Here is a 56,522-nt window from a genome sequence, read left to right on the forward strand (position 1 = left end):
AGCCCTTCGGGCATCAATAGGGAGAGTAATTTACGTTCGGCTTCTTGCAAGGGATATCTGTATTAAAGATGCTAAACTAAGAAATTTTTAACATTCCCCCCAAGAATTCAGCTTGGTCCGGTTTTTGGTAGTATTTAGTAGAGAGTATTTAGTATTTAGATGTTGAGGATGATTAAGATCGTTTGGGTCAGTTCAAAACTTAAGAACTAAGCAGATAATCGATTTGAAGAAGCATCAGAAGAAACCAAGAGTTAAACAATTTTGCGTTTTTCAAACGTAAGCACAAATCCAACTGTGAATAATAAAAGGGGAATAACTGTACCGATCACGAAATCCTGTATCAAATATAAATGTCCAATAATTACAAAAGAGGCAATCATTAAAATTGTCAATACCAACAAAAATCTTTGTTGTGAAAAAAAATCATGATGCTTGATAGACAAATACATTAATGAAATTCCAATGAATATGAGGCAAAGTCCGAACATAGCGTGAAATCCTATCCATAAATTCCACATAGTTCCACTTTCATCCATTTGAATACTTGTAGTCTTCATAACCTCAACTAGTGAATCGTCATTTGGATATAAGTCCTGATTGTTGAAGATACTGTAAAAATGGAGTGCCCCAGATATTAGTAACAAGGCTGCTCCAATACACCAAAAGATTCTAAATAATTTGTGTTTTAATGTAGTTTTCATATCTCATTAAATTCCTGAACAAAGGACTACCCTATTCCATAAATTAATCATTCCTATTGCCATAGCCAGTTGAGCAAGCTGTTTGTTGTCAAAATGAGCAGATGCCTGTTGGAATAGATCATCATTAAATCCAGCCTGATTAGCTAAAGTAAAATTTTCTGTAAAATCCAGAATAATTTTCTCTTTTTCATCAAACACCGTAGCATCTTTCCATGCATCGAGTAGAATTAATCTTTTGGCATTTTCTCCTTTTTCCAATGCTTCGTTGCTATGCATATTTAGGCAGTAAGCGCACTTATTCAATTGTGAAGCTCTGATTTTGATTAAATATTTGTACGGAGTAAGCCATTCAACCTTCTCCATGAAATCTTCTAATTCTAGAAGTTTATTAAAACCCTCTGGGTCTGTGACTGGCAAGTAGTACTGCTGCTTCATTTCATTTAATATTTGTGCTGTTAAAATTAGATATGGATTGTGTATGAATGATTGTAAAAATCGGACAAAATTGAAGTGACGTAAATGATATAGCTCTTAAAATCATCTTCTAGACTTTGCAACGATTGGAGAACCCTGAAATTAGAGGTAATACGTAGAGACGGTTAGGCAGAAATTATTGGGTTTTTGCTAATACCCGAAGCATAGAGCAAAGATTCCAAGGAAAAGGAATTTGCCAATTTTATTAAGAAGGAATGGAAAAGCAAAAGAGGTTAGTAGTATTATTTAGAAAAATAAAGCTTCGATTAGGTAATTGATGATTTTACATCTTTTAAGTAAGATTTATTGTTCAAATTTTGATTTTTTCGTTTAATGTATGATTAAAACTCCTTATTTTGTATAAAATTATTATAACATTAGGTAAAATACGTGAATATTGCCACACAAATAAGGAATTTGTTCAACCCTATACAGCCGACTGTGAAAGCATCAGCTGAAAATGTTACTTATGTTGAATTTTTTCCTGATTTAAGGTTACAGCCCTATATTTATTGCTATTGGCAACTTAAAACAACCGAACCGCTTGCGGAACCATTCCATTATCGTGTGGTAACAGACAGTTGTATAGATATTATTTTTGACCTCAACAATCCGGAAGAAAATTATGTGATGGGCTTTTTTAAAAAGTTCTCTGAATTTCCCCTGCCTACTTCTTTTAGCTATATAGGCATTCGTTTCCTGCCGACAATGTTCCCTCAATTTTTTAACGTAAAAGCATCAGAACTTAGCCATCAAATTGAGCATTTGAGTTTGGTAGTTCCACAACTTTCGGATTTTATTTCCAATCGTTTTAACGAAACCCAATCAGCGGCAGAAATTAAAAATTTACTGGACAACCACCTCCTTGCACTATATGCAAAGGCAAAGTTTAACACCGACAATAGGCTATATGCCGGAATTGAAATTATTTTAAAAAATTGTGGTTCAGTTAATGTCCAGAAGGATTTGAATACAGGTATTAGTCCTAGACAGCTTCGGAGACTTTTTGAGTTTTACATCGGCGATACTGCCAAAACATTTAGTAAGGTCGTGCGTTTTCAAAAGTTTTTAAATTCCATGCCTTCAATACAAAGCCTAAAGCAAAATAAGTTGTTTTTTGATGCGGGTTACTATGACCAATCCCACTTCATCAAAGATTTCAAAGATTTTTATGGCATTACCCCGGGTAAAGCATTCGAAGATTACGGCTAGGAATTTCCTGAATAGTTTGCTTAAACACTGATTACACGTTTCCTTTCAAAATTTATTTTTCAGGTTATTAGAAATTAATGACATCTGTAATTGACATGTCCGTTTTGTACAATGCAGACAGTTTATCTTACCCTTAATTTGCAAAGCATAAATTTCAATAATCCATTTATAATGAATAAGGAACTAAAGTTTTCAGAAAGTACAAAGATTTATGCTTCAAAGGAAGCGGTTTGGAAAACACTTTTATCTCCAGAATTTTATCAAGTATCTTGGGGTTCTGCACTTGCTACAACGTGGCAAACAGGATCGCCAATTCAATTTTCAGGAACTTGGGAAGATGTTGGTTATCTTGATAAGGGCATAATAAAAGAACACATCGAGAACACCTTTATGAAGTTCTCATACTGGAGTTCTTATTGGGAAGCCGAAGACATCCCAGAAGAGTATTGCGACATTTCGTACACTGTAAAACAGTTAGATGCACAAAGTTGCGAGTTTACCATAATACAAATCGGTTTTAGGGATCAAATTCATTATGACGATACCGTGGAGCTTTGGAAAAACACAAATAAAATACTAAAATACCTCTCGGAAAAAGATGAGTTAATATCAATAAGCAATGCTGTTTTTAACGAGCTTGCTTCGATTATAGCAGCAATTTCCGAGGAAAAATACAATGCTGAACCATCTGAAGAATGGAACCCTGCTCAAATCGTTGAGCATATTATATTGGGTAATACAGGGATGAAGCAATTTTTGACAGAAGTACCATACAGTTCTGATGTTCCATATGACTTTAATGTTCCGGACATACGGGAATTTATGCTAAACAAAGAGGTTAAATATCAAGCTCCCAATTTTTTAATCCCAGGCACTAAACACTACGATGTAAATGAGCATCTTAAAAGGATTTTGTACTTGCAAACAGAAATACATGATTGCATCGTAACATTGAGTTTTGAAGATAAATGCGGAACTACCGATATGCCACCATTTGGGTTTTTGAGCATTTTTGAATGGTTAAATTTTTCCGTATTCCACATTTTCCGTCATAAGGAACAGCTAAAATCATTTAGGTAAATTATGATTAATAAGTTGCTGATGGTTTTAATGGCATTACTTTTTGGTTGGCAAATTTGTGATGCACAAATAAATGTTGTGAATGAGTATAACCGTATTGTACTAAATGATTTTGAGCACGGTGTATTCATCAAAAGCAATAATGTCGAAAATCCAGTCTTACTCATATTGCACGGTGGACCTGGTTTTTCCGATTTTTATTTTTGGCAAACCCATAACAAGGATTTGGAAAAGCGTTATACCGTTGTAACATATGATCAAAGGGGAACAGGTCTTTCTTACAATGATGCTATTCCTCTAGAAAGTATGACTTTTAATCAACTTGAAAATGATGCTTTGAGTTTAATTCAGCTATTAAGAGAGCGTTTTAAAAAAGATAAGATTTATCTTCTCGGTTACTCCGCAGGCACCATCATAGGTATTAATCTTGTAAAAAAGCACCCATCTCTATTTTATGCTTACGTAGGTGTAGGTCAGGTAACAAATCTTTATTTGAATGAGAAGATTTCACTTCGTTATTCATTGCAACAGGCAAAAATGCTGAAAGACAGTACAGCTTTAGCCCAATTGCATGAACTAACAAAACGCTATCCATCACATTCAAAAAATGAATTGGCAGATCTCTATTTATCCCGTAAATGGCTTAGATACTTTCACGGTGATTTTTGTAAGGGTACAAATGTGGGACAGCTTTATAAAGATATGGACAAGTTTGCCAAGAAACACTACAATGACACTTTAATTTCAAAAGGGCAATCATTTACGATGGAAGCAATGTGGGACGAAGTGATGAAAGTTGACTTATTTAAAACGGCAGAGGAACTAGAAATTCCGGTTTATTTCGTTGCCGGTAGGTGTGACTACAATGCACCATCTACCCTTGCATTCAAGTATTACAAAAGGCTAAAAGCACCTTTCAAAAAATTTATCTGGTTTGAAAATTCAGGTCATTACGCACCATTTGTAGAGCCGGATAAGTTTAACAGGATTTTATTAGATGAAATTTTGTTTTTAGAAAAATAAAGTTTAAGCAGAAAAATGTTTAAGTAAGTTACTGTTAGTGTAGAAACCATCAAGACGGTTGCAAAATTTCTATTCCTTAAAAGAAGTGAAGAAGTTAAGGTTGGTATTAATCTAAAATAGCTAATATTTTTGCTATTTCTGCAATGGCCGGTAATACCTAGGAAGTTAATATAATTATTTTGTCCGTTTTTTCCTATTCCAGTCGTTCCCATTATCCGAATTTCGTTCAATCAATTAAATAAATGTTAGAGATGAAGCAGCTCATATTAATCCTTATCACGCTATGCTTGACAACAAGCGTGTTTTCACAAACCAACTCTACTTATAAAAAAGAAATCAAGATGAAACTAAATGCAGGTGTTATTACAGAAAAATTGGTGGAAACAAAAGCGTTTTACACCAAAACTTTAGGCTTCGGCGTAACGTTTGAAAATGAATTTTATTTATTAATGCATACGCCAAATAAAGAAGCGGAGATTAGCTTTTTATTGCCGAACCATCCTAGCCAGAAGCCTTTCTTTCACAAACCGTTTCAAGGACAAGGCATGTATTTGACCATCGAGGTTGAAGATGTGGATAAAATTTATCAGGAGTTAAAACAAAAGGGCATCAAAATAGAAATTGATATTCGAAACGAGCCTTGGGGCGACAGACATTTTGCCATACAAGATCCTAATGGGATTGGTATAGATATCGTAAAATATTCAGCAACTCAATAAACAGATTTTTATGGTTCGTTTTTTTTTAATTCGGAATTTATTTTTTTTATTCATTACAATGTCTTTTCTAATCAGTTGCAGTAAAGATGATACTGTCAACATTCTTCAAATTGAGGGTACTTTTAAATGTTTTGAAGGAGAGTTGGATGGTGAAATATTCGATCTCCCTTATGAAGGATTTAGTCTAGAGGTCAAGATTAAGCGTATAGACAATGAAGATGCTATGGTCGAAGTAATTCCATTTGGCAATAATCAACCTATTGATTTTCCAGATCAACAGTGTTCGAAAAAGACCGATCCTGACGGTTACCTCAATTTGATCTCTAAGAAAGATGGTTCTATGTATGTAATATTTTACGACAAGGAAACAATTGATTGCTATCCGGGAAATGGCACTCGGATTTCGGGTTCGAGAAATGGGAAAAAACCAAAATGGTGGGACGACTAACTTTCAGTGATAATTTAACTGTCGAGATATATTATCTCAATGATTGGATTGACCGTTTTTTAAAATGAATTGCTAACGCCTTGTCATTAATTTGCAATGTAAATTTTGTTATTCACTTTTTGGCGTTGCAGTTGGTAGAAGTTCAGATTTAGTAGATTTTTAGAGTAAAATATAGATGAGTACACTTTTGATTATAGCGAATGTAGTCGTTTTGGCATCAGTAATTTTCCATATATTTTGGGGAGATAATGATATTAAATTGATAGAGCCGGACAATTCCGAGCATAAAAAAATTGAAAACTGGATAATGGCAAGAGGAGCATTCCACGTTGTTTCCGTGGATATGCTGATGATCACTGCCGGACTTACGCTAATTAATTTCACTGACATGTTAGATTCACATCGAACAATTCTCTTGAAAATTATGAGTATTTATTGTTTGTTGTACGCTGTATTTTTTTTTATTGTGATATCGGTTTCTGGCGCGCTACCCCAAAAATTTTTGAAGCTATGCCAATGGGCCTTGTTTCTACTATTAAGTGGGCTGATTTATTTCGGTATCTAACTAAAAACTTATGCCTAATTGTTTATGGTACTTAATATTTTGTACATCAATTATGGACGTAATATACTCTCATAAAAATGATAATAAACAATGAAAAGAGTAGACATTTATAGAACTATTCTTTGGGTAGGTGTACTTGTGATGTTATTGACCCTTTTGGTTTCCTCATTTATTCGATTAGCCAGGGTAACAAATTCTATAAATTATGGAAACATTCCCCCAAATGGTACTATTGATATTGGATATGTAGAAAACCCTATCTTAACATTTCTGCATATCCTGCCGGGCTGTTTCTTTATTCTTTCAGGTGCTTGGCAATTTATACGTCCTATGAGAAACCGACTTATTCATGTTCATCAGTTGAATGGCAGAATATATATTATTTTGGGATTGATAATAGGAGTTACAGGAATAGCGATGGGCATTAATTTGGGTTTTGGGGGTTCTGCCGAAACATCGGCATCAATAGTTTTCGGCTTGTTTTTTCTGTATGCACTAATAAAAGCATATTGGCACATCATAAAAAAGCAATTCATTTTGCATCGGGAATGGATGATAAGGGCGTACAGTATTGGCTTGGCGGTAGCAACCATTCGTCCATTAACCGGACTGTTCTTTACCTTTACCGATGTTCCATTCCATACGTTCTTCGGCATATCATTTTGGATAGCCTTTATTGTGAACGCAAGTATTGCTGAAATTTGGATTAACTATACACGTAATAGTAGTGGGAAGAAAATAAAATCATTGTCTTAAAATCTATTTAAACTTTATAATTATCGATTATGCAAGTAACATACAACAGCACAATTGTTCAAAGGGGAAATACCACAGGTATTCAGGTTCCTGTAGATGTACTCGAACAACTGAACGGCGGTAAAAAGCCGCTTGTGAAAGTAACTTTAAACGACTACACCTACCGCAGTGCAGTCGGAAAAATGGACGGCGAATTTATGATTAGTTTGAGTGCAGAGAACAGGGCAAACGCTAATGTTCAAGGTGGTCAGACATTAGCAGTAACTATTGAATTGGACAACGAACCAAGAACAGTAGAACTCCCTGAAGAACTTCAAGCCGAATTTGACCGTAATAATGATGCCAAATCAGCTTTTGAAAAACTTGCACCCAGCAGGAAAAAAGCGCTTGTACTTTCGATCAATGAAGCCAAAACTGATGAAACAAGAAAGAAAAGAATTGATAATGCTATTAACTTTTTAAAAGTTTTAAAATGACAAGAACCTTACTTTGGATAGGAGAAATCCTTAAAATCCTTGTATGTCTGTTTTTTGCTTTTGATGCCATAATGAAACTTATCAAGAGCAAAAGTTCGATAGATACGACTATGCAGCTTGGATTACCACAAAGTTGCGTACAATTTCTTGGAGCCATATTGTTAATAGCAACTGCGCTTTATTCTTTCCGGAAAACTTCCATTTATGGATTGCTTTTGGTGGTAGCGTATCTTGGTGGAGCTGTTGCCATTATGTACACTTCTAAACCTGAAAGCTACTCGTATTTATTTCCGTTTATTTTTGGGTTGCTTGCAGTTATTGCTGAATATATTCTTAACGATAATTTTAGAAAAATTTTAAATTTAGCCTAACCGTCGAGTGGATATGTAAACAGACAATTCAGTGTGAGGTAATTAACAATTATTGAAGAACTTTAATCTGTATTTAGAGCCATGTTAAAACTTTCAAAGATGTACCTTATCGTCAAATAATCTTATTATTAAAAACAATTGCTATTAACCTAAGATTATGTCCATAGGCTTTTTTCACTCCAAAAATCTATCGGTAGATGAATATAAAAGTAATCATCCATTACATTCAATTTACCGGATTGATGATGAGTGTCCAATGCTAATACCTATCTATTTTCATCATTTAGTACCAATGAATTAAGCATCTTAGTTAATGTATACAGAAATTGATAAAGTGAACAACAAATAATAAAATACAATGGACACAGATAAAATTATAAAATCAGATAAACTTCATATTCCAGCACCTTTTGCCCAAACTTATTTTCACGGAACAAAAGCTGAATTAAAAATTGGCGATTTCATTCAAGTAGGATTTAATACTAATTATGAAGAAAACAGAGTATTAAAACACGTTTATGTTTCGGCAACACTAAATGCTGCAATATTAGGTGCAGAACTTGCTGTGGGAACTGAACGTGAAAGGATCTATCTGGTTGAAGCAACAGGTGACGTTGAGGATGACCCAAACGTTACAGATAAAAAATTCCCAGGTAATCCTACAAAGTCATATCGTTCAGTACATCCGTTTAAAATAGTTGGGGAATTAGCCGTTTGGCATGGAAGAACTGCTGAACAAATAAAGAAAATGAAGGACGATTTAGAAAAACTTAGAGAGCAAGGCAAGAATATTATTTTGGATTAAATAAAACATTACCTTAATTTTTGGAAGCGTTAAGCGCATATACTGAAGAAATTCAAGGATATAATGGCAATTTGAAGTTAAACAAAAACGCAGACATTCCTGATTGGTCAATATTTGCTGATATTTTTAAAGGTGCTAAAATTTATGAATAAGAAATCAGATAATACAAAATTTAATTTGTGGCTTGAATTTGAAGAAATTGATTCAACTAATTGGAATATAGAAAATGAATTTTGTAATATTCAAGTTGACTTACAGGATGGAAGGCGTTATGGGATTAATATTTGGACTTACAAATTTCTACAAACCGCAGTTGAAGAAGACATAAAAACTGGAAATAATTTAAACGGGCTTTATCAAAAACCACCAGATTTGTTTGTAAAGCAACTAACAAGAGATTGTATCCAACAAACCATTGAAGATCTACTCAAAATTGACGATTTAGAAAATGTTTTGAACCCAAGTATTTGTATAAAATAATAAAAAGTTGTTGCTCAAGTTAATGCAAAATTGAAAGTTTCGGCTTTCTAATCCGCCACTTCGCCAAGCCGCGGCTCGTTGTTAGCAAGGAGCGCAGCGGATTGCTCACAATGGCTCAGCGACTTGACTAAATAGCTCCGCTTTCGTATCTTCGATACAGCTTCGCTACTTTATCAAGTCGCAGAGCCATTATACGTCACTCTATGACATCCTGCGTAGATGAACTATCAGACATATAAACCACATTCAGACTTAGAATCCTTAGTCAAATTTTATTGGACTTTGGAAGTGCCTTTTGACCCTAAAAATCAAAAGCAAAAAATTGTTCCAGACGGCTGTATAGAAATGACATTTAATTTGGGCGACAGGATTAAGAGATATATTTCCGAAAACGAGTTTATTCTTAACCCAAATGCAATGATAATGGGACAAAGAACAAAGCCATATTATATTTTGCCAATTGGAAATGTTGACACCATAGCAATTTGTTTCTACCCTTATGGATTTGCAAACTTCGTAAATACAGCACTTGAAAAGTTTGTTGACAAGGAAATTCCCATCGCTGAACTTTTCGGACAGACAGTAGCCCATGAATTAGAACAGCAAATCATTCTGGCTACAGGCACCCAACAAAGAATAGAGATACTTGAAACTTTTCTACTAAAAAAACTCAACGAAAAAACAACGATAAGCAACATAGTGAAATCAACTGTTGATACGCTTCTCAAAACAAACGGAAGCACTTCAATAAATGTCATTTTGAAAGATGATCTATCAAAAAGAAGACAACTCGAAAGACATTTTAAAAAACAAATTGGCATTAGTCCTAAGCAATTAAGCAAAGTAATCCGTTTGCAGGCGACCTTACAGACGTTGCTCCAGCAAAAACCTGAAAGACTGACTGACATTGCATACGAAAATGAATATTTTGATCAAAATCACTTCATTAAAGATTTTAAGGAGTTTGTTGGAATTACCCCAAAAGAATTTTTAGGGAATGAAAATATGGCTCTTTCTGCACTTTTCTATAAATAAATTTGTAGTGTCGCATTTTTACTATTTTGACACAAAACACCTGCCTACCTTAGGATAAATTTTAATCACATTGACAATGGTAGTAAAAAATATCCTTTTCATGACAGTTCTATTGGGGCTTTATTTTGGTTCCAGCACAAACCCCAATATTTCCAAAACGGAAACTCAAACAAAAGACAGCTTAACAAATAATAAATCCTATAATATGAAAAGTTATATTTCAATCTTTGAGATTCCAGCCAACGAAATTTCAAGAGCAATCAGTTTCTACCAATCAATTTTAGACATTAAAATTGAAAAAATGGAAATGCCTGAAATGGAAATGGGTATTTTTCCCTATGAAGGACAAATAGTGCCAGGTGTTATACTCAAAGCGGAAGGATATAAACCTTCAGCAGACGGTGTAACCATTTATTTAAATGGTGGTGACAATCTTCAGGTTATTCTTGACAAAGTAGAGAAAAGTGGTGGAAAAGTTCTGATACCAAAAACACCGCACGCTGACGGAAATGGATACTTTGCAATATTTCTTGACTCGGAAGGAAATAAAATGGGGCTTAATTCGCCGAATTAAAAGAAAAAGAGCGAACGCAAAGTCGTTAACCATTGTTAGCATGGAGCGCAGCGGATTGCTAACAATGGTTAACGACTTGACTAAATAGCTCCGCTTTTGTATCTTCGATACAGCTTCGCTACTTCGCCAATACTTTTTCCATTAGAATCATTGTATGAGAATACAGAACAGAATAAATAACCCAGAAAAAATTGACCGACTTTTAATCGAGAAAGAATTAAAGGACGGGAAACTTGTTATTGTTCAATTTTCCGACAAATTATATTCGGACAAGATTCTTGCTGAACTAAACGAACTTTGTTTAGAATATGACGATAATTTCAGTGTTCGTTTTTATGGACATTATCAAGGTTCGTTCGACTGTAAGACACTTCTAAAACTACCAAACATTAAAGCTCTTTGGCTTGACTCTTTAATGAAAGCTGACAATTTAGAAGTTTTGGCTGTATTGAAAAATCTTACAAGACTAAGTTTAGGTGTATTTGAACTAAAGGAAACAGAAATTCTTCAAGCTGAAAACCTTAAAAACCTTAAAGAGTTAATAATTGGTGAGACAAGAACAAAAGCACTTAACCTGCAATATTTAGAAAATTATAGAGATATAAACCTCTTAGCCATAATTGGGCATACAAAAAATATTGACGTAGTTGGCAAGCTGACAGAATTGGAGTATTTGGGTTTAAATTCAATTTCTAAGGTAAAATTGGACTTCGTGAATAAACTCAAAAAACTTAAATCTCTTCATTTTGTATTGGGCGGTCGAGAAAACCTAGATGAAATAGAAGAAAATGAAATCGAAACTTTGGAAATAGTTAGAGTAAGAGCATTTAATAGTTTCAAAAACATTTCAAATTTCAAGAAACTAAAAAATCTTTTAATTGAAGACCAAAAACAATTTACGAGCCTTAATTTCGACAAAGAATTATCGTACTTAACAAGCTTTAAATTGTTGAACTGCAAAACTTTTAATTCGTTAACTGGTCTTGAAAATTTAAAAAGTCTTAATAATTTAAGAATTTCCAATACTGACATAAATTTTGACGAATTCATTAAACAACAATTTCCAAAATCACTTGACATTTTTGCTTTTTACACGGGTAAGACAAAAATTGACAAAGAAATTAAGGAAAGACTCCTAAAATTAGGATACATTGATGGTTTAAACAGATAAACAACGAACGCCTAACATCGTTTTGGCTTCGTTTGATGCTGGATTGGACATTCGCTCAATTCAAATCCCTAACCCTCGAAAAGGCGCGACTTGTTAAATTTTAGGTAAATAACGAACCAACAATGTTAAGACGTATTATACTTATGGGATTTGTAACAACAATCTTAAACCTGTTTGGCTGTTCGGGACAGACAAAGAAAGAGGAAGGAAAATTATCTAAAGAAATGGAAGAGCAAATTGCCAGTTCAATTGAAGCGTTTAATAACAGACCAATACATAAAGAAATGACTGAAAAAATTATTGACTCAACCTCTGACGACAATTTATTACAGGTGGTTTTTGACAATTTATCTGAAAAACTACCAGCTGACTATGAAAAAGAATATGAATCGGTGATGTCTTTGAATAAATCACAACAAGCAATTTATATGATTTGGGCATTAGAAGCTGAAGTAAACAATGGTGGTTATAACCAATTTTACTCTAATTCAAGCGGACAGTTTTATAAACATTTGCCTAATGCTTTAGAACTTGTAGGTGCAAACAAATTCGCTGAATTAACGATACGAGCTAACGAAACTTTTGAAAAAGAGTACTCTTTAATAACTCAACATCAAGATGGAACAATAGAAGGGTTTAGTAAATCATATGACGACAATCCGTTAAACAAATTTGATGATGAGTTTTCTGAACTTTACAAAACTGAAAATTTACAACAAATCCAAGTGGACTATATCCGGAAAAATAAAAAAGAATTTATAGACTAACGATAAATAAAAAGATGAATAGACTATTTCAATTGACTTCTGTACTTTTATTACTTGTAACAAGTTGTGTGGCACAATCTGGGAAAACCAATTTGTTACGAAATAAAATTGAGCAAATTGTATCAGATAAAAATGCAATAGTCGGTGTTTCGATAATCGGGAATAATGGGAATGATACCCTTTCTTTACACGGAGATAGACGATTCCCAATGCAAAGTGTATTTAAATTTCATATAGCCTTAGCTGTCTTATCTGAGATTGATAAAGGAAACCTTTCATTAGACCAGAAAATAAAAATAGATAAAGATGAACTTTTACCAGAAGATTTTTGGAGTCCCCTTAGAGACGAAAACCCAAATGGAGGAAGTTTTACAATTGAAAAACTAATTCAATATTCTGTCTCTCATAGTGATAATACTGCTTGTGACGTTTTAATTCGCCTTATTGGAACACCTAAAACAGTTGAAGGGTATATTAAGAAGAGCGGAATACTTGATATACAAATTACTTTCAACGAAGAGGATATGCAGGCAAAGTGGGAAAATATGTTTCAGAATTGGACTACCCCGAAAGCAGCAAGTGAAACTCTTGAATTATTTTATGGGAATAAAAGTAACTTACTTTCCAAAAACAGTTATGACTTTTTTTGGAAAACAAATAAAGAAACAACAACTGGTAACAACCGAATTAAAGGACAATTGCCTGCTGAAACCATTGTAGCTCACAAGACAGGATGGTCAGGAACAAATAAAGAGACAGGAATTACAGCTGCTGTAAATAATATAGGTATCGTTTTTCTGCCCAATGGTCAACATTTTATCATCAGCGTTTTTGTCAGTGAATCAAAAGAAAATTTCGATACAAACGAAAAAATTATAGCTGATATTGCAAAAGTAACTTATGACTTTTTCACAGCCACGACTAAATAGAAAAACTATTACAAAGATCCCATTGGCAATAGGAGGGCTGAACGACTTGAGCTCTGCGAATAAATAATAGGAATTGTTTCGCTATTCATGATTTTTGAATTCATTAAGTGTTTAAAAAGTAACGAGTTACCTTATTTTTATTGTTTGTGATACCTAATTCATCAATAGGGATGGCTTAGCAAATATCTTTGTATATTAGTTTCGTTAAAAAGAATTGTTAGTGGTAATTTAATATGACAAACCTATAAATGATAGACAACATAAAAATATTAGACAGCAAAGTTCTTTCCGACAACTGGTATGTACTTAGAAAAATTACTTACGAATACACAAAAAAGGATGGAACAAAATTGACCCAAAACAGAGAAGCTTATGACAGGGGAAACGGTGCTACAATTTTGCTATATAACAAAGAACAAAAAACTGTAATTCTCACAAGACAATTTCGTTTACCGACATTCGTGAACGGTAATGAAACAGGAATGTTAATTGAAGCTTGTGCAGGACTTTTAGACAAGGACAATGCGGAAGTTTGCATAAAACGAGAGACTGAGGAAGAAACGGGGTACAAAATTACAGATGTACGGAAAATATTTGAAGCCTATATGTCTCCAGGTTCGGTTACAGAAATTTTATACTTTTTCATTGCAGAATACTCAAACGAAATGAAAGTAAGCGAGGGTGGTGGTGTAGAGCACGAAGAAGAAAATATAGAAGTTTTGGAGTTTGACATTGAAAAAGCAATGAAAATGATAGAAAGTGGAGAAATAAAAGACGGTAAAACAATTATGCTTCTTCAATACATAAAACTTAACAACATACTTTAAATTTATAATGATTCTTATTGCAGGTCCTTATCGAGGAGGAGCAAATGACGATCCAATTTTAATAAAAAAGAATTTAGACCATCTTGAATCGGTTGCTTTACCATTATTTCGTAAAGGACACATTCCTATGATTGGAGAATGGGTTGCTTTACCATTAATGCATTTAGCTGGCTCAAAAGAAATTGGAGATAGTGTTTGGGACGAAATACAATATCCTATTGCACATCGTCTTCTTGAAAAGTGTGATGCAGTTCTTCGTCTTGAAGGTGAATCAAAAGGTGCAGACAATGATGTAAAAATTGCAAGAGAAAGAGGACTAAAAATTTATTACAATTTGGACGAAATTCCAGATATGACATAAAAATAAACTGCCACTAACAAGGATTTCCAAATGCGAGTATGAAAGGCTTTGATTGAACTTTTTTCATAAATTTAAACTATGATATTTCTATTAAACGACAGTGCAATTACCCCCGGCCATCAGTATTACCCAAAACGTTAGCTGTCAGTTAACTAATGACACCGCAAAAACTAACCGACAACACATTTGAAAAATAAAGGACTTCTAATAACAACAATCATTTTCTTTCTAATAGTAAATACGACATACTATTGGGAAGGAAAACTTGGACATTTTGCATTTCCTGCGTTTTTAATTTTGTTAACTTCTTTTTTAGGATTTGGAGTTGCACTAATAAAACAAATCTATTTTTTAGTCAAAGAAAAATTTGCAGTAAAAAAGCGATTAATAAACATTGGGATTTTAACACTTGTTCTGACATTGACTTTTTTAAAACCATTTGGACTTATAGACTTTGAAAAATTTGAAAGTGATAATATTTTAATAGCAGAAAGAGAAGGTGCTGCAAATTGTATGACAATATTAAAACTAAAAGACAATTTTACTTTTAGTGAACGAAGTGTTTGTTTTAGTGTGACGGAAATCAAAGGAACCTTTCACTTGCAAAATGACACAATTTACTTTGACAATGTGAGCGTAGGCAGACAAGAAAATAAGTTTTATAAATTTGCAGTTACTGTACCTTCAAAATTCAAGAAGGACGGAAAACATTTTGACCTAATACTTTACAAAAGTTTGTCAGACACAGTAGGTCAGGAATTATGGATAACAAAAAACGATTTGAATAAACTTAAAAACAATAAGCCGAACCGCTAGCAAGTTATTGCCAAAAGCGAGGCAAAACGGCTTCACTTGAACTTTTCTATTAAAAAGATCGTCCTTCGGTAAGCCCCAAATCGTTGTGCACAAAGTAAAAAAACGAATAATTAACAAATGGACTCATTCCTAGAATTTTGGTTATTGATAATTCTTCTGACAATTATTTTTGTCGGGGGATTGATATTCCTTGCTTATTGGATTCCTAAAAAATATGGCAAAAGAAAATTAGGAATTGGACTTACCATTTTGGTTACTCTGATTTTTGCTACACCTATTTTGTCATTTGTATTTGAAGATTTTCTGTTTTTTAAATCTGACGTAAAAGAAATTTTAAATGAACACGGAATAGAATTAAATGATGATTTTAACCTTAAGTCAAATGAAATGACAGGTATCAGTGATTTTTATCATCGTTTTGAATTAGAAATATCTGAAAACGACAAAAGAAAATTAACTAAATGGATTTTAAAATCAGAAGGGTATAAAGACAGTTTGCCCGATATGTTTGACATTAGGACGGATAAGCCAAGATATTCAGATTCTAAACAAGAATTTATAGTTACTTATCAGAACAAATGGAATTATGTTTACGAATATTACAAGCAGAATAAGCAAGGATATTCACCAACCCTGGACAGAATTTCAATATCCAAAGAAAAATACAAATTGACCTTTGAAAGAATTTTGGATTAAACTAATTAAACACTGTGCACAATATGGGTTTTGGAAAATGGAGGGTTTGATTTTAATTTGAAGTTTTGTACTTCGAAATCTGCAAAAGCAAATTTTATTAAACTTTTTGTATAAATTCGTTAATATGAATTGGCTTTTGCTCTGTGTTGTCAAAATCGAAATTTTCGTCTTTAATTTTTTGCCACATCGCAAATTCCATGCTCGTTATACAAAATAATACCCAATGAGCGTACAGACAGTAAACAAAATAATCGGACAATATGAAATTTCAAAAGGCGTAACAAAAAACGACCTTAAAACACTTGCAACAAACCCGGAAACACAATCCATACAATTTTCGAGTCCATTGACAGAAAAAGAAATTGAACTTTTGGAACATATTGTTTTTTCTAAGCGACCTGATATCTTCTTGAGGGTTTACGGACATTATGGAAAAAATTGTGACCTATCATTTATCCAAAAAATCCCGTCTTTAAGGAGAATTTCGGCTGACTGTTTAATGGATGCTAAAGGAGTAGAAGTTTTTTCTCAACTTAAGAATTTAGAACATTTAGGAGTTGGAATATTCAATTTAGACAACTTCGATTTTCTAGACAACATAAATTCAAATCTAACAGAACTTTATCTTCATAATACAAGGTCAAAAAAAACTAAAATAAATAGTATTCAAAGATTCGAACACTTGAATTATTTATATTTAGAAGGACAACAAAAGGGTATTGAAGCAATAAGTAATTTGAAAAAACTTAAAAAAATTGTTTTAAGATCAATTTCAACAAAAAACGTAGATTATCTTAAAAATCTAGAACATTTATGGTCTGTAGACATAAAATTAGGAGGCATAAAAGATTTGAGTGGTTTGACAAGTCTTAAATCGATTAAATATTTGGAATTATGGCAAGTAAGAGACTTGGCAGACTTATCGTTTATTTCAAAACTGGAATCACTTCAGAACCTATTCATTCAATCTCTAAAACAATTAACTAAGTTGCCTGACTTTTCAAATAATAATAAGTTAAGACGTATTTATCTTGAGAACTTAAGGGGTTTAAATGATTTGTCGACTTTGAAAAATGCACCAAGCTTAAAAGAATTTATTTACGTTTTGGCAGAGAACCAACAACCAGAAAATATAATTCCAGTTCTTGAAAATACATCAGTTGAAAGGGTGTTCTGTAAATTTGGTAGCAACAAGAAAAACAACCGTTTTGACGGTCTAGCGCAACAATATAATAAGAAAGAATATAATTACAGCGTCTTTGAATTTGAATAGTATTACTGTTCATAACATCGGCTTGGCTAAATAGAGTGTAATAGGAGAAATTGAAAGTTTCTCCTTTTTTCATAAATTAGGTAATAATAAAAGGCTGCTGCTTAGACTTGTGATAGATTGAGCTTTCTAATTTACTCTAAAGCAATACGCCACCCGTTACACATAAGACCAATTTCAATGCTTTAAAACAAAATCCTAATGAAAAGAATCTATTTCATTTTTCTATTACTCATATTTTCACAAAATGTATTTTCGCAAACAGATAGTAAAATCAAAAGTGTTGGAAAATTGACTTCCGAATTGTTAATAAACAAACAAAGCATTGATACTTTCAAATATGCATTAAAGATAAAAAGTCTGTATCCCGATGAAGATTTTTCAAAATTTGATGATAGTCCTGCTGAGGTGATCTTAGAAATGTTGCATTATGCTGAACTTGAATTGCCTGAAATATGGAATAATCTAATAAAAGTAGCTAATCGACTCAAAATAGATGAAAATTCAGAATATATAAGCTCTTACAATCAGAAAATAAGTAAGGATAGTTATATCGTTTCATCTGTAATTAAATCACAATCTAAATATTTTGTATTTAGTTATAATTTAATGGAATGGGATAAAGAAATTTACATTTTTAGATTTTATAAAGAAATAAAGGAATTTCAAAATATTGAAGAAATTGAATTAAATCCATTTATTATAATTAACAATGAACTTGAAAAAGAAATGAACGAACTTGAGGGAACAATAAGCCACTCTGTTCGCCGTAAGCCGCCGCTACTCGGGCTTTTTACAACAAAAGATTTGACCCAAAAACTGCTTTTGTATCTTCGATGGAACCACGCAGCTTCGTCGAGTTGCCGAACCATTAGCAATAATTTTAGAATGACCGACAATGAAAGATTGGTATAGACGTAAAACTTGGACTAAAACCGACGAGGAAGAATATTTCGCTAAACTTGGACGTGCGAGAAAGGATGGACGAGCTCAATATTTAAAAGTCCAAGCATTTGAATTAGTAGAGACCAAAGACAAAAAACTATTGTCAGTTGCAGAGACACTTTTAAATAAAATATTGACAGACTTTCCGGATAACAGAATTGAAAAAAGCGAGACGTATAATTTATTAGGTGAGATTTATAATCTTAGAGAAGATTACGAAACGGCGATAGAATATTTTCAGAAAGCGCTGGATTTTGAAAAAGTTTTTCCTAATGTAATTTCGAAAGCATATTTAAACTTTTCTGAAACAGTGGTTCGTGCTGGAAAAACAGAATTATACGATCAAGTTGAAAATCTACTTACAGAAAAAATAAACGAATACACTTTAAAATTTCCCGTTCAAAATTACATTATGTTTTCTGTGTTATCAGTAATTGCTGAGTACAAAAATGAATTTGATGTAGCAAAAAAATATGCAGAATTAGCTGAGAGTTTAACAACCAACAAGACATTGATGATTTTATGAAAGATGAAGAGCGTAAAAAGTTTTTGTACTTAAAAGAAAAATCAATAAAATCATCAATTTTAATACAAGGGAGTAAGCTTTAGAAAATTTTATTAAAGAATAATTTTGATCTGGAAAAAGGTGTCCTTAAATAACATATGCTACAACTAAATAAACGAGATATTCTAAATCAGCTTATCAATTTTTTCTGGACAGCACTCTGTTTTGCACCTGTATTCTGGTTTTGGTTTCAAGAAGGAACACCCTCTATTTACTTTTATCTATTTCTTGGATTTTCATTACTATTTGGTGCAATTCCAAGTAAGATATTAAATAAGCTTACGGTTAGTACAGACAAAAAGGATTTTGAAAAATATGGAATCAAATTCATAAGAAAATTCGTGCAAAATGGAGATATTGTAAAATCACATTCAAAGGACAAAAGGGATAATTCAATTAAAGATAAAGATCTGGCTAGAAGTTATTTAAATACTATTGCTATGTATGAACGCTATCACTGGATCTGTCTAATATTTTTTCTGTTGACGAGCATTTATGGCTTCTTTAATGGGAAATTTATTTTTGGGTTTTCTATTTTAATAGCAAATCTCTTTTACAATTTAATTCCAATCCTGTTACAGCAATATAATAAAATCAGAATTAAAAGATTATTAGGTTAAGCTTATTTTTAACCTTGACAACATTTTAAATCCCATCTGTATTGTGAATACCCTCACAATAGGTTCTACATCAGTTTCTTAAAAATTTTAAAAAAAATTTGGTTATTTGTTTAGCTGCTAATTATCTTTGTAACTAAGATATTTTATTATGAACGATAAAGACCATAATTTTCTAATTGAGAACTTCAGACTTGCTAGTAGGCAATATTCCGATGCTTCCATTTTTATGCATGAGGCCATTGCCCGTAAAGCTGGGCTAACTGGTTCCGACCATAAGTATCTGGGACTAATTCTTCAGCATGAAGAACTGACAGCAGGGGATATCGCAAAGCTAACTGGACTTACAACTGGTGCTGTGACAGGATTGATAGATCGTTTGGAAAAGAAAAAGCTTCTCAAAAGACAATTCTCCAAGGATGATCGAAGGAAGGTAATAATAAAACCTCAAGTTGAAAATAGCATGAAACTACTGGCACCAATCTTCAACGAATTACAACAAAAGACTTTGGAGTTGATCGCAACTTTTTCTGAAAAAGAAATCCAAACTATTGAAAGATATTTTAAGGAAGCAACTTCAATAATGAGGGAGACTACAAATGCACTAAATAATAAATCAAATGATTAGAATGGAAAGTATTACTAATGGTTATTTAACTCGGGCGGAAATATGGCTTTGCCTAACAATTCTGCTTTATTTTTTAATGAATGGAGCCCAAATATTTGAAACTGCCGTATTTGTTCCGAAGTGGATTAATTCTGCTCCAGATAATTTTAATATGTTATCGGATGGTCCAGGAACAAGTTTAAAGATATTTTGGATTATCATGCATTCGATTCATGAGATTATCTTTATTCTGGCTATAATTTTTTGTTGGAAAATAGATCCTGTTCGAAATTGGTTGTTGATTTTGTTCGCCATTCATTTTGCGGTTAGAGTGTGGACACTTTCTTATTTCGCACCGAATATTATTGATTTTCAAAGAATAGCAGAAAACCCCTCACTTTCAGATAATTTGTTGGACAGGACATCCATGTGGCAAAAACTGAACTATATAAGGGTAGCAATCTATGTTGGGCTTTCCATTGGATTAATACCATTGATTATTAAGCTATTTAACATGAGTGATAAATAGTATGGAATTAAAACGAACTTATAATCTATTACAGATGATAGAGTAAACCAACTGAAAGGTAGTTAATATCTAAAGCGCCCCCTTCAAATGGATAAAATTTCACTTTATACCCCGCATAAAACGAAGATTTAATAGCACTGAAATAATATGATAATCCAATTGTAGGGTTTATAGCTAGATAATTTGCCTTAGCAAATCCATTTGAAGTTACTCCTTCATATTCTACCTCAATTTTGCGTTTGTAAAAATCTCCAGAAATCCCTATTCCGCCATAAATATTGAAGTTGCTTTTTGTTTTATCCTTTAGCTTATAGATGATGTCTGCACCAATAGTCGTCATATGAAAGTTACTATATCCAACAAAAGCTTGAAAGTCAGTGTGATTGTTGTAATCATACTTTCCAGTGATGCCATAAAAGGTATCATAACTTGGAGCCTCTAACATAACATCTGTGAATAGACCAACAGCGTATTTTGAAGTTTGTGCAAATGATGTTAAACTGAAAGTTAATAGGGTAAAAAATGAGAGTAAAAATTTTTTCATGCGCAAATCTATGAATTTAATTAAATTAAAGAAATTTTAAGGTTGAATTATCTTTTTATTAGTCCATATGGATAGCTTCTAAATGTCATTGGTATTTGATTAACGATATTGAATTTTAGAATAGAATGATTAAATTATCATGAATACAATATCAAATATGAAAACATCATCAGAAGTTGATAAAATCTTACTTCAGGTTAGTTCTGGATTAAGATTGGGAGATCTTCGAAAGCTAGCGGCTGGGATTAAGAAAGATCATAAATTAGCAATGGAATTATGGGCTTCACGGGTTTTTTTAGCAAGAATGTTAGCTATCTTAATTATGGACAAGAAGGAACTTTCTGAGCTTTTAATTGATAGTTTGGATAATGACATTCAACAACATCCAGAAGGGGAGAGATTGCAGTTGATTGATTGGCTAATGGCAAATCAGTTAATGAAGGACAAAAAGACAATTTCCTTGATGGAATCTTGGGAAAACAGTAATTCATCCCTACAGAGGAGGATTTTCTGGTATTATCAAGCTAGGCTAAGATGGATGGGGCAACCTTCTCCAGCAAATACTGAAGAATTGCTTATAAAAATTGAATCAAGAATAGAGGCTGAAGTTCCTGAAGTACAATGGGCAATGAATTTTACGGCAGCCCAGATTGGAATATTTGATGAGAAATATCGTTCAAGATGTATCGCCTTAGGGGAACGAATTGGTCTTTATAAGGATGAAATGGTTGCCAAAAATTGCACCCCTAATTATTTGCCCGAATTTATAGCGATTCAGGTTGCAAAACTGAAAAAATAGGATGCTATTTAAATCTCTATATTTTCTTGCCCTATGATAAGTTAATTTTAGATTGACCCTTCTTAATTTTAAGGTTAGAAAATTATGCTATTCGCTATGAGAAAGATCATTGCTGCCTTTAATATGACCCTGGATGGGACCTGTGATCATACTTCCGGAACTCCAGATGCTGATTTGCATCAGCATTATACAGATTTAATGCTAAGTTCCGACGCCCTTTTGTATGGAAGGATTACCTATGGGCTTATGGAATATTGGAAGCCATCTGTTTATCAACCTTCTGGTATTCAATCCATGGATGACTTTGCAAAAGGAATAGACCAGGTTCGAAAAATCGTTTTTTCCAATACACTTAAGGAAGTAGATTGGGCAAGTGCTGAACTTGCAAATGCAAATTTAGAAGAGGTTGTTCAAAATTTAAAAAAGGAACAAGGAAAACCACTCTTAATATGCAGTAGGAGTTTAATTATCCAACTTTTGAACCTCGAACTTATCGATGAATTGCAATTATGCATTCACCCTATGGTTGAAGGAAAGGGATTGGAGTTTTTTGAAAAGATCCATCGCAGGATTTATTTTAATTTACTCAGGACCCAAGTTTTTAAAAGTGGCATAGTCATGTTATGTTATGGGATGAAGAAAGATTAGAGTTTATGCATTTTTACAAACTTCAATATTCCATGGATATTTTTTTGAGCTTCAGTATCTGATTTAGGGAATCGATATTGCATCTCTACATATTTATTGTCCTTTAAATAAGATATAGCAGTTCCTTCAATATATCCATTGACCGGTTTTTCATTGTAAAATACTTTTACATATTCATTATCATAAGAAGGCAAGTCGGCATGTTCCTTATTAAAGTCTTCTTCATTTTTATCTGTTGATTTCCTTTCAAAGTAAAATTCCACTGGACCTTTTGCAGATTGGTAGGCGAGATAATGGTCTCCTTTTTTTACCGAGTCAATTTCACTGAAGGGAGTATCTTTCGTTTTTAGCATCAAGTCATCAAGCAGATAATTTCCCATGTAATAACTTGTATAGGGGTCATTCCAGAAACTTGTTGGTTGGTTGTTGACCTTGAGTTGTTCCATAGTTGCATTTGCCCATTCCGGAATATTTAGGTTGAGCTTTTGATTTACTTCTTTTAATTTATTTAGCGCAGCCGTTGAGTCTGATTCCAGCATAGGAATGGCGGTTTCAAATATAAGCTGACCTTTTTGATAAAATCCTAAAAGATAGGTGCTGTTGTTACTTGTTGCCCAGTAAAGGCCAGTTTTATAGTCAGGTTTTTTAACAAAAACGGGCGTTTCATATAATATAGCAGAATAGGAGCTTTGAGCTGCTTCGATACCGCCAAAAAGAGGGTCACCCATGGAAGAATAAGAATCCGAAAGGTAAACTTCTTGGTCATCGTAGAGAAGAGTTGCAGTAACAAATAAATCCCCGAATTTCGGGTCTTTATAAATCAATTCCTTTTGTTCATAGATTGTGGTATCTGTGGACGCGAGATTTTTTCTTATTTCCCCTCTATGATTGTAATACCGTCCAATAAATGGAAAAACCTGATCCGCATTCGTCATAACAAATTGGTCATCGCTTTCCTTTTTAGTGATTTCATTTTCAAAAGGTGCATTTCTTAACCATTCCTCAAGGTCTTTATCAGTCAATTCTGCAACATCATCGTTCCAAGTAAAATTCTTTCCCCTGTTATCGCAACTTATAAAAGTGATGGATAGAGAGGCGAAGAGCACTAAAAATATTTGGTTAAATGGTAAATTCTTTTTCGTAAACATAAGTAGTTCATTGTTTTCAGGATCAAGATATCATTATATATGTAGGAGGAAAAATATCCAGTATCTACAAATCGTTTACAATGTTTTTAATCTTCTGAATAACAGGTTTTTAATGGTGGGATGAGGTTTTTTAAAGGGAGCTGATAATTTTAAAAATGTCTAATAGCGTTCAACGAAATTGAGTATTTCTTGTTATATCATAAACCCAATTCATGGAACGTATCAACAGTCTTATGCAACTTTTAACTTACCTTGTGAATTTTAGTGAAGCTGAGTTGGAAATTATAGCTTCATGTTTTAAACCCAAATCATTTAACCGTAATACGATTATCCTAGAAAGGGAAGAGGTCTGTAAAGAATTTTACTTTGTTTATAAAGGTTGTTTGAGAACTTATTTTTTGGATATTGAAGGAAGGGAGCGGACAAGATATATTATGTTGGATTTCAACATTGGCACTGCTCTTTCAAGTTTTATTTATGAGAACCCATCCTTTGAATATTTAGATGCACTAGAGGATACAGAAGTATTGGCAATATCGTATTCAGATTTTTATCGATTGAATAAGGAGCTTCCCAATTGGACCTTTTTTTATCAGAAAATTTTAGAGATGGCATATTCTTTCCAGAACAAGCGGATTGAAGACTTGATTATGTTATCGGCAAAAGAGAGGTATGAACAATTGATCAAGGAGCGACCAGAGTTTATTAAAAGATTGTCGAATAAAATTATTTCATCATACTTGGATATTGCCCAGGAAACACTTAGCCGATTAAAATCTAAATAATTTAATTTATTGACCTAGGTCAAATGTCAGAATAGTGGAAACCTTTTCCTTTGTTATATAACAAATAGAAAGAAACTATGAAAACTTACATTTTAATTTTTCGCATGGATATAGTATCTACCGATAGTCAACCTACAAAAGAACAGATGGAGAGTTATATGAAAGATTGGATGAAATGGATCAATGGCATTACAGAAAAGGGTCAATTAGCCGACGGAGGGCTGCATATAATGAATGAGGGGAGGGTATTGAGGCCAGGCGATGTCGTAGAGAATCAACCGTATACTGTGAATAAGGAATCGATCAATGGGTATATTTTAGTAAATGCACAGGATATCGATGGAGCTGTGGAGATTGCAAAGGATTGTCCGATATTAAATGGCAAAGGAACTAGCGTTGAAGTACGGGAAGCGATGAAATTGGGAATGTAAGCTGTTTCCCTGCCTTTCCCTCCCAAAAATGCTCTTCATTCCATGTCGTAAGATATGCAAACTGTTTTTCTTGGTTTTAAACAGTGATTGCTTTTGAATAGTTTATAAGAAATGGTTTCCAAAGATTACGCTTTGGAATGACAGAGGGGAGGTGATGGAAACTATTTTCTTAGCTATGCTAAATCCTGTTACAGCTTGTCTTTCATTTCAATATATTTCGGATAGGATTCTGCATTTGGCAGTTCAAATTTCTCATCATTGGGCTGCCTGCCTTCAGCATTTTGGTATATTGCGACTCTTTTGACTCCATCGGCGGTACTTCCGCCGATTCCATTGATCACACTTAAGGTATTTCCGGGACCTGCAAACCTAGTCGTGACCATCTTTTCCAAAATTACCTGCGGAGTATTAGGAGCTTCAAAGGCGTTGTCTTTATTGACATTTCCATCGGTTCCTGTAAATACTGCATAAGACCCCATACCGATGCTATGGTGTTCTTGTAGGGAATTGGCAACTTTATAAGCCGCATATCCTTTAACTTTTCCGTTTTGGCTACTCCAGCTTGCTTGATTTGGCGCATCATAAGGAGGTTCATTTTGAAAGAAATAGGTTCTACCACGTTCGCCCAACCAAAGCACCTCATATTCTTGGTGATGTTCGGCAAATAACCCATATAAGGTGACATCATCGCCTGAGACGATCAGTCCGTTTTTGCTGCGGTCTCTAGTCCAACGATGTTTCCCACCTGGTTGAGAACCATGATCTGCACGCCATAGCCAGAAGTGATCCCCAACAACCTGGCTACTGTTTATTTCCATAGAGGAATGGATTTGAATGTCGTTTGGCTGAACCCCACCAACACGACAGGTAATGTCAGTTAAGAGTATTGGGTCCTCCGTATGATTTCTATCAGAAACTTGGTTACCAACTCGGATTTGATAGGTTGTGCTATTAAAAGAATCCATTAATAAACCTGCTACGATTATTCCATCCTTGTCGTCGACAAAGATGCAACCCCATGAATTGTTGGATGTTGGTTCTAGGGTTACAGATGCAATGCCAGCACCTAAAAGAATTGCATCTTTCCGATTTACTTGAATAGGAGCATTTAAGGCATAATGTCCAGGGGTGAAAAATATATTCTTACCGTCCTTTAATGCTTCGTTAATCTCCTTTTCGGTATCACCTTCCTTAGTAACATACCATTGGCTTAAGAGATCTTGGATTTCAGCTTTACCAGGGTTATTTTCATTCCAGGAAGTTCCCTTACGATCATGTTGCCAATCTGGTACAAATACTTTGTATTCGCCATCCTTATCGATAAAAAGGAAAGGTTTTTCCCGAATGACGGGAGTTGTTTTGATGATGGAGTTAATTTGGTCTGTCGCCGGAGGATTAATACATCCTTGCCAAACCATATTATAAGAACCACCCATTGTGCCTGAGCCTTCAGGAAATATAGTGTTTCGGGTGTACCATTGTTGCTGGCCAGCCCAATGTGGCCTAGTTGTTTTAAAATGTGAGTCAGCGATAAATCCGCCGCTACCCCAAAAGTTCGTGTCGCCAATATCCGAGATAAACTTAGAGGTACTTTCGATTTGTAACCGTCGTGCACTAGTTGATTGCGACACAGTCCATGCAAAATCACGTTGGATGGTTACATTTTCAACTGATCGCCAAAAAGTACAGGTAGCATTTGCACCACCTGATAGATGTGGTCTTGTGAATAATGAACCTAATTTAACATCAGTTGGGAGAAGACCTAAGCCTCCTATATGCGAATAAAAACCTAATTCGATGGAGTTTGCAGAATCTGATGAAGCCGATCCTGAACCCCCTGGATCATATGATTGTCCATCGATATTAGGTTTGAAATAATAAGCCTGTCTTTTTGTTGTCCATTCTCCATTTGCGCCACCTAGACCAATATATGGGAAGTGAGCTTTTAACTCTTTTTGGGCAGTTATAGCTTTTTCATATTTTCGATCATAGAAGAAAACATGTTCGCCAAATATTTGATTTTCTAAGGATATCATGATAGACTGTTTACCTCTCGAGATCTTATAGTAATTTTCGTACTTGTTCTTGTTTGGTTTCCTATCGATAAAAGTAAGTTTAGAGGTTGATCCGACAGAAATAAATTCCGTCGCTAGCCGGCTGCCACCACGACTGATGACATAGTTTCCGGACTCACCAAATTCGGTCCATGTAATTGTTATGCTGTTGCTTTTCTTATTGAAGATGATTTCGCTGTTCTGAGTTTTCTGCTTTTGATGAGGGTTGGAATAAGAAGGACTGAACATACCTAGACCAAGAAACAAAATAAGAGATAAATAGAGAGCCTTCAAATTCATAGCTGTGCTTTAAACTAATTAAATTGGGTGTAGAAATGTTTAATTAATTCCAAGATAGAAAATAATTCTAAAAACTTAGCTGACTCTTGCTGGAGGTGAGCTTGCTGTTGATTAGGGAAGGTTTAAAAGAAATGGTTTCCAAAGCTTACTCTTTGGAATGACACGGGGTGGGGGGATAGAAACTGATTTAGGAGATTGCTGTTGATTTTAAAGTTTAAAAGAAATGGTTTCCAAAGCTTACGCTTTGGAATGACACGGGTGGGGGGATAGAGGCTGATTAATAAATTCAAATTAACTAACAATAGTTTGTAAATTTAGTAAGCCTTTTATGAGAATTATGAATTCGATTTTAAGTGTTTAATTCCTGTCCATTTTCTATTTAAAGTTTTACTAGTTAAACAGCATTCGTTATGACAGCATTAATAAAAACTCCGCCAATTAAATTTGATATTAATTTAGACATTTCAAGGTTTTTAAGGATAACTGGAATTATCATTGTCGGGATAATTTCTATATGTATTCTGCAGGATTTCCTTGAGGCCAAGCGAAGCCAATATTCATTCAATTTTTCGGAGTCGCTGTTGTTTAAGTCAGTCTGGGTTTTGTTTTTGCCCATACTTGCTGTTCTTTATTTTATGATAAACCGATATAAGATTTGGAATTGGAAAAAGATGCTTCAAGCCGTCTTGTTGGCTATGTTATCACATCTTTTTATGTTGCCTATTTTATCATACGTTTTCTCCACTCTCTTTTTTAACAATCAATATGATATATATAAATTCCTCTCGTACTCCTTAAGCCATGATCTATTTAAGTTACTTGTTGTATATGTTGGGTTTGTTTCTGGATTTAGCTATTTAAATTATTCAAAAAATGAAGCTATTCATTTGGAGGAAGTACAATTACAAAATGAAATTGAAGTTGAGTTTTTGTTGATTAAAAACGGTAAAAGCATTGAAAAGGTTTGTATTCGAGAAATTATCTTAATAGAGGCGTCTAAGCCTTATATTTCAATACAAACAGCAGAAAAGAATTTCTTATACGCAGAAACATTAAAATCTATTTATCATCAGCTGGACAAGGAGACTTTTGTTCAGATTCATCGATCTAGAATTGTAAATATTGAATCTGTGAAAGCTTATCATTCACGATTGAATGGAGATTATGATGTGTTGTTAAAAAGCGGCGAAAAAATAAGATTGAGCAGGACCTTTGTTGAAGGGTTCAAAAAATGTTTAAACAGTTCAACACGCTCTGGCGTATAAAGTCCTCCACTCAGCCCATTTGATTTTTTATGAAAATCTGGGAGCTATATGTTTGCTTGAAATAAGAACAAGCATCATGAAAATCTTAAAAACAATTTTATTATTTGCTATTGTTCAGGGAACTGCGATTTCCTGTCAAGGCCAAACGGTTACTATGGACGAAGTTGGCGGTCCTTGTGAGGGTTGTGAAGCAATATATGAATTCAAGGACAAGGTATTGCAGGCTACCGATACATTGCCAGGTTTTTTGAGTAATGAACCAAAAATGGTCATAAGTGGGACTGTGTATTTGAAGGATGGTAAGACGCCTGCTTCGGATGTAATCATCTATATCTATCATGCCAATCGAAAAGGAATATATGAGCTTAAGGGCAATGAATCGGGATGGGTAAAACGTCATGGATATAATCGTGGTTGGGTAAAAACGGGAAAAAATGGAAAATATACCTTCTATACCTTTCGCCCTGCATCCTACCCAGAAGGAACAGAACCTGAACATATTCATATCACGATAAAAGAACCCAAGTTAAAGGAATATTACCTAGATGAGTTTTTCTTCAAAGATGATCCTCAATTGACTATGGATCTTATTAACAAACTACCTAAGAGGGGAGGATCCGGAATTGTGGTTCCCCAAAATAGGGAAGGTAGATTATATGTTCATCGAGATATAATATTGGGAATGAATATTCCAAACTATAAGTAATTTATGGAGCTAAGAACCAAATTTAACCATGCAATGCCAGGTGTATTTAGCTAATTGAAAAATATCCTTGAACTGTTTTTTGATTTTCTTGTCTTCAAAAGCCCTTCCTAGGATGTAGGCATTGATTAAACCGTTATCTGCGACTTGTTGAGCAAATTCATAAGTTTCAACACCTCTGAAATTATCTGGGAAATCAAGTAGATTAATTTGATAGCCATCATTCCAAATCAGGGAAATGTCGAATTTATCGCAAAGGGTATGAAACAGGTGTTCAAGTTCTGTACCCTGGAATGAAGAATCAGCAACTAAAGTGCTGATGTCCTTTTGAAGGTCAACTGTTTCATGGATTTGAGTTTCAATATAGAAATCCAGGTTATGGGATTGTAGATTATGCAGTTGATTGGATTCCAAAAAATGGTTGGTTTTTTCATGAAAATCCTTTAGGTTTTTGTAATAAAATCCTAATGCATTGTTTCGAACAAAAATATCATAATACAGTTTTGAATAGACCTGAAATAGATTTTTAATAGTCCCCCTTTCCTTTGGCATTAAATAAGAATCGCCGTAGGTAAAGGTGCATTTGGTTTTGATTTCAGGGTTGCTGATGAAATAGCAAGATCCAAATCTTGGTGAAGCCCCATCACGAGTTCCGGTGAGATTTAATGCTCCATATTTGGGTCTTTCTTTTGTATTGGAGCCAAAAATATTATTGAATAACTTATTTTCCCATTTATCCCTTTCACCACCAATCTTGGCACTTAAGCTACCTGAAGATACTTTTGTCTGAAACTGGTTTTGGTATTGACCAAGGTCAATTAAGCCTTCTATTATAAGCTTTCCATCCTTGCTTAGCCTATCAGGATGGAAATGCAAATTCACACAAGCTTTATCAATCAAATTCCGGTTAAAAAGTGAATGTTCATCCTCCGATACATTGGAGAACTTTAATATGGATTGAATTTCTTCAATTTCTTTTCCAGAATTATATTCAATTTGCTCGTTTAGCTTATCAAAAAACCTTTCCATCCTATTAAAATTTACTATTTAAGTAAATATAATAAAATCCCTAAACCATGGCTATGTTTATAGCATTCAATAATTAGATAATCATACATGATCATATTTGGTATTAATTATTTTTTTTTCAGCAGGATGGTAAAATGCCTTAATATTTCGGATTCCCAAACGATTTCAAGTCCTGATTTTATTTCTTCTCTACGTTCGAAGATGTTTTTAAGAGCGACGGCTACATAATCCAAATGCTTGTAGGTATAGGTCCTCCTAGGGATAGCCAGTCTCAATAATTCCAGTTTTGGGAATCGGTCGAGTCTAGTTTCTGGGTCCCGATCAGCCAATAATGTCCCTATTTCTACTCCACGGACACCAGCCTCTTTGTAAAGTTCAATAGCAAGGGTTTGGGCAGGATATTCCTCACGAGGAACATGGGTAAGGAAATTTAGAGCATCTACAAAAACCGCATGACCACCTATAGGTTTTTGGATTGGTATACCATATTCAATTAGTTTATTACCTAGATATTCAACCTGGTCGATTCTTGCTTTGAGATATGGCAGTTCCGTAGCCTCCAATAGTCCTTGAGCAAGTGCAGCAAGGTCACGACCTGCTAAGCCACCATAGGTAATAAATCCTTCGTAGATTATGCCCATGTTTCCGCAGGCACGATAGAGCTGTTCATTGCGCATTCCCAATAGACCGCCGATATTGACTAGTCCATCTTTTTTTGCGGACATCGTAAAGCCATCGCCATATGAAAACATTTCCTTTACGATTTCTTTGATCGTTTTATCTTGGTATTCAGCTTCTCTTTCCTTGATGAAATAGGCATTTTCAGCAAATCTTGCTGCATCAAAGAACACCGGGATTCCATATTTTTCAGACAAAGCCTTGACAGCTTTGATGTTCTCCATCGATACTGGCTGACCACCCGAAGAGTTGCAGGTCACAGTAATCATACAGAAGGGGATATTTTCCTTTGGATGAGATTGGTATATTTCCTCTAGTTTTCCTAGATCGATGTTTCCTTTAAAAGGGTGTAGGTTATTGATGTCAAATGCATCATCAATAGTGCAATCAATTGCATGAGCTTTACGAAATTCGATGTGACCTTTGGTGGTGTCAAAGTGTGAATTGCCTGGAACTACATTGTTCTCTTTTACCAGAATGCTGAACAGTACATTTTCTGCAGCTCTGCCTTGGTGAGTTGGGAGAAAGTAAGGAAATCCTAAAGTATTTCTGACAACCTCGCGTAATTTGAGGTAAGATTGGGAACCTGCATAGCTTTCATCTCCCATCATTATTTCGGCCCATTGTCTGTCAGACATTGCGCCAGTACCACTATCGGTCAATAAATCAATAAAAACTCGGTCGCTAGCTAGATTGAAAAGGTTATTTCCTTCTTCTTCAATCCATTGTTCACGTTGTTCCCGGGTTGACATGAAAATTTCCTCAACCATTTTCACTTTATAAGGCTCTGCCCAGGGTAATTCCATAGAATTTATTTTTTGGTCATTTTAGGGGAGTAAATTAGCATAATTTTAATTATCCTACTGAATAAAATGAATGAAATATACTTTTCGTAAATAATTCCTCATTCTGTTGAAAAAACCTAATTTTATAAGCTAATAATCTGAAAGGTTGTGATTTAATTTCTTGATGAATTTTCCATATTTTAGTTATTGCAATCATCTTAACCATAAACTTATCCATATAGCCATGAGATTTCAATTTTTATTTGTCCTTATATTCCTGATTTCAAGTTCAACTTTTGCCCAACAACCACTAAAACTTGCTGTTGCCGGTTTGAGTCATGGACATGTTGATTGGATTTTTAACCGCAAGGATAAAAATGATGTGAAATTAGTTGGAGTTTATGAGACCAATCAGGAATTGGTTGATCGATATGTTGAGCGCTATAAGCTTGACAAGTCTATGTTTTATACGGATTTGGGGGCAATGTTAGACAAATTGAAACCTGATGCGGTTTCAGCGTTTGGTGCGATCAGTGAGCATATTGATATTGTGAGGGCATGTGCTCCTCGAAAGATTCATGTTATGGTAGAAAAGCCTTTGGCGACGACCTTATCAGATGCAAAGGAGATTGAAAATTTAGCAGAAAAGCATAAAATTCATGTTTTGACGAATTTCGAGACTTCTTGGTATGAAAGTAATCAACAGATAAAAGGTTTGTTAAGCGCTGGTCAGCTAGGTGAAATTCGGAAAGTGATGGTCAATGATGGTCATCAAGGGCCAAAGGAAATCGGAGTGAGCAAGGAATTTTTTGAGATATTGACTGATCCGACTAAAAATGGGGCAGGTGCATTGGTAGACTTTGGTTGTTATGGTGCCAATCTGATGACCTGGTTAATGGATGGCGAACGTCCATTGTCAGTGACAGCAGTTATCCAGCAGAATAAGCCTGATATATATAAAAACGTGGATGATGAGGCAACCATTATCTTACAATATCCAAAAGCGCAATGTGTGATTCAGGGTTCATGGAACTGGACGTATTCGCGCAAGGATATGGAAGTTTATGGAAATAAGGGCTATGCAATTGCCGTTGATGCAACAACTTTGAGAACGAGGTTACAAGAAAATAAGGCTGAAGAGACTAAGAAATTAAGTCCGAGACCAGCACCTTTTAATGATCCGTTTTCTTTGCTGGCGGCAGTAGTCAGCGGTTCCATTAAACTTGAAAAAAATGATCAATATGGACTGCCAGTCAATGTAACTGCAGTCGAAATTCTAGAAGCTGCAATGAAGTCCGCAAAAAGTCGTCAAACTGTTGTTTTGAAAAATTAAAATTATTCTTCCCTTAGTGAATTAACTGGATTGGTTCTGGCAGTTTTAATAGCCTGCCAGCTGACAGTAACGATAGCAAGTATAAGTGCCAACATACCCGCTAATAAAAACGTCCAGAATTGTATATGAATGTGATAGGCAAAGTCCGAGAGCCATTTATCCATAGATAACCAAGCCAGGGGTGTAGCGATGATGATAGCTATGAACACCAATTTGACAAAATCTAAGGTCAATAAATTGACAATACTGAAAATAGAAGCGCCAAGAACCTTTCTTACACAAATTTCTTTGGTGCGTTGCTGAGCAGAATAGGCAGCCAAACCCAATAGGCCAAGGCAGGCAATAAAGAGTCCTAAGCCTGAGAATGCAGTGAATAATTTTTGAAATCTAAAATCGGCTTCATATTGTTTATTGAAGCTATTGTCCAAAAATGTAAATGAAAATGGCCTATTTTGAGCGATTTTAGTCCATTTCTTTTCAAGGCTTTTTAAAGTTTTACTTAAATGGTCGGTTTTAATCTTTAAAGTTAAATACCTAGAGTTTGTAGGGTCAAGGATTAATGTCAAAGGTTCAACTTTTTGATGTAGTGATTGATAGTTGAAATCTTTTACGACACCTATCACTTGTCCTTGCCTTCCCCATTGGTCAAACCTTTTTCCGATGATGTCCTTAGGATTCGGATATCCCCAAGCCTTCGCAGCAGCTTCATTTACCAACATTGATTGGGTGCTGTCAATTGCAAAATCCCTTGAAAATCCCCTTCCAGCTAAGACTTCAATTCCGAAATTATTTAAATAATCGACATCTACTTGGTAAAGTGGCTGGGTTAATTGCATTAATTTTCCTTCTGATGTTTCAATTCTCGTTCCGGCATGAGAGAAATAGGTTCCCGGAACTGTCCTAGCTACAGAGGCAGAAATGACATCCTTATTCTCTAGGAATAGCTGTTTCATAGTCTCTGTTTTATTGGACAAATTGCTATCGTAATTATAGTCAATAACCAACATCGCATCCTTATTAAAACCAAGATCTTTGTTCTGGAGATGTTTTAACTGATCAAAAACAATGAATGTACCTGCGATCAATGCAATAGATAGGGTAAACTGGAAGACGACCATGACCCTTCTGAGAGTAACTCCATTTGGAGCCACCTTAAAGGTCCCTTTTAAGACGGAAATAGGATTAAAGTTGGATAAAATAAACGCAGGATAACTACTTGCAATGAGTGCTGTAGTTGAAATAATAAGGAGGAATATAAGCGCACTTTTCCAGTTGATAATGGCTGATAGTGTAAAAGTTTTACCAGTAAAACTTTCCGCTAATGGCAGAAATATAGCAATAAGGGCAATTCCAATGATAGCCGCTATGACCACCAGGACTATTGATTCCTGCATGAACTGGAATATTAAGCTTTTTTTGTCAGCGCCGACTACTTTTCTGACCCCTACTTCTTTCGCTCTTTCCATGGATCTGGAAGTTGCTAGATTCATGAAGTTAGCACATGCAATACAAAGGATAAAAACTCCAATGATTGCAAAAATATATAAGCTTTGCGGATTTCCGGTCTCCCCGGGTTGGCGTTCTGCTTTTGAATGCAGATAAGCATCAGTCATGGATTCGAAATGTAGAGAATAGCTGTCATTAGTTAGATCTTTATGTCTTTCAAGAAATGCTGGGATCTTTGCATTTAATTGTTGAATGGTATTTCCTTCTGCTAGAACAAAGTAGGTATAGAAGTCCACATATCCCCATGCTTCAAAGGGTTCTTTCCATGTTTTTCTAAAAGAACTTAGCGACATTAATGCATCGAATTTGAGGTGGGAGTTGCTTGGCACATCCTTCATAATGCCGGTGACTTTGTAGACTCCGGTTCCAGCACGACCACCAGTTTCTCCACCCTCTATTGATTTTCCCATAGGGTCCGAGTCTCCAAAGTATTTTTTTGCTGTTGATTGGGTTAAAACAACCGAATAAGGCTCTGTGAGCGCAGTGTGAGGCTTTCCTTTAACCAAATCCCAGGTAAAGACATCAAATGCTGTGGAATCCATAAAGAATACCCGGTCTTCTTGAAAGGATTTTTCTCCATATTTCAATAGGATGGATGCCTGACCTGAAAACTGGACCATTTTTTCGATCTCCGGAAATTCAGCTTGCAATGCCGGCCCCACCGGATAATTTCCCCAAACTTGATCTGGACCGTACGAGCCAGTGTCATCTTTCCAACTGTGAATAATTCTAAATATCCTATCTTTTTTGGTATGAAAACTATCATAGGACAGTTCATCCATTATGTAAAGACTAATAATAAAACTGCAGGCCAAGCCAATTGCCAAACCAAAAATATTGATGAAGGAATAGCTTTTGTTCTTAACTAAGCTTCGCCATGCGATTTTAAAATTATTGCGTATCATTGGGATATTTTACTAATTAAATAACTCTTTCCAATTTAGCTGCCAATTAATTAAATAATTGATAGATAGTGTTTTGTTGATTTTATTAAGGAGAGTTATGTTCAATTTCGAACATGTTTTCGTCCGAAATTGAACAAGTAAAATACTATATTTGATATTCAGTATAAAAGAGCTAAATCAATTAATTTATCACAATTACAGAAGAAAAAATGAATTCATTTCCAAAGTATATGACCTTCATATCGATATTACTTGTATTGATGTCATGCGGAACAAATACAAAGAAGGAACTAACGATTGATTTGATTTCATTTGCAGATTCTAGCAAGGCTATTCTTCCTCATTTAGTTTCTGATCAAGACCATCTCTATCTTTCTTGGGTAGATACTTCCGATCATGAGCATGCCGAATTGAAATATGCTAAACTCGAAGATGGTCATTGGGGAAAGCCTGTTGTTCTTTCAAGTGGGACAAATTGGTTTGTGAATTGGGCAGATTATCCGATGATTTCTGTAAATAATGGTCAAGTATTAAGCCATTATCTTCAGAATTCTGGGACTAAAGGAATGGCTTACGATATCTATTACAGAGTTTCGAAGTTGGGTCAGGCAAATCAAGAAAAATTTAAGCTGCTCCATAACGATAATACCGCTACGGAACATGGGTTTGTTAGTATGCTTCCTATGAGTGATTCTACATTTTTAATTGCTTGGTTAGACGGTAGGAATATGGCAAGCCATGATCATGGATCGATGCATTCGCATGAACATGCTTCTGGAGAGATGAGCGTGAGAATTGCAGAAGTAAATCTTCAAGGTGAATTAAGAAATGAAACTGTGGTTGATGAAATGGCCTGCACCTGTTGCCAGACTACAATGAGCATGACTGAGAGCGGTCCGGTGTTAATGTATCGTGACTGTAGTCAAGATAATATTCGTGATATTTCCATTGTCAGATTGATTAATGGCAATTGGACCAAACCGGTAAGCATTCATCAAGATAATTGGTTTATTCAAGGTTGCCCAGTAAATGGACCAAAATCAGATGCAATGGGTAAATCCTTAGCAGTTGCATGGTACACTGGGGCGAATGATAAGCCGAAAGTTCAGGTAGTTTTTTCAAAGAACAGTGGTGAATCATTTCAAAAGCCGGTATTAGTAAGTGATGGGGAAGTTGTTGGGAGAGTGGATTTGTTGATGCTATCAGAGGATGAAGCAGTCGTTAGCTGGATGGAAACGATAAATAAAGAAACATTTTTATTTGCAGCAAAGATAAATGGGGAAAAAGGTTTGTCGAACAGGGTGGAAATCGCAAAGATGTCCTCCAGTAGGAAAACTGGATTCCCTCAAATGGAAAGGTTGGGGGATGAGCTTTACTTTGCTTGGATGGATATCAATGAGAAAGGATCTAACCTAAAAACTGCTGTTGTTCCTGTTCAAAAGTTTTAATTTATAATCAGAATAAAATTATTATTATTTTTTTATTAATTATCCCATCAGATTCCTGTTAAATGGAATAAGCTCTTATCTTTAAACCTAGAAAAGTAAAATACTACCCAATGAAATCAACCTATTTAAAACATTCATTAATCTGTAACAACATTTTCTTGCTTATGATTCTCCTATTCGCTTTAATTCCCGAGGGGTTTTCTCAAAGTGCAGAGGTTAAGCTTTTTGCCCACAGGGCTGGTGCTCATGAATTCGACGAAAATACGATGCAAGCCTTTCAAGCTAGCTATGACAAAGGATTGAGGGGCTTTGAAACTGATGTTAGGTTATCAAAAGATGGACATTTGGTCATCTTCCATGACGATTCCTTTGAAAGGATTGTCGGAATTAAGGGCGGAATTGAAGATTTGACCTTGGAAGAGATCAAAAAATTAAAAACAAAAAAAGGAAATCCTATTCCTACACTCGATGAAGTTGTTGCTTTCTTTAAGGATAAGCCCGGGGTATATATTGAATTTGAGATGAAGACCAATAAGCCAGTATATGATGAAGAAAAGCTTCATAAATACTGTGACGAGCTTTACAAAAGAACATATTCAAATAAACCTGTTGGTTCAGATTATTTGCTTACTTCATTTGATAAAAGACCACTACAATATCTTAAGAAAACCTATCCTGATGTTGACATGCTATTTATTAAAGGGGAAGGTCTTTCGCAGAAAGTTGTGGATGAAGCCAAAGAATTAGGGATCAAAAGGATAGGTGCAAGTGTACATGGAACAACCCGCAATATGGTTATCGAAGCTAAAAAACAAGGAATTATGGTCAGTCTTTGGCCAGGAAGATCAATCGATGATTTTCTATTGGGGGTTTATTTAGGAAGTGATTATTTATGTTCGGATGTACCCGTTGCAGTTACAGAATGGGTGCAGAAAAATGCGCCGCAAATAAAATTGAAATAGATAGAAAAGCGGGAAGTAAATCCCGCTTTTATTCTTTTATTCACAGTAGCTTTCGACTTTAGTAAACTCGTGCTCCAGATGTAATAAATATTCTTTCTCGTAATTGTTTATTCTTTCTATAGTGGCGTTTTTTTCCATGTCATGGAAATGAAAGCCCGCGATTCTTTCCATTCCAACAAATTCATTCATTTTGTGAAATCCGAATAAAATTCCTTCGTCGACGGATTTCTGTTCGAAGAACTCTCCTTCCAAAGTAAAGGCAGTGTCAGGAGCATTCCATGATGTGGTTGCCATGTATTTCTTGCCCTGCATTAGACCTCCTTTGCCGTAATTTATAGCTGGATTCTTACGACTTCTACCATCACTGAAATACATACCATTTTGGTGACCAACATTAAATACTTCATCAATATAATATTTAAATCTGTTAGGAACTTGAAACCACCAGATAGGCATATGGTAAATGATAATATCTGCCCATTTGTAATTTTCGACCTCTTTCAGAGGATTAAATTCGTTGTTTATATCAGTTATACGAACCTGGAAGCCATTTTCTTTAAGATATTTTGTGGTCCAAGCTGTAATCGTACGATTGAATGCCCCGCCCGAATGTGCGAATACCTGACCTGCATTGATAATAAATATGTTCATATTCTATAATTTTTATTATTGATATCACAAATGTCTATTACTTTTATGTATATTTAAAATAATTTAAATTTGAGTTTTGTATTATAAAAATTATAGATATGCGTTGGAATCTAGAATGGTTAAGAACATTTAAAGCTATTTATGAAACAGGGACACTTTCTGCTGCTGCTCAAGAGCTTTATATCTCCCAACCTGGAGTTAGTTTGCATTTAAATTCTTTAGAGTCTTATACGGGCTCTAAATTGTTTGATCGATCATCTAGAAAGATGGTACCTACAGAAAAAGGAAAGATTCTCTATAATTTTGTCTTAGAACCATTGGATAAATTGGAGTTGGCGGAGGAACAGTTTCATAAACGTTCTCAGACGGAAAGGGCAACTATATCTGTAGGAATGTGCTTTGAAACTTTTCAATATACCTTGGAGGAACATGTTACAGAACTTCCCTTTAACCTGATTATTAAATTCGGAGGATACCAGCAGATGCAGGAAGACCTTGACAATGGTTCTTTGGATCTTATTGTCTGCTCTCATAAAGGCAATCAGAAGAACTTGGAATATGAAGCTTTTTCAAAAGAGCGAATAGTGCTTATTGCGGGAAATAAGACGGATACTAAAGAATTGGAAAAACTATTGCAAGACGGAAAATTTAAGGAAGCCTCATCTTGGTTGAAAAAACAGTTGTGGTACAGTACAGCGGCAGATATGGATCATCTTAAACACTTCTGGATGAAGCACTTTTCTGAACATACCGACTTTAGCCCCAATTATATTGTGCCCAATATATCTTCGATAATCCGATGCTTAAGTGATTCCGAAGGGTTTTCGGTCGTTCCTGATTTTTTATGTCAAGAAGCGCTAAATTCTGGTCTAATTAAGCTTGTTTATGAGGGTAAAGATCCTCTGGAAAACATCTTGTATTTCGGTACTCGAAAAAAGACGATGTATAAGAAGGAAATCGATCAGTTGGAAGGTTTGTTGAAAGAAAAATGGTAGCCAAAAATATCGATTGGGTTTATAAGGTTTTTTGTGGTTCATAAAATTATTCTTAACTTATTTTTAGTGAGGCTATAGACTAAAACTAAAATGTTCAATCGAGTACTAGAAATTGAACAAAAAAGAAAAGAAAGGAGTTGAGCTTTGACATTGAATCTGAAAAAAATCAACAACCCTGTATTGACTATACGAAGCAATGAAATAGAATCAATCAAGGGTTATTATAAAAAGCATGGAATAAATGCAATAGATAGGTTAAATCGTACACTTTTAATGAATGCAACTATGAAAGGCAATTTTGAATTGCTTTCCTGGGCCATTCAACAGAAAGCGGATTTAGACCGACAAGATAAAAAGGGTTTGACTGCCCTGCATATGGCGGTTGAAAGAAATCAATTCAATCTAGTCTCTATTTTGCTAAAATCCGGAATCAACGTTGACTTAAAAGATCATTTTGGAAATACCGCATTGTGGCGCGCAATGATGGATAATGTCGATGTTAATATCATTTATTTGCTCTTGCAATATGATGCTAATCCAGATCTACCTAACAATTATGGCATATCCGCTCGAGAATTAATCAGTGAAGAAAATAAAAATTGGGAATTGTTAAAGCGAATATTTGATGATTTCAAGCCCTCTTCTTTATAGATTTATGATTAAAAAAACCATAAAGAATTACCCGTAGATATTTTTTTAAAAATTCTATTTAGAATAAGTTAAAAACAGAAGTATTTACTGTTATTGTTGTTTACTCAAGAAATGATCATTCCATTTTTTGATAACAGCGCATGTTTCATATGCTTCTTGTTTGATAAATTGTTGAAGCAAGGATTCGAGAGTAAGCTTAAATTCATCGAGATGATTGAAATTACCTTCTTCATCCCGGTAATCGGTGAGAATTTCTAAAAGAAAACAATGAGTTTCAAACTCGCGGAATTTGTTTTGATAATTACGATCAGCGGTTAACCACAGCTTTTCCAGTTGAAAACCGGATTTTATATGCAAGTGGCAGGCGTCTTCGTATTCTGTACGATGGCTTTTGAGTTCCTTTTTCATCTTCTCGACACTAGATTGCAGGTTATCATACAATGACGACAAATGAATCTGCACCTCTCTTTGTTTTGAAATAAGTGGCATAACGATAGTTTTTGGATGCTCGCAAAATTTTCAACAAGTGAAGTTCAATATTGTTTTAATAATTTATTGATTTATTGTGAATTAAAATTTCAATCTGCATTTAATGCGTTAAAAGAGATATATTTGATTATATGAATGAAGTTAAAATTAATGGATATCAATTGGAGATTTGTTCCAATTCCATCTTTTCTGCCAAGCAGGCACAATTAGGAGGAGCGAGTAGGGTAGAACTTTGTCAGAATTTGGAGAATGGAGGAACAACTCCATCGTATGGTCAAATCAAATTGACCCGTCAAGCCTTAAGAATTGGTGTACACGTTTTAATCAGGCCGAGGTCTGGTGATTTTTTATACACAGAAGATGAATTTAACGAAATATTGGAGGATATCCGATATTGCAAAGTTTCTGGATGTGATGGAGTGGTAATCGGAATATTAAATGCAGATGGAACTGTTGATAAGGAAAGAATGCAGGTACTGGTAGATGAAGCAAAACCTATGTGTGTTGTTTTCCATCGTGCTTTTGACCGGTGTTCCGATCCCAAAACCGCTTTAGAAGATATTATTGAATTAGGTTGCGACCGAATATTAACTTCAGGTCTTCAAAATACTGCTGTGCAAGGAAAGGAATTATTGAAAGAACTTATTGAACAAGCCAATGGAAGGATAGAAATAATGCCTGGATCTGGGGTGGATGCTTCGAATGTAAAAGAAATTTTGACCCATACTGGAGCAAGAAGCATACATTCTTCGGCAAAAGTAGTGGAACATTCAAAGATGAAATTTAAGATTCCAACTGTAACAGGTATGGATGAGGATGAAATATATAGCTCAGAAAGTAAGGTTAGGGCTATAGTAGAGCAAATAAAAAGCCTGTAGATTCTACAGGCTTTTTAATATGTCGATGTTAAACTTACTTATTTAGCTTCTGCTGTAAGTTTATCTAAGATTTCATTGTTCTTAGTGATTTGACTGTGCTTTGGCATTCTGCTTTTTGAACCTGGTTCAATATTACGGCCAAGCTTTAAAAACTGTACTTCAACGCGTGCAACAGTTTTATTTCTTCTATCTTTTCTTTTTAAACGTGTAACTCCCATTGTTATCAAATATTTTTAATTGTTATTAACGAGGTCGGAAGCGGATTCGAACCGCTGTAGGAGGTTTTGCAGACCTCAGCCTAGCCACTCGGCCATCCGACCCTTTACCTTTACAGGCATGCAAAAATAGGATTTAATTTTAAAATAAAAAAACCTTTTTCGCTTTTTGTTTAGGTATTTCATCCTAACCCTTATAAAACCTTGATTCTGAATTCTATTTGTGGATTTTAATAATAAATAGAAAAGTGGATAAAATTTTTTATAAAATTAATCGATTGATTATTAAATGTTTGCACGTGCTTTTTTACTGTTTTAAGAATTTGGTCTAAACTTTGCAAGGTTTGGCATGTCTCTTACAATGAAAAGAGTCACTAATAAAGATAAATAAAAAGACTATGAAAAAACTATTACTTTCAATCGGCGCTGCATTCTTATTAGCAGCAGGAGCTCAAGCTCAAACAAGCTATGGATTAAAAGCTGGTGTTAACTTAGGTAAATATTCTAACGTTCCTGAAGCTTCTAAAGACTTTCAAAAAAACAATGTTTCTTTTTATGTAACTGGTTTTGCTGATATTCCTGTAGCTCCACAATTCTCTATCCAACCTGGTGTTTCATTACAAGGAAAAGGTAGCAAATTTGAATATGATGGAGACGCTGGAGATGGATCATCAACTTTAAATGTGATGTCAATTGAGGTTCCAGTTAATGCAGTTTATTATATTCCTGCTGGTTCTGGTAACGTATTCTTAGGTGCTGGTCCTTATGTAGGTTTCAATATCTCTGGTAAAAACAAAATTAAAGGAAATGTTGCTGGTGTTGGTGGTGAAGGTGAATACGATTTAAGTTTTTCTGGCGATGATAAAGATATGAATCTAATCGATGCTGGTGCTAACTTTATGGCTGGTTACAAATTCAATAACGGATTGTTAATCAATGCTGGTTATGGATTAGGATTAACAAACCTTAATCCTGATAGTGGAGACAAATACTCTAGCCGTGTATTATCATTCGGTTTAGGTTTCCAATTCTAAGCAAATTGAAAAGGGCTTAAAAGCCTTAGTGAATAAAAGAGAAAGTGCAACCCCTGTGGGTTGCATTTTTTTTGAATATATTTCATTTGATTCTTGAGATAGGGTTTTTTGATAAAGTTTTTTACTTAATCAAATGAATTGATGTTGTTCCGGTAAAATTTAGTAAATGATTAATAATGTTTTAAAACAAATTAAACTATTGTACTTTAAAAATGTCTATTCAGTAAAATAAATTATTAATACATTTAAAAATATTTACCAATATTAATTTAAAAATTTTATGAACAAATCAATTGGATTGCTATTAGCTGCTTTATTTTTCGGAATAACTGCAAATGCGCAAATTAGTTACGGGCTTAAAGCCGGAGTAAACTTTGCCACCTTATCTAGTCCTTCACAAGAGAGTGCGGACTTTCAAACTCAAAATTTATTGTTTCATGTTACTGCTTTTGGGGATATTCCCATTGCAAATCAATGGTCCGTACAACCAGGCTTGTCCTTGCAAGGCAAAGGTGATAAATATCGGATGGAAATGAATGGTGGTAAAGGAGATTTAATGATTAATTTAATGTCTATTGAAATCCCTGTCAATATAGTTTATTATGTTCCTGCTGGACCAGGAAATATTTTTATCGGCGCAGGGCCATATGCCGGATTGATTTTCAGTGCGAGAGCAAAGGCGACAGGGGATGCATATATAACAACTCCAGGAAGTGATGTGCAACTTAAATCAAAGACTATTACCTTAAGTGGTGATGAGAAAGAAATGAATCGATTTGATGCAGGAGCAAACTTCTTACTTGGATACAAGTTGGATAATGGACTGCTATTTAATGCTGGATATGGACTTGGAATTACCAAGCTTAACACCAGCATAGGGCATCATAACTCCAATAGGGTATTTAATATTGGAGTGGGTTATCAGTTTTAGTTTAAAAATATTAGGATAGCATAAAATAGCTTGGCTGATAAGTCAAGCTATTTTTGTTTCCTTAATTAATCGACAGTATAAAGAATTTAAATGAATGCATTTAGTTCTAGTCAATCAATCAATAAATTGCTTTAAAATTTGTATCGTTTTCTTTTTAAATTAGTGAAATATTGTTAATTAACTATTCTATAACATCTCAGATAATGATTGGATTCTATTTTTGAATATTGATTAATAAATTTTAAATATGAAAACAATTTTATCTACACTCGCGATTGCATCGCTTTCAATCTATGTTGCCCAAGCGCAAACATATTACGGCATTAAAGCTGGTACAAACCTTTCCAAAGTAACTAATTTTGAGGATCAAAAGTACAATCCTTCCTATTTCATTACGGGATATGCTGATATTCCACTCTCCGAAAGGTTTTCCATACAACCAGGAATCTCCCTACAAGGAAAGGGAACTAAAATGGAAGGACCTATTTTTAGCTATGATCAAAAACCTACTGGAGTTTCTAAACAGACATTAAACAGCATGTCAATTGAAATACCAGTAAATGCAGTCTACTACCTGCCTGCTGGTTCTGGAGATTTTTTTCTATCTGCTGGTGCATATGTTGGATATAACATCAGTGGGAAGCTAAAACATACTCTTACAAGCAATGGTAAATCAACCAATGATTCTGAAGATGTTAAATTCTCTGGAAGCAATAAAATGATGAATAGATGGGATGCTGGGTTGAACTTTGCTGTTGGATATAAGTTTAAGAATGGATTTTTAGTACAAGGTGGTTATTCATTAGGTCTACTAAACCAAAATGCATCTAAATCTTCAAAGAACTTCCAAAACAGGTCAATGAATTTTGGCGTGGGATATCAATTCTAAAGATGTTGATGTGCTAATAAATTAGCCTTAAAAAATCCCAATAAAAAAGCCCATTCTAAAATGGGCTTTTCATTTTTTTCAAAAGAAATCTATCACACTTTGATTTCAACTTCAACACCTGAAGGTAATTCTAATTTCATTAACGCATCAACTGTTTTTGAGTTAGATGAGTAAATGTCTAACAATCTCTTGTAAGAACATAATTGGAATTGCTCACGTGCTTTTTTGTTAACGTGTGGTGAACGTAAAACTGTATAGATTTTTTTCTCAGTAGGCAATGGAATTGGACCACTAACAACTGCACCTGTAGGTTTTACTGTTTTTACGATTTTCTCAGCTGACTTGTCAACCAAGTTGTAATCGTATGATTTCAATTTGATTCTGATTCTTTGGCTCATTATCTATTTTGTTTTTAAGATGACCCCTGGTTAGAGCTATTTGCAACCAGGGATCGGTTTGTTTTTATTCGAATGAATTAGTCTTCTAGACCTTTAACTTTTCCTTTAGATTTTGCAATCACATCGTCTTGTACGTTACGAGGTGCATCAGAGTAGTGATCGAATTCCATTGTAGAAGTTGCACGACCTGAAGTGATTGTACGTAACTGAGTTACATAACCAAACATTTCAGAAAGAGGTACTAATGCTTTGATTACTTGTGCACCATTACGTGAGTCTAAACCTTGCATTTGACCACGACGACGGTTCAAGTCACCCATTACATCACCCATGTTTTCTTCTGGAGTCAATACTTCAACTTTCATGATAGGCTCCATTAATACTGGAGAACATTTAGGAAGTGCTTGACGGTAAGCCATCTTAGCTGCTAATTCGAAAGATAATGAGTCTGAATCGACTGCGTGGAATGAACCATCAATCAAACGAACTTTCATACCTGATAATTGGTAACCAGCTAAAACACCATTTTTCATGGATACTTCAAATCCTTTTTGAACTGAAGGAATGTATTCTTTTGGAATAGATCCACCAACAATCTCATTAACGAATTGAAGAGGGTTTTTAACTACATCCCAATCCTCATCAGCAGGAGAGATAACAACCTTGATATCCGCGAATTTACCACGACCACCTGATTGTTTTTTGTAAACCTCACGGTGTTCTGTAGTACCGTTGATAGACTCTTTGTAAGCTACTTGAGGAGCACCTTGGTTAACCTCAACTTTGAACTCACGTCTCAAACGGTCGATCAAGATATCTAAGTGAAGCTCACCCATACCTGAAATAACTGTTTGACCAGTATCTTCATCAGTTTTTACAACGAATGTTGGATCTTCCTCAGCTAATTTGTTAAGTCCGATACCTAATTTATCTACGTCAGCTTGAGTTTTAGGCTCAATCGCTAAACCGATAACCGGCTCAGGGAATACCATAGATTCAAGAACGATAGGATTTTTTTCATCACATAAAGTGTCACCAGTTTTGATGTCTTTGAAACCAACAACAGCACCGATATCACCTGCACTGATTCTTTCGATTGGGTTTTGTTTGTTAGCGTGCATTTGGAAGATACGAGAGATACGCTCTTTGTTTCCTGAACGAGTGTTCAATACATAAGAACCAGCATCTAATACTCCTGAGTATACACGAGTGAAACATAAACGACCTACGAATGGGTCAGTAGCAATTTTGAAACCTAATGCAGCGAAAGGCTCAGATTCAGACGGTTTACGGCTGATTTCCTCACCAGTACGAGGGTCAGTACCTTTAACAGCCTCTTGATCCAATGGAGAAGGCAATAACTCCATTACAAAGTCAAGCATTGTTTGAACACCTTTGTTTTTGAAAGATGAACCACAAACCATAGGAACAATAGCGTTATCTAATACAGCCTTACGTAAAGCGTCTAAGATTTCACGTTCTGTTAATGAATCTGGATCTTCGAAGAATTTCTCCATCAAAGTTTCATCATATCCAGCAACAGCTTCTAATAATTTTTCACGGTATTCAGCAACCTCATCCAACATATCTTCTGGAATTGGAACTTCAGTGAAAGTCATTCCTTTATCAGCTTCATTCCAAACGATACCACGGTTGTTGATTAAGTCAACAACACCTTCGAAGTTATCTTCAGCACCGATAGGTAATTGTAAAGCAACAGCGTCAGAACCTAACATGTCTTTCACTTGCTTAACAACTTTTAAGAAGTCAGCACCTGAACGGTCCATTTTATTTACGAAACCGATACGAGGAACTTTGTATCCATCAGCTAAACGCCAGTTAGTCTCTGATTGAGGCTCAACACCATCAACAGCAGAGAATAAGAATACTAATCCGTCTAATACACGTAATGAACGGTTTACTTCAACAGTGAAGTCAACGTGTCCAGGAGTGTCAATAACGTTTACTTGGTATTTTTTGTTACGGTAGTTCCAGAATACAGTTACAGCTGCAGAGGTAATCGTGATACCACGCTCTTGCTCTTGGGCCATCCAGTCAGTCGTTGCAGAACCTTCGTGAGTTTCTCCTAACTTGTGATTAACACCAGAGTAGAATAAAATACGCTCTGTAGTTGTTGTTTTACCAGCATCGATGTGTGCAGCGATACCAATATTTCTTACTAATTTTAAATCTTTTGCCATGTTTTTTATTGCAGTTTGCCTATTGGCTGATTGTTATTTCTTTAGAAATAAATACACCGACTTTGATAATGAAAAATCTATTATCTAAAGTCGGTGTAAACATATTTGATTCTTTTTGTTCAAAATTAGAATCTGAAGTGTGAGAACGCTTTGTTAGCTTCCGCCATTTTGTGCGTATCTTCTTTCTTCTTAACAGCAGCACCTTCACCTTTAGAAGCTGAAATGATTTCTCCTGCTAATTTTTCAAACATAGTTTTTTCACCACGTCTGCGTGCATAAGAAATTAACCATTTCATACCTAAAGCGATTTTGCGCTCAGGACGAACTTCCATAGGTACTTGGAAGTTTGCACCACCAACACGACGAGATTTAACCTCTACCGCTGGCATTACATTGTTAAGAGCTTTTTTCCAAGTCTCAAGACCATTCTCTTGAGTTTTTTGCTCTACTAATTCAACTGCATCGTAAAAAATTGAATAGGCGATAGATTTCTTACCGTCTACCATCATGTTATTTACGAAACGAGTTACCTGAACATCGTTAAACTTTGGATCAGGTAAAATGATTCTCTTTTTTGGTTTTGCTTTTCTCATTTTCTTTTCCTCCGTTTATTTTTTCTTACCTTTTGCTGGTGCAGCAGCTGCTTGTCCTGGTTTAGGACGTTTTGTTCCGTATTTAGAACGACGTTGGTTACGACCCGCAACACCTGAAGTATCTAATGCTCCACGAATGATGTGGTAACGAACTCCTGGTAAGTCTTTAACACGACCGCCACGAATTAATACGATTGAGTGCTCTTGTAAGTTGTGGCCTTCTCCTGGGATGTAAGCATTAACTTCTTTACCGTTTGTTAAACGAACACGAGCGACTTTACGCATTGCTGAGTTTGGTTTTTTAGGGGTAGTAGTGTATACACGTGTACACACACCTCTTCGCTGTGGACATGAGTCCAACGCTGGTGACTTACTCTTGTCTACCAGAGCTACTCTACCTTTTCTAACTAGTTGTTGAATAGTAGGCATTTACCTGTTTTTCTTTTTTGATTTTGTTAAAAAATGTTTTTAAGTCCGCAAAGATATAAAGAATAATTTAAACTGTAAAGAGTTGTATGTTAAGTTTTTTAAAAAATCTATCCCTTTAGCTCATTAATGTAAAATCAATCTGCCTTTTCTCAAGATCTACCTTCTTCACCTTGATCTGAACTTCATCCCCTAAGCGGTAGGATTTTTTCTTTCGCTGACCAATAATCGCAAAATTCTTTTCATCAAGCGTGTAGAAATCGTCTGTGATGTCCCTCAATCGCACCATACCCTCACATTTATTCTCTTCAATCTCTACATACATTCCCCATTCGGTCACTCCGGAAACAATTCCTTTGTACTCTACACCAATCTGGTCTTGTAGGAATTCTGCTTGCTTATACTTTACTGAAGCTCTTTCCGCTTCCGCAGCTTTCTTTTCCATTTGGGATGAGTGCTCCGCCATTTTCTCGTAATGCTCGGCGTTGATGTTCTTTCCGCCACCATCAAGGTAGTATTGTAATAGTCGATGAACCATAACATCCGGATATCGACGGATAGGGGAGGTGAAGTGGGTGTAATAGTCAAAAGCCAATCCGTAATGCGAAGTTTTTTTCGTGGTATAGATTGCTTTCGCCATAGAGCGGATTGCTAAGGAGGTCAAAAGGTTCTGTTCCTTTGATCCTTCAATCTTCGTCATTAATGCATTTAATGATTTGGCCGTTTCTTTATCCGTTTTGATACTTAATCGGTGACCAAATCTAGAAGCGAATAAGGAAAAGCTGCTTAAGGTCTCTGGATTTGGAACATCGTGGAAACGGTAAACAAATGGAAGTTTGTTCTTTCCCTTGCCCTGTTTACCTATGTATTCAGCAACTTTTCTGTTAGCTAGAAGCATAAAGTCCTCAATTAACTTATGCGCTTCTTTCCTCACTTTCGTATAAACACCTAGTGGTTTTCCGTTTTCATCCAAATGGAATTTCACCTCATCAGACTCAAAGCTAATAGCCCCGTTCTTAAATTTTCGGTCACGAAGAATAAAAGCAAGTTCGTTTAGTTTTAGAATCGGTTCGGACAGCTCGTCCTCTTTTCCTTCAATTATTTCCTGGGCTTCTTCGTAAGAAAACCTTCTGTCCGAATGAATGACGGTTCTTCCGAACCATTGTTCTATGATGTTTGCTTTTTCGTCAAGTTCGAAGACTGCAGAAAAACAAAGTTTGTCTTCATTTGGTCTTAAGGAACAAAGGTTGTTAGAAAGCCTTTCAGGAAGCATTGGAATTACGCGGTCTACTAGGTAAACTGAAGTACCTCTTTCAAAAGCTTCCTTGTCAAGTATGCTGTCTGGTGTTACATAGTGCGAAACGTCGGCAATGTGAACCCCGATCTCAAAATTTCCGTTCTCAAGTTTTTTGAACGAAATCGCATCATCGAAATCTTTAGCGTCTGCAGGGTCGATTGTAAAGGTCGTGGTGTTTCTAAAATCCTTGCGTTTTGAAATTTCTTCTGCAGGAATGTTTTCAGAAATTGAGTTTGCAGCATCTTCAACGGATTTTGGGAATTCTAAAGGGAATCCAAAGTCTGCAAGGATAGCGTTCATCTCGGTGTTGTTCTCGCCTTTTTTTCCTAAAATGTTCTTCACCTTTCCGATCGGATTCTTCGCGTTCTTAGGCCACTCTAAGATCGAGACAACGACTTTCTCGCCGTTCTTCGCTCCGTTTAGGTTGTCTAAGGGAATAAAGATGTCATGCAACATCTTTCGATCGTCCGGTTGGAAAAATGCATAGGATTGAGAAATGTCAATCGTTCCTGTAAAATCAGTTTTCGCACGTTGTAAAATCTCGACTACCTCGCCCTCGCGCTTGCGGCCTTTTTTTCTTTCGTAGATGTGAACTTTTACAATGTCATTATGAAGGGCCTGTCTTAGTTTTCTTGGAGCAACATAGATATCTGTCTCGTTCTCATCTTCAGGTACAATATAAGCGGATCCATCAGCAGTCATGTCAACCTTCCCAGTTACATAAACATGCAACTGTTTTAGTTGGAATTTTCCTCTTTCTGGCTGATTGAAAAAACCAGTTCTTGTGCCTTCTGATAGGATGTCGGAAATAGCAACTTTCGCGTCCGAATCGACCACGTTTAATTTCGCTGCTACTTGTTTATAGTTGAGAGGAGTGTTGCCTGATTTTTCAAAAATGTCTACAATAAGTTGGGTTAAAACTTCCTTGTAAGGGTTCTCTTTTCTTGATTTCATATACTGTCATTTTGTCTGTTCCTTCACTTGAATTTTTAAAATGAAGGATGGGGGAGAGGGCTCAATATGATTTTCAAATTCTGATCTCGATTTATGCCCTTCTGAAACCCGTAACTAATATACTCAAATCTCCGCAGTTTTGTTTGATTTGCGAGAAAATGAGTTTTAAAAATTTAATCTCATTATAAAGTATATTTAAATATTATTTTAGCAATTATAAATAGTTGATTATTAAACGTGTATAAAAATAAATGCTAAAACTATTTATAGTATATATATTGTAATTGTTTGATTTATAGATGTAAATGAGAAAATGTAGTGTTTGGGTATCTGTTTGCTAAATATGTTTTATGAAATTTAATAGTTATTTGTAAATATATAACTATCTATAAAATAGAATATTATAAAATTAAAAACTAAAAATTAGCAAGTTAATTAAAAATAGTTTAGCACGAGGTTTTGACATAAAAAGAATGCCCTTGAAATTTCTAATGAGTTTTAGATTTCAAGGGCAATTTATATAAAATTCTCTAAATTTTAAGAAGTTTTTTTGTTGCAGGATTCACAAATTCCCACTGCATTTATTGCGATTGAGTGCAAGGAAAAGTTTGTTGGGACGGTAATTTTAGGTAGCGCAATTTCATCTAAGCAGAAGACAGAATTGCAGACTGAGCAAATAAAATGAACATGTTGATCATGGTGGTGATCGGCAGAACACTTGGTAGAACAGAAGGCATACGTTGCCGTTCCATTAAGGTCAAAAACTTTATGAAGTATACCTTTTTCTTCAAAACTTGCCAGTACACGGTAAAGAGTTACACGGTCAATTTCAGTACCTAAAATCTTCTCTAATTCAGGTTGTGATATTGCCGAAACTTTTGTTGAGATAATATCTAAAACACGTAACCTAGGTTGGGTTACTTTCAATTGATTTGCCTTCAAAATTTGGCTAAATTCTTCTAATTTATGTTCTAAATCCGTGCTTACTTCCGCTTTCATGGTATAAATTTACGCAATAAAATCCGCTAATAAAAAAGCCCCTACAAGGTGCTGTAGGGGCTGTACAATGATCTAAAAATCTTTATTATTTACCAGCAGCTTTTGCATGGTCAGCTAAAAATTGAGCCAATCCACTATCCGTTAAAGGGTGTTTCAAAAGCGCAAGCATAGCCGATAATGGTCCTGTCATTACATCAGCACCAATTTTAGCACAGCCTAAAATGTGAGCACTGTGACGTACTGAAGCCGCTAAAATCTGAGTTGTAAACCCATAATTATCGTAGATTTCGCGAATTTCTTCAATTAATCCAAGGCCATCAACTGAAATATCATCTAAACGGCCAATGAATGGAGAAACATAAGTTGCTCCAGCTTTTGCTGCTAATAAAGCTTGTCCAGCTGAAAAAACTAACGTACAGTTTGTTTTAATACCCTTTTTACTGAAATATTTGATTGCTTTGATACCATCTTTGATCATCGGAACTTTAACAACGATTTTGCTGTCTAAAGCAGCTAATGCTTCTCCTTCTTTGATCATTCCTTCGTAATCTGTTGAAATAACCTCAGCACTTACGTCGCCTTCAACGATATCACAGATTGCTTTGTAATGATTGATTACATTTTCTTCACCAGAAATACCTTCTTTAGCCATTAAGCTAGGGTTGGTTGTTACGCCGTCTAAAACGCCAAGATCTTGTGCTTCTTTGATTTGATCTAGGTTTGCGGTATCAATAAAAAATTTCATGAGTATTTGAATTAATTTGTTTTGTAGAATTCATGCATGTCCGTACAGACAGTGCAAAGGTAATTAATCTGATCCAAGAATTGAAGTTATAGCGTTTATATACCATCGAATTGTTGTCCGATTTCTTGAAATGTTTATTCTTTAACAACATTTTAAGCTATTTTAATGTTATGTAGATAGTTAATTGTAATATTTTGCTCATCCTGCTACCTTTACTTTCGGTTCGGATGATAATCATTTATCTTTATTCGCTGTAACAACAATCGCATTTCATGCAAATATTTAGATCTCTCAAGTACCCAAACTATCGATTACATGTAATAGGACAGTCAATCTCTCTCTTAGGTACTTGGATGCAGCGAATTGCTATTAGTTGGTTGGTTTACCAACTGACAAATTCCGTGTTCTGGCTTGGCTTTGTATCCTTTATATCTCTCTTGCCATCCCTGGTTTTGTCGCCTTTTATAGGGGCATTCGTGGATAGACACAAAAAATACCGCTTAGTTTTAATTACGCAAATAGGCCTGATGATACAGGCAGGATTACTTGCTCTACTTGTTTATTTAAAGTTGGAATCTGTTTTTTATCTATCCCTATTGGGCTTTATCCAAGGTGTGGTCAATGCTTTTGACGTATTAGGTAGGCAAGCGTTGTTGGTCAATTTAGTGGATGATCGCAAGGACTTGCCAAATGCAATTGCCTTAAATAGCTCTATTTTTAATGCTGCAAGGATGGTGGGCCCAGCTATTGGGGGGATTTTGCTTTCAACTTATGGTGAGCTCGCCTGTTTTACGCTTAATTTTATAAGCTTTATTCCTGTTATTATTTGCCTTTTACTAATGAAAGTTACTGAAAAGGTAATTATTATTCCAAATGAAAGTGCTTTTCAGGGACTTGTACACGGGTTTCAATATCTTAAAAGATCTCCCCATATCGCATCCTTGATCATCATTCTTACATTTTCAAGCTTGTTGGTGATACCCTATACTTCTTTATTGCCAGCTGTTGCAAGGGAGTTATTTCATGGGGATGAACGGACATTTTCATGGTTCGAATCAGCTGCAGGGTTGGGTGCAATGATAGGTGCCATCAATATGGCAAGGTTAAAATCAGGCGAAAATTTAAGGTATAGAGTGATGTTTGCAGCGTTGTTCATGGGAATTTCTCTAGTCTTATTGGCATTTGCTCACTATCTTCCTTCGGCCTTGTTTTTCACAGGAGCTGTATCATTTGCTATGATGATGCAGAATTCATCCATCAATACCTATATTCAAACCCATGCAATGCCAGCCTATAGAGCTCGAGCAATGTCCTATTATGTCATGGCTTTTCAAGGGGTTTTCCCTATTGGAAGTCTTTTGACGGGTGCACTAGCTGAAATGGTTGGCATAAAAAACACCCTCTATATCATGGGAGGTTGCGGTATTTTAATTTCATTAGGTTTCTATATTTACCTTCGAAATCACATTCAACGCAAATTATTCAAGTTTAATTTTCGTTGATTTAAAGTGAGCAGATTTTTTTTATAATCTATCTTTGCTCCAAATATTTTTAAAATATCACCACCTAAAACACCAATTACTGATTCTAATCCAATTTGGTTATATGCAAAATTTATAGAACTCAAATCCAGTACTGCAGCAGTGAAGTTCTTGGTAGACCAATCTGCAAGTTTCAGTAAAGGGATGTTTATCATAAAACTTTGCATATTATTGGTGCCTAATCCTGTAGATAAAATATCTGTATTTAAGAATTTATCTTCCTCAATACCGGAATGAAGGAGTGTTTCTTTATCCAAAACTGTTTTAGAAGCGCCTGTATCGATAACCATTTTGAATTTTTTATCAAAGATCTCGACCTCAGTAATAATATGAAAGCCATCAGCCTGTAGGCTGATGACTTCAAATGGAATATTTTGCATTTAATTTGTTGATCTTAATTGTTTTAGAGCTTATTTATTCAAAACCCCCTCGTCAAATAGGACTTGATTCATCTTACGAACTGCCTCGGCACTGGCTTTAAACAACTCTTCTTCCTCCTCAGAGAGATTCATCGGTACAATCCGATCCCAGCCCTTATTGTTGATAATAACCGGAACCCCAATATTAATATCTTCCTGACCAAATTCTCCTTCCAAATAAACCGATGCGGTAAACAATCTGTTTTGATTGTGTACAATACTTTCTACCATTGCAGCAGCAGCAGCACCTGGTGCATACCAGGCAGATGTGCCTATCAATGCCGTTAAAGTTGCTCCTCCGACCATCGTTTTCTTAACAATTTCTTGTTGTTCCTCTTCCGTTAGAAAATCAGAAACTGCAACACTATTCCAAGTAGCATGTTTAATCAATGGAATCATGGTCGTATCGCCATGTCCACCAATAACAATCGCATTTAGATCATTTGCAGAAGCATTTAATTTATCGCTAATTTGATATTTAAACCTTGCCGAATCCAGTGCGCCGCCCATCCCAATGATTCTGTTTTTTGGTAATCCGCTTGATTTTAATGCCAAATAGGTCATCGTGTCCATAGGATTCGAAACAATGAGGATAATAATATCTGGAGAATGCTTAATCAGGTTTTCAACCACTGTTTTAACTATATTGGCATTGGTGCCAATTAATTCTTCTCTGGTCATTCCTGGCTTCCTAGGAATTCCTGAAGTAATTACGGCAACGGAGGATCCTGCTGTGGCTAAATAATCATTTGTAACCCCTTTGATTTTCGAATCGAAACCCAAAAGTGCTGCGGTTTGCATCATGTCCTGCGCTTTGCCTTCTGCAAAACCCTCTTTGATGTCCAATAAAATGATCTCTTCTGCTACATTTTTTCTTACAAGATTATCAGCGGTCGTTGCTCCAACTGCCCCTGCTCCAACTACGGTTATTTTCATATAGTTAAGGGTTTTGTTTATTTCCATTAAATCTAACAAAAATAATCGTCATTTCGTGGGTTTTAACGGTCACTTTTATGTAATTCAATAAATAAAAAACAGCTTTTTCAAAGAATCATAATCTAAATTCGACCTTACCTTTAAATTAAAAAGAGCAACATTTTTTATGTTGCTCTTTTCTTTTAGAATGGATATCCAATGGCTAAGTTGAATACTAAATTGTCTCTTCTCCAATCTCTATCTCGAATATCAATATATTTAAATACCCAACGGTCATCTTTTGGACGATAAGGTACTCTAAATGGAATCGCAAAATCGGTTCGTAGAATCAAGAAATCTAAATCTAATCTTAAGCCTAAACCGCCACCAACAGCCAATTCACTAATGAAATCCTTACTTAATTTTCCTCCAGGCTTATTCTCGTCTGTTCTTTGCAACCAGACATTTCCCGCATCTATAAAAGCTGCCCAATGCAACATCCCCGCAATTTTTGCACGGTATTCGGTGTTGAGCTCCAATTTAAAGTCACCTGTTTGGTCTGCAAAGAAATTGTCTTCCCCTAAATTCTCAGGTAAGGATGATCCCGGACCTACCGAACGTGCCCTAAATGCCCTCAATCCATTAGGACCCCCAGTAAAATATTGCTTCAAATAAGGTAAGGACCAGGAGTTACCATAGGAGTAACTGGTACCGATCATTACCCTCGACGCTAAAGTAGAGGTTGGTGATATTTTCAAATAATGCCTTAAATCGGCCTCAGCCTTGATAAATTGAGAATAAGGAGTACCAAAGACTTCCTTAATTTTTCCTTCTTTATAGTTTGCTCCTTGAATTAGTCCTAGGATATTTCCTGATGTATTCAATCCCGCTTTGGCATAAAATGTATGCTTTTTGTTCTCCATGGTATTGGTAAACGTGTAAACATAATTTGGACCGAAAGAGAATTGAGGATCTACAATATGACGTAGGGTAGGGACTGTATCCATTTGGGCCCTATATTCATCTGAAATTCCCCTAGGTTGAACATAGATAATCTCAGCTAAGGTTAAGTTGTGATCCTTTTGTTGGTTTTCTTTCCAGGCATATCCATAGTTCAGGGTCATGGAATTTAAGGTGTAGGCTGTCCGACGATTTAAAA

At 35.1% G+C, this 56,522-nt stretch carries 64 protein-coding genes and 1 tRNA gene (1 of these 65 running past the window's edge); 43 read left to right on the forward strand and 22 right to left on the reverse strand.

Annotated features, from left to right (window positions below):
* Positions 1-251 precede the first annotated feature (251 nt).
* Positions 252-701 carry an LIC_13387 family protein gene (locus E0Y80_RS10330; protein WP_156307596.1) on the reverse strand — a complete coding sequence of 150 codons (450 nt, stop codon included), beginning with the start codon at positions 699-701 and terminating at the stop codon, positions 252-254.
* 6 nt (positions 702-707) lie between these two features.
* Complete coding sequence (locus E0Y80_RS10335) at positions 708-1,136, reverse strand: carboxymuconolactone decarboxylase family protein (RefSeq protein ID WP_156307597.1); 429 nt, start codon at positions 1,134-1,136, stop codon at positions 708-710.
* Positions 1,137-1,616: 480 nt separating this feature from the next.
* Here E0Y80_RS10335 and E0Y80_RS10340 point away from each other — a divergent pair, with 480 nt between their 5' ends.
* The 27 genes from E0Y80_RS10340 (at position 1,617) to E0Y80_RS10465 (ending at position 20,819) form a co-directional block, all read left to right on the forward strand.
* A complete protein-coding gene (locus E0Y80_RS10340) occupies positions 1,617-2,387 on the forward strand; it encodes an AraC family transcriptional regulator (RefSeq protein WP_231596011.1) in 771 nt (256 codons plus the stop codon).
* A 171-nt stretch (positions 2,388-2,558) separates the two neighbouring features.
* On the forward strand, positions 2,559-3,467 hold the full coding sequence (locus E0Y80_RS10345) for a DinB family protein (protein ID WP_197091550.1): 909 nt from the start codon (positions 2,559-2,561) through the stop codon (positions 3,465-3,467).
* Positions 3,468-3,470: 3 nt separating this feature from the next.
* Positions 3,471-4,490, forward strand: coding sequence for an alpha/beta fold hydrolase (locus tag E0Y80_RS10350; RefSeq protein ID WP_156307599.1), 1,020 nt, complete (start codon positions 3,471-3,473; stop codon positions 4,488-4,490).
* Between the two features lie 242 nt (positions 4,491-4,732).
* The gene (locus E0Y80_RS10355) at positions 4,733-5,209 is read left to right on the forward strand and encodes a VOC family protein (protein WP_231596012.1); all 477 of its coding nucleotides are present in this window, start codon (positions 4,733-4,735) and stop codon (positions 5,207-5,209) included.
* Positions 5,210-5,267: 58 nt separating this feature from the next.
* Positions 5,268-5,657 (forward strand): hypothetical protein, encoded by a 390-nt coding sequence (locus E0Y80_RS10360; protein WP_156307600.1) that lies wholly within the window; start codon positions 5,268-5,270, stop codon positions 5,655-5,657.
* Positions 5,658-5,832: 175 nt separating this feature from the next.
* Complete coding sequence (locus tag E0Y80_RS10365; RefSeq protein ID WP_156307601.1) at positions 5,833-6,222, forward strand: hypothetical protein; 390 nt, start codon at positions 5,833-5,835, stop codon at positions 6,220-6,222.
* A gap of 90 nt (positions 6,223-6,312) precedes the next feature.
* Complete coding sequence (locus tag E0Y80_RS10370; RefSeq protein ID WP_156307602.1) at positions 6,313-6,978, forward strand: DUF2306 domain-containing protein; 666 nt, start codon at positions 6,313-6,315, stop codon at positions 6,976-6,978.
* A gap of 29 nt (positions 6,979-7,007) precedes the next feature.
* Positions 7,008-7,454: a YdeI/OmpD-associated family protein gene (locus E0Y80_RS10375; protein WP_156307603.1), complete on the forward strand. Its 447-nt coding sequence runs from the start codon at positions 7,008-7,010 to the stop codon at positions 7,452-7,454.
* A complete protein-coding gene (locus E0Y80_RS10380) occupies positions 7,451-7,825 on the forward strand; it encodes a DoxX family protein (RefSeq protein WP_156307604.1) in 375 nt (124 codons plus the stop codon). The genes E0Y80_RS10375 and E0Y80_RS10380 overlap by 4 nt, the downstream gene beginning before the upstream one ends.
* Before the next feature lie 358 nt (positions 7,826-8,183).
* Positions 8,184-8,630 carry an NAD(+)--rifampin ADP-ribosyltransferase gene (gene arr, locus E0Y80_RS10385; protein WP_156307605.1) on the forward strand — a complete coding sequence of 149 codons (447 nt, stop codon included), beginning with the start codon at positions 8,184-8,186 and terminating at the stop codon, positions 8,628-8,630.
* Between the two features lie 71 nt (positions 8,631-8,701).
* Complete coding sequence (locus E0Y80_RS21065; protein ID WP_449448578.1) at positions 8,702-8,782, forward strand: hypothetical protein; 81 nt, start codon at positions 8,702-8,704, stop codon at positions 8,780-8,782.
* Complete coding sequence (locus E0Y80_RS10390) at positions 8,775-9,110, forward strand: hypothetical protein (protein ID WP_156307606.1); 336 nt, start codon at positions 8,775-8,777, stop codon at positions 9,108-9,110. Before E0Y80_RS21065 ends, E0Y80_RS10390 begins: the two co-directional genes overlap by 8 nt.
* Positions 9,111-9,329: 219 nt before the next feature.
* Positions 9,330-10,145, forward strand: a complete 816-nt coding sequence (locus tag E0Y80_RS10395) for an AraC family transcriptional regulator (RefSeq protein WP_156307607.1) — start codon at positions 9,330-9,332, stop codon at positions 10,143-10,145.
* Between the two features lie 100 nt (positions 10,146-10,245).
* A complete protein-coding gene (locus E0Y80_RS10400) occupies positions 10,246-10,719 on the forward strand; it encodes a VOC family protein (RefSeq protein WP_197091552.1) in 474 nt (157 codons plus the stop codon).
* A 415-nt stretch (positions 10,720-11,134) separates the two neighbouring features.
* Complete coding sequence (locus tag E0Y80_RS10405; RefSeq protein ID WP_197091553.1) at positions 11,135-11,890, forward strand: hypothetical protein; 756 nt, start codon at positions 11,135-11,137, stop codon at positions 11,888-11,890.
* A gap of 122 nt (positions 11,891-12,012) precedes the next feature.
* Positions 12,013-12,657 carry a DMP19 family protein gene (locus tag E0Y80_RS10410; protein ID WP_231596013.1) on the forward strand — a complete coding sequence of 215 codons (645 nt, stop codon included), beginning with the start codon at positions 12,013-12,015 and terminating at the stop codon, positions 12,655-12,657.
* Positions 12,658-12,671: 14 nt separating this feature from the next.
* Positions 12,672-13,586 carry an RATA family class A beta-lactamase gene (gene blaRATA / locus E0Y80_RS10415; RefSeq protein WP_156307610.1) on the forward strand — a complete coding sequence of 305 codons (915 nt, stop codon included), beginning with the start codon at positions 12,672-12,674 and terminating at the stop codon, positions 13,584-13,586.
* Positions 13,587-13,834: 248 nt separating this feature from the next.
* Positions 13,835-14,413: a GDP-mannose pyrophosphatase NudK gene (gene nudK / locus E0Y80_RS10420; protein WP_156307611.1), complete on the forward strand. Its 579-nt coding sequence runs from the start codon at positions 13,835-13,837 to the stop codon at positions 14,411-14,413.
* Between the two features lie 7 nt (positions 14,414-14,420).
* Positions 14,421-14,774, forward strand: a complete 354-nt coding sequence (locus E0Y80_RS10425; protein WP_231596014.1) for a DUF4406 domain-containing protein — start codon at positions 14,421-14,423, stop codon at positions 14,772-14,774.
* A gap of 186 nt (positions 14,775-14,960) precedes the next feature.
* Positions 14,961-15,590, forward strand: a complete 630-nt coding sequence (locus E0Y80_RS10430) for a hypothetical protein (RefSeq protein WP_156307613.1) — start codon at positions 14,961-14,963, stop codon at positions 15,588-15,590.
* 117 nt (positions 15,591-15,707) lie between these two features.
* On the forward strand, positions 15,708-16,286 hold the full coding sequence (locus tag E0Y80_RS10435) for a hypothetical protein (RefSeq protein ID WP_156307614.1): 579 nt from the start codon (positions 15,708-15,710) through the stop codon (positions 16,284-16,286).
* A gap of 223 nt (positions 16,287-16,509) precedes the next feature.
* Positions 16,510-17,559 carry a leucine-rich repeat domain-containing protein gene (locus tag E0Y80_RS10440; protein ID WP_156307615.1) on the forward strand — a complete coding sequence of 350 codons (1,050 nt, stop codon included), beginning with the start codon at positions 16,510-16,512 and terminating at the stop codon, positions 17,557-17,559.
* Positions 17,560-17,757: 198 nt separating this feature from the next.
* Positions 17,758-18,471, forward strand: a complete 714-nt coding sequence (locus E0Y80_RS10445) for a hypothetical protein (RefSeq protein ID WP_197091554.1) — start codon at positions 17,758-17,760, stop codon at positions 18,469-18,471.
* On the forward strand, positions 18,455-19,027 hold the full coding sequence (locus E0Y80_RS10450) for a tetratricopeptide repeat protein (RefSeq protein ID WP_156307616.1): 573 nt from the start codon (positions 18,455-18,457) through the stop codon (positions 19,025-19,027). The genes E0Y80_RS10445 and E0Y80_RS10450 overlap by 17 nt, the downstream gene beginning before the upstream one ends.
* 137 nt (positions 19,028-19,164) lie before the next feature.
* On the forward strand, positions 19,165-19,686 hold the full coding sequence (locus tag E0Y80_RS10455) for a glycosyl-4,4'-diaponeurosporenoate acyltransferase CrtO family protein (RefSeq protein WP_156307617.1): 522 nt from the start codon (positions 19,165-19,167) through the stop codon (positions 19,684-19,686).
* A gap of 148 nt (positions 19,687-19,834) precedes the next feature.
* Positions 19,835-20,311 (forward strand): MarR family winged helix-turn-helix transcriptional regulator, encoded by a 477-nt coding sequence (locus tag E0Y80_RS10460; RefSeq protein WP_156307618.1) that lies wholly within the window; start codon positions 19,835-19,837, stop codon positions 20,309-20,311.
* A 1-nt stretch (position 20,312) separates the two neighbouring features.
* Complete coding sequence (locus E0Y80_RS10465; protein ID WP_156307619.1) at positions 20,313-20,819, forward strand: transposase; 507 nt, start codon at positions 20,313-20,315, stop codon at positions 20,817-20,819.
* A gap of 28 nt (positions 20,820-20,847) precedes the next feature.
* On the opposite strand, the gene E0Y80_RS10470 is transcribed toward E0Y80_RS10465, so the two are convergent.
* Entirely contained in the window at positions 20,848-21,363 is a 516-nt protein-coding gene (locus E0Y80_RS10470; RefSeq protein ID WP_156307620.1) for a hypothetical protein, read from the reverse strand.
* A gap of 157 nt (positions 21,364-21,520) precedes the next feature.
* Here E0Y80_RS10470 and E0Y80_RS10475 point away from each other — a divergent pair, with 157 nt between their 5' ends.
* A complete protein-coding gene (locus E0Y80_RS10475) occupies positions 21,521-22,162 on the forward strand; it encodes a DNA alkylation repair protein (protein ID WP_197091556.1) in 642 nt (213 codons plus the stop codon).
* A 96-nt stretch (positions 22,163-22,258) separates the two neighbouring features.
* The gene (locus tag E0Y80_RS10480) at positions 22,259-22,810 is read left to right on the forward strand and encodes a dihydrofolate reductase family protein (RefSeq protein ID WP_156307622.1); all 552 of its coding nucleotides are present in this window, start codon (positions 22,259-22,261) and stop codon (positions 22,808-22,810) included.
* On the opposite strand, the gene E0Y80_RS10485 is transcribed toward E0Y80_RS10480, so the two are convergent.
* Complete coding sequence (locus tag E0Y80_RS10485) at positions 22,807-23,958, reverse strand: hypothetical protein (protein WP_156307623.1); 1,152 nt, start codon at positions 23,956-23,958, stop codon at positions 22,807-22,809. The two genes, E0Y80_RS10480 and E0Y80_RS10485, sit on opposite strands and share 4 nt — an antisense overlap.
* Positions 23,959-24,170: 212 nt before the next feature.
* Between E0Y80_RS10485 and E0Y80_RS10490 the strand changes: the two genes are divergently transcribed.
* Positions 24,171-24,743, forward strand: coding sequence for a Crp/Fnr family transcriptional regulator (locus E0Y80_RS10490; protein ID WP_156307624.1), 573 nt, complete (start codon positions 24,171-24,173; stop codon positions 24,741-24,743).
* A 104-nt stretch (positions 24,744-24,847) separates the two neighbouring features.
* Entirely contained in the window at positions 24,848-25,174 is a 327-nt protein-coding gene (locus E0Y80_RS10495; RefSeq protein WP_197091557.1) for a YciI family protein, read from the forward strand.
* Positions 25,175-25,362: 188 nt separating this feature from the next.
* Here the strand turns inward: E0Y80_RS10495 and E0Y80_RS10500 are convergent, their stop codons facing one another.
* Entirely contained in the window at positions 25,363-27,528 is a 2,166-nt protein-coding gene (locus tag E0Y80_RS10500) for an Ntn hydrolase family protein (protein WP_156307626.1), read from the reverse strand.
* Between the two features lie 410 nt (positions 27,529-27,938).
* Here E0Y80_RS10500 and E0Y80_RS10505 point away from each other — a divergent pair, with 410 nt between their 5' ends.
* Both E0Y80_RS10505 and E0Y80_RS10510 read left to right on the forward strand, forming a co-directional pair.
* Positions 27,939-28,793 (forward strand): LytR/AlgR family response regulator transcription factor, encoded by an 855-nt coding sequence (locus E0Y80_RS10505; RefSeq protein ID WP_156307627.1) that lies wholly within the window; start codon positions 27,939-27,941, stop codon positions 28,791-28,793.
* 76 nt (positions 28,794-28,869) lie between these two features.
* A complete protein-coding gene (locus E0Y80_RS10510) occupies positions 28,870-29,499 on the forward strand; it encodes a dioxygenase family protein (RefSeq protein WP_156307628.1) in 630 nt (209 codons plus the stop codon).
* Between the two features lie 9 nt (positions 29,500-29,508).
* Here the strand turns inward: E0Y80_RS10510 and E0Y80_RS10515 are convergent, their stop codons facing one another.
* Entirely contained in the window at positions 29,509-30,525 is a 1,017-nt protein-coding gene (locus E0Y80_RS10515; RefSeq protein ID WP_156307629.1) for a DUF3626 domain-containing protein, read from the reverse strand.
* 107 nt (positions 30,526-30,632) lie between these two features.
* Positions 30,633-32,009, reverse strand: coding sequence for a tryptophanase TnaA (locus E0Y80_RS10520; RefSeq protein WP_156307630.1), 1,377 nt, complete (start codon positions 32,007-32,009; stop codon positions 30,633-30,635).
* 223 nt (positions 32,010-32,232) lie between these two features.
* Between E0Y80_RS10520 and E0Y80_RS10525 the strand changes: the two genes are divergently transcribed.
* Positions 32,233-33,321 (forward strand): Gfo/Idh/MocA family protein, encoded by a 1,089-nt coding sequence (locus E0Y80_RS10525; protein WP_156307631.1) that lies wholly within the window; start codon positions 32,233-32,235, stop codon positions 33,319-33,321.
* 2 nt (positions 33,322-33,323) lie between these two features.
* Here the strand turns inward: E0Y80_RS10525 and E0Y80_RS10530 are convergent, their stop codons facing one another.
* A complete protein-coding gene (locus E0Y80_RS10530) occupies positions 33,324-35,732 on the reverse strand; it encodes an ABC transporter permease (RefSeq protein WP_156307632.1) in 2,409 nt (802 codons plus the stop codon).
* Positions 35,733-35,941: 209 nt separating this feature from the next.
* Here E0Y80_RS10530 and E0Y80_RS10535 point away from each other — a divergent pair, with 209 nt between their 5' ends.
* Positions 35,942-37,180 (forward strand): hypothetical protein, encoded by a 1,239-nt coding sequence (locus tag E0Y80_RS10535; RefSeq protein ID WP_156307633.1) that lies wholly within the window; start codon positions 35,942-35,944, stop codon positions 37,178-37,180.
* A gap of 110 nt (positions 37,181-37,290) precedes the next feature.
* Entirely contained in the window at positions 37,291-38,142 is an 852-nt protein-coding gene (locus tag E0Y80_RS10540; RefSeq protein WP_197091558.1) for a glycerophosphodiester phosphodiesterase, read from the forward strand.
* Positions 38,143-38,178: 36 nt separating this feature from the next.
* Here the strand turns inward: E0Y80_RS10540 and E0Y80_RS10545 are convergent, their stop codons facing one another.
* Positions 38,179-38,793 (reverse strand): NAD(P)H-dependent oxidoreductase, encoded by a 615-nt coding sequence (locus tag E0Y80_RS10545; protein WP_156307634.1) that lies wholly within the window; start codon positions 38,791-38,793, stop codon positions 38,179-38,181.
* 98 nt (positions 38,794-38,891) lie between these two features.
* Between E0Y80_RS10545 and E0Y80_RS10550 the strand changes: the two genes are divergently transcribed.
* Positions 38,892-39,788 carry a LysR family transcriptional regulator gene (locus tag E0Y80_RS10550; protein ID WP_156307635.1) on the forward strand — a complete coding sequence of 299 codons (897 nt, stop codon included), beginning with the start codon at positions 38,892-38,894 and terminating at the stop codon, positions 39,786-39,788.
* Positions 39,789-39,932: 144 nt separating this feature from the next.
* Entirely contained in the window at positions 39,933-40,439 is a 507-nt protein-coding gene (locus E0Y80_RS10555; protein WP_231596015.1) for an ankyrin repeat domain-containing protein, read from the forward strand.
* 90 nt (positions 40,440-40,529) lie between these two features.
* On the opposite strand, the gene E0Y80_RS10560 is transcribed toward E0Y80_RS10555, so the two are convergent.
* Positions 40,530-40,928, reverse strand: coding sequence for a hypothetical protein (locus E0Y80_RS10560; RefSeq protein ID WP_156307637.1), 399 nt, complete (start codon positions 40,926-40,928; stop codon positions 40,530-40,532).
* Between the two features lie 131 nt (positions 40,929-41,059).
* Between E0Y80_RS10560 and E0Y80_RS10565 the strand changes: the two genes are divergently transcribed.
* A complete protein-coding gene (locus tag E0Y80_RS10565) occupies positions 41,060-41,806 on the forward strand; it encodes a copper homeostasis protein CutC (protein WP_156307638.1) in 747 nt (248 codons plus the stop codon).
* A 38-nt stretch (positions 41,807-41,844) separates the two neighbouring features.
* Here the strand turns inward: E0Y80_RS10565 and E0Y80_RS10570 are convergent, their stop codons facing one another.
* Together E0Y80_RS10570 and E0Y80_RS10575 are read right to left on the reverse strand one after the other, a co-directional pair.
* Positions 41,845-42,024: a spore protein gene (locus E0Y80_RS10570; RefSeq protein ID WP_156307639.1), complete on the reverse strand. Its 180-nt coding sequence runs from the start codon at positions 42,022-42,024 to the stop codon at positions 41,845-41,847.
* A 31-nt stretch (positions 42,025-42,055) separates the two neighbouring features.
* Positions 42,056-42,126: transfer RNA gene (locus E0Y80_RS10575), tRNA-Cys, on the reverse strand.
* Positions 42,127-42,419: 293 nt separating this feature from the next.
* Between E0Y80_RS10575 and E0Y80_RS10580 the strand changes: the two genes are divergently transcribed.
* From E0Y80_RS10580 to E0Y80_RS10590, 3 genes are all read left to right on the forward strand, one after another.
* Positions 42,420-43,055, forward strand: a complete 636-nt coding sequence (locus E0Y80_RS10580) for a porin family protein (protein WP_156307640.1) — start codon at positions 42,420-42,422, stop codon at positions 43,053-43,055.
* Between the two features lie 280 nt (positions 43,056-43,335).
* The gene (locus tag E0Y80_RS10585; RefSeq protein ID WP_156307641.1) at positions 43,336-43,986 is read left to right on the forward strand and encodes a porin family protein; all 651 of its coding nucleotides are present in this window, start codon (positions 43,336-43,338) and stop codon (positions 43,984-43,986) included.
* Between the two features lie 247 nt (positions 43,987-44,233).
* A complete protein-coding gene (locus E0Y80_RS10590; RefSeq protein WP_156307642.1) occupies positions 44,234-44,875 on the forward strand; it encodes a porin family protein in 642 nt (213 codons plus the stop codon).
* 92 nt (positions 44,876-44,967) lie between these two features.
* Here E0Y80_RS10590 and rpsJ read toward each other — a convergent pair whose 3' ends face one another.
* From rpsJ to fsa, 7 genes are all read right to left on the reverse strand, one after another.
* Entirely contained in the window at positions 44,968-45,273 is a 306-nt protein-coding gene (gene rpsJ / locus E0Y80_RS10595; RefSeq protein ID WP_013667229.1) for a 30S ribosomal protein S10, read from the reverse strand.
* Between the two features lie 77 nt (positions 45,274-45,350).
* Positions 45,351-47,474, reverse strand: coding sequence for an elongation factor G (gene fusA / locus E0Y80_RS10600; RefSeq protein WP_156307643.1), 2,124 nt, complete (start codon positions 47,472-47,474; stop codon positions 45,351-45,353).
* Between the two features lie 125 nt (positions 47,475-47,599).
* The gene (rpsG, locus tag E0Y80_RS10605; RefSeq protein WP_099372571.1) at positions 47,600-48,067 is read right to left on the reverse strand and encodes a 30S ribosomal protein S7; all 468 of its coding nucleotides are present in this window, start codon (positions 48,065-48,067) and stop codon (positions 47,600-47,602) included.
* A 15-nt stretch (positions 48,068-48,082) separates the two neighbouring features.
* Positions 48,083-48,496, reverse strand: a complete 414-nt coding sequence (gene rpsL / locus E0Y80_RS10610; protein ID WP_002993550.1) for a 30S ribosomal protein S12 — start codon at positions 48,494-48,496, stop codon at positions 48,083-48,085.
* Positions 48,497-48,611: 115 nt separating this feature from the next.
* Positions 48,612-50,744 (reverse strand): ribonuclease R, encoded by a 2,133-nt coding sequence (rnr, locus tag E0Y80_RS10615; protein WP_156307644.1) that lies wholly within the window; start codon positions 50,742-50,744, stop codon positions 48,612-48,614.
* 537 nt (positions 50,745-51,281) lie between these two features.
* The gene (locus E0Y80_RS10620) at positions 51,282-51,743 is read right to left on the reverse strand and encodes a Fur family transcriptional regulator (protein WP_156307645.1); all 462 of its coding nucleotides are present in this window, start codon (positions 51,741-51,743) and stop codon (positions 51,282-51,284) included.
* A gap of 85 nt (positions 51,744-51,828) precedes the next feature.
* The gene (fsa, locus tag E0Y80_RS10625) at positions 51,829-52,488 is read right to left on the reverse strand and encodes a fructose-6-phosphate aldolase (protein ID WP_156307646.1); all 660 of its coding nucleotides are present in this window, start codon (positions 52,486-52,488) and stop codon (positions 51,829-51,831) included.
* Between the two features lie 272 nt (positions 52,489-52,760).
* Between fsa and E0Y80_RS10630 the strand changes: the two genes are divergently transcribed.
* Entirely contained in the window at positions 52,761-53,990 is a 1,230-nt protein-coding gene (locus tag E0Y80_RS10630) for an MFS transporter (RefSeq protein ID WP_156307647.1), read from the forward strand.
* On the opposite strand, the gene E0Y80_RS10635 is transcribed toward E0Y80_RS10630, so the two are convergent.
* The 3 genes from E0Y80_RS10635 to tamL all read right to left on the reverse strand — a co-directional run.
* On the reverse strand, positions 53,957-54,409 hold the full coding sequence (locus tag E0Y80_RS10635; protein ID WP_156307648.1) for a retropepsin-like aspartic protease: 453 nt from the start codon (positions 54,407-54,409) through the stop codon (positions 53,957-53,959). The genes E0Y80_RS10630 and E0Y80_RS10635 overlap by 34 nt on opposite strands.
* Positions 54,410-54,439: 30 nt before the next feature.
* Positions 54,440-55,384: a malate dehydrogenase gene (locus E0Y80_RS10640; RefSeq protein WP_156307649.1), complete on the reverse strand. Its 945-nt coding sequence runs from the start codon at positions 55,382-55,384 to the stop codon at positions 54,440-54,442.
* A 182-nt stretch (positions 55,385-55,566) separates the two neighbouring features.
* Positions 55,567-56,522 carry the final stretch of a translocation and assembly module lipoprotein TamL gene (gene tamL / locus E0Y80_RS10645; RefSeq protein WP_156307650.1) on the reverse strand. 1,369 nt of this gene lie beyond the right edge of the window, so only the last 956 of its 2,325 coding nucleotides appear in the window; its start codon lies beyond the right edge, outside the window — the gene reads right to left on this strand; its stop codon occupies positions 55,567-55,569.

Source organism: Sphingobacterium endophyticum (assembly GCF_009733535.1).
In the GTDB taxonomy this organism is placed as follows: Bacteria; Bacteroidota; Bacteroidia; order Sphingobacteriales; family Sphingobacteriaceae; genus Sphingobacterium; species Sphingobacterium endophyticum.

What these genes read in the sequence shown, in the direction of transcription:
- E0Y80_RS10520 (WP_156307630.1), bottom strand. Translation starts at nt 32,009, where the DNA reads ATGGAATTACCCTGGGCAGAGCCTTATAAAGTGAAAATGGTTGAGGAA.
- E0Y80_RS10540 (WP_197091558.1), top strand. Translation starts at nt 37,291, where the DNA reads ATGAAATCAACCTATTTAAAACATTCATTAATCTGTAACAACATTTTC.
- E0Y80_RS10345 (WP_197091550.1), top strand. Translation starts at nt 2,559, where the DNA reads ATGAATAAGGAACTAAAGTTTTCAGAAAGTACAAAGATTTATGCTTCA.
- E0Y80_RS10370 (WP_156307602.1), top strand. Translation starts at nt 6,313, where the DNA reads ATGAAAAGAGTAGACATTTATAGAACTATTCTTTGGGTAGGTGTACTT.
- E0Y80_RS10445 (WP_197091554.1), top strand. Translation starts at nt 17,758, where the DNA reads ATGAAAAGAATCTATTTCATTTTTCTATTACTCATATTTTCACAAAAT.
- E0Y80_RS10560 (WP_156307637.1), bottom strand. Translation starts at nt 40,928, where the DNA reads ATGCCACTTATTTCAAAACAAAGAGAGGTGCAGATTCATTTGTCGTCA.
- E0Y80_RS10395 (WP_156307607.1), top strand. Translation starts at nt 9,330, where the DNA reads ATGAACTATCAGACATATAAACCACATTCAGACTTAGAATCCTTAGTC.
- arr (WP_156307605.1), top strand. Translation starts at nt 8,184, where the DNA reads ATGGACACAGATAAAATTATAAAATCAGATAAACTTCATATTCCAGCA.
- E0Y80_RS10450 (WP_156307616.1), top strand. Translation starts at nt 18,455, where the DNA reads ATGAAAGATTGGTATAGACGTAAAACTTGGACTAAAACCGACGAGGAA.
- E0Y80_RS10375 (WP_156307603.1), top strand. Translation starts at nt 7,008, where the DNA reads ATGCAAGTAACATACAACAGCACAATTGTTCAAAGGGGAAATACCACA.
- E0Y80_RS10380 (WP_156307604.1), top strand. Translation starts at nt 7,451, where the DNA reads ATGACAAGAACCTTACTTTGGATAGGAGAAATCCTTAAAATCCTTGTA.
- E0Y80_RS10565 (WP_156307638.1), top strand. Translation starts at nt 41,060, where the DNA reads ATGAATGAAGTTAAAATTAATGGATATCAATTGGAGATTTGTTCCAAT.
- E0Y80_RS10460 (WP_156307618.1), top strand. Translation starts at nt 19,835, where the DNA reads ATGAACGATAAAGACCATAATTTTCTAATTGAGAACTTCAGACTTGCT.
- E0Y80_RS10365 (WP_156307601.1), top strand. Translation starts at nt 5,833, where the DNA reads ATGAGTACACTTTTGATTATAGCGAATGTAGTCGTTTTGGCATCAGTA.
- E0Y80_RS10335 (WP_156307597.1), bottom strand. Translation starts at nt 1,136, where the DNA reads ATGAAGCAGCAGTACTACTTGCCAGTCACAGACCCAGAGGGTTTTAAT.
- E0Y80_RS10480 (WP_156307622.1), top strand. Translation starts at nt 22,259, where the DNA reads ATGAGAAAGATCATTGCTGCCTTTAATATGACCCTGGATGGGACCTGT.
- E0Y80_RS10465 (WP_156307619.1), top strand. Translation starts at nt 20,313, where the DNA reads ATGGAAAGTATTACTAATGGTTATTTAACTCGGGCGGAAATATGGCTT.
- E0Y80_RS10330 (WP_156307596.1), bottom strand. Translation starts at nt 701, where the DNA reads ATGAAAACTACATTAAAACACAAATTATTTAGAATCTTTTGGTGTATT.
- rpsJ (WP_013667229.1), bottom strand. Translation starts at nt 45,273, where the DNA reads ATGAGCCAAAGAATCAGAATCAAATTGAAATCATACGATTACAACTTG.
- nudK (WP_156307611.1), top strand. Translation starts at nt 13,835, where the DNA reads ATGATAGACAACATAAAAATATTAGACAGCAAAGTTCTTTCCGACAAC.
- blaRATA (WP_156307610.1), top strand. Translation starts at nt 12,672, where the DNA reads ATGAATAGACTATTTCAATTGACTTCTGTACTTTTATTACTTGTAACA.
- E0Y80_RS10410 (WP_231596013.1), top strand. Translation starts at nt 12,013, where the DNA reads ATGTTAAGACGTATTATACTTATGGGATTTGTAACAACAATCTTAAAC.
- E0Y80_RS10495 (WP_197091557.1), top strand. Translation starts at nt 24,848, where the DNA reads ATGGATATAGTATCTACCGATAGTCAACCTACAAAAGAACAGATGGAG.
- E0Y80_RS10360 (WP_156307600.1), top strand. Translation starts at nt 5,268, where the DNA reads ATGTCTTTTCTAATCAGTTGCAGTAAAGATGATACTGTCAACATTCTT.
- E0Y80_RS10640 (WP_156307649.1), bottom strand. Translation starts at nt 55,384, where the DNA reads ATGAAAATAACCGTAGTTGGAGCAGGGGCAGTTGGAGCAACGACCGCT.
- rpsL (WP_002993550.1), bottom strand. Translation starts at nt 48,496, where the DNA reads ATGCCTACTATTCAACAACTAGTTAGAAAAGGTAGAGTAGCTCTGGTA.
- E0Y80_RS10435 (WP_156307614.1), top strand. Translation starts at nt 15,708, where the DNA reads ATGGACTCATTCCTAGAATTTTGGTTATTGATAATTCTTCTGACAATT.
- E0Y80_RS10525 (WP_156307631.1), top strand. Translation starts at nt 32,233, where the DNA reads ATGAGATTTCAATTTTTATTTGTCCTTATATTCCTGATTTCAAGTTCA.
- E0Y80_RS10390 (WP_156307606.1), top strand. Translation starts at nt 8,775, where the DNA reads ATGAATAAGAAATCAGATAATACAAAATTTAATTTGTGGCTTGAATTT.
- E0Y80_RS10470 (WP_156307620.1), bottom strand. Translation starts at nt 21,363, where the DNA reads ATGAAAAAATTTTTACTCTCATTTTTTACCCTATTAACTTTCAGTTTA.
- E0Y80_RS10490 (WP_156307624.1), top strand. Translation starts at nt 24,171, where the DNA reads ATGGAACGTATCAACAGTCTTATGCAACTTTTAACTTACCTTGTGAAT.
- E0Y80_RS10535 (WP_156307633.1), top strand. Translation starts at nt 35,942, where the DNA reads ATGAATTCATTTCCAAAGTATATGACCTTCATATCGATATTACTTGTA.
- E0Y80_RS10630 (WP_156307647.1), top strand. Translation starts at nt 52,761, where the DNA reads ATGCAAATATTTAGATCTCTCAAGTACCCAAACTATCGATTACATGTA.
- E0Y80_RS10475 (WP_197091556.1), top strand. Translation starts at nt 21,521, where the DNA reads ATGAAAACATCATCAGAAGTTGATAAAATCTTACTTCAGGTTAGTTCT.
- E0Y80_RS10590 (WP_156307642.1), top strand. Translation starts at nt 44,234, where the DNA reads ATGAAAACAATTTTATCTACACTCGCGATTGCATCGCTTTCAATCTAT.
- E0Y80_RS10485 (WP_156307623.1), bottom strand. Translation starts at nt 23,958, where the DNA reads ATGTTTACGAAAAAGAATTTACCATTTAACCAAATATTTTTAGTGCTC.
- E0Y80_RS10585 (WP_156307641.1), top strand. Translation starts at nt 43,336, where the DNA reads ATGAACAAATCAATTGGATTGCTATTAGCTGCTTTATTTTTCGGAATA.
- E0Y80_RS10580 (WP_156307640.1), top strand. Translation starts at nt 42,420, where the DNA reads ATGAAAAAACTATTACTTTCAATCGGCGCTGCATTCTTATTAGCAGCA.
- fusA (WP_156307643.1), bottom strand. Translation starts at nt 47,474, where the DNA reads ATGGCAAAAGATTTAAAATTAGTAAGAAATATTGGTATCGCTGCACAC.
- E0Y80_RS10510 (WP_156307628.1), top strand. Translation starts at nt 28,870, where the DNA reads ATGAAAATCTTAAAAACAATTTTATTATTTGCTATTGTTCAGGGAACT.
- E0Y80_RS10530 (WP_156307632.1), bottom strand. Translation starts at nt 35,732, where the DNA reads ATGATACGCAATAATTTTAAAATCGCATGGCGAAGCTTAGTTAAGAAC.
- E0Y80_RS10405 (WP_197091553.1), top strand. Translation starts at nt 11,135, where the DNA reads ATGAAAGCTGACAATTTAGAAGTTTTGGCTGTATTGAAAAATCTTACA.
- E0Y80_RS10455 (WP_156307617.1), top strand. Translation starts at nt 19,165, where the DNA reads ATGCTACAACTAAATAAACGAGATATTCTAAATCAGCTTATCAATTTT.
- E0Y80_RS10545 (WP_156307634.1), bottom strand. Translation starts at nt 38,793, where the DNA reads ATGAACATATTTATTATCAATGCAGGTCAGGTATTCGCACATTCGGGC.
- fsa (WP_156307646.1), bottom strand. Translation starts at nt 52,488, where the DNA reads ATGAAATTTTTTATTGATACCGCAAACCTAGATCAAATCAAAGAAGCA.
- E0Y80_RS10620 (WP_156307645.1), bottom strand. Translation starts at nt 51,743, where the DNA reads ATGAAAGCGGAAGTAAGCACGGATTTAGAACATAAATTAGAAGAATTT.
- E0Y80_RS10635 (WP_156307648.1), bottom strand. Translation starts at nt 54,409, where the DNA reads ATGCAAAATATTCCATTTGAAGTCATCAGCCTACAGGCTGATGGCTTT.
- E0Y80_RS10505 (WP_156307627.1), top strand. Translation starts at nt 27,939, where the DNA reads ATGACAGCATTAATAAAAACTCCGCCAATTAAATTTGATATTAATTTA.
- rnr (WP_156307644.1), bottom strand. Translation starts at nt 50,744, where the DNA reads ATGAAATCAAGAAAAGAGAACCCTTACAAGGAAGTTTTAACCCAACTT.
- rpsG (WP_099372571.1), bottom strand. Translation starts at nt 48,067, where the DNA reads ATGAGAAAAGCAAAACCAAAAAAGAGAATCATTTTACCTGATCCAAAG.
- E0Y80_RS10500 (WP_156307626.1), bottom strand. Translation starts at nt 27,528, where the DNA reads ATGAATTTGAAGGCTCTCTATTTATCTCTTATTTTGTTTCTTGGTCTA.
- E0Y80_RS10440 (WP_156307615.1), top strand. Translation starts at nt 16,510, where the DNA reads ATGAGCGTACAGACAGTAAACAAAATAATCGGACAATATGAAATTTCA.
- E0Y80_RS10515 (WP_156307629.1), bottom strand. Translation starts at nt 30,525, where the DNA reads ATGGAAAGGTTTTTTGATAAGCTAAACGAGCAAATTGAATATAATTCT.
- E0Y80_RS10570 (WP_156307639.1), bottom strand. Translation starts at nt 42,024, where the DNA reads ATGGGAGTTACACGTTTAAAAAGAAAAGATAGAAGAAATAAAACTGTT.
- E0Y80_RS10355 (WP_231596012.1), top strand. Translation starts at nt 4,733, where the DNA reads ATGTTAGAGATGAAGCAGCTCATATTAATCCTTATCACGCTATGCTTG.
- E0Y80_RS10425 (WP_231596014.1), top strand. Translation starts at nt 14,421, where the DNA reads ATGATTCTTATTGCAGGTCCTTATCGAGGAGGAGCAAATGACGATCCA.
- E0Y80_RS10400 (WP_197091552.1), top strand. Translation starts at nt 10,246, where the DNA reads ATGACAGTTCTATTGGGGCTTTATTTTGGTTCCAGCACAAACCCCAAT.
- E0Y80_RS10550 (WP_156307635.1), top strand. Translation starts at nt 38,892, where the DNA reads ATGCGTTGGAATCTAGAATGGTTAAGAACATTTAAAGCTATTTATGAA.
- E0Y80_RS10350 (WP_156307599.1), top strand. Translation starts at nt 3,471, where the DNA reads ATGATTAATAAGTTGCTGATGGTTTTAATGGCATTACTTTTTGGTTGG.